42 protein-coding genes and 1 pseudogene (2 of these 43 running past the window's edge) are annotated in these 57,671 nt (G+C 43.4%); 30 read left to right on the top strand and 13 right to left on the bottom strand.

All coding sequences use genetic code 11. The annotated features are described in order from the left end of the window. The 11 genes from L1611_RS20635 to L1611_RS05920 form a co-directional block, all read left to right on the top strand. Positions 1-105, top strand: the 3' portion of a protein-coding gene (locus L1611_RS20635) for a hypothetical protein (protein WP_265738374.1). The gene continues 21 nt to the left of window position 1, outside the view; 105 of the gene's 126 nt are visible here — the last part of the coding sequence; its start codon lies off the left edge, out of view; its stop codon occupies positions 103-105. A gap of 179 nt (positions 106-284) precedes the next feature. Further along, the gene (gene abc-f / locus L1611_RS05965; RefSeq protein ID WP_236312193.1) at positions 285-1,910 is read left to right on the top strand and encodes a ribosomal protection-like ABC-F family protein; all 1,626 of its coding nucleotides are present in this window, start codon (positions 285-287) and stop codon (positions 1,908-1,910) included. A gap of 740 nt (positions 1,911-2,650) precedes the next feature. Beyond that, positions 2,651-2,881 (top strand): hypothetical protein, encoded by a 231-nt coding sequence (locus L1611_RS05960; RefSeq protein WP_236312192.1) that lies wholly within the window; start codon positions 2,651-2,653, stop codon positions 2,879-2,881. Positions 2,882-2,898: 17 nt separating this feature from the next. Next, entirely contained in the window at positions 2,899-3,276 is a 378-nt protein-coding gene (locus tag L1611_RS05955) for a YhjD family protein (RefSeq protein WP_236312191.1), read from the top strand. 98 nt (positions 3,277-3,374) lie between these two features. After that, positions 3,375-6,872 carry a helicase-exonuclease AddAB subunit AddB gene (addB, locus tag L1611_RS05950; protein ID WP_236312190.1) on the top strand — a complete coding sequence of 1,166 codons (3,498 nt, stop codon included), beginning with the start codon at positions 3,375-3,377 and terminating at the stop codon, positions 6,870-6,872. Further along, positions 6,865-10,608: a helicase-exonuclease AddAB subunit AddA gene (gene addA / locus L1611_RS05945; protein WP_236312189.1), complete on the top strand. Its 3,744-nt coding sequence runs from the start codon at positions 6,865-6,867 to the stop codon at positions 10,606-10,608. The genes addB and addA overlap by 8 nt, the downstream gene beginning before the upstream one ends. 9 nt (positions 10,609-10,617) lie before the next feature. Continuing rightward, complete coding sequence (locus L1611_RS05940) at positions 10,618-11,787, top strand: exonuclease SbcCD subunit D (RefSeq protein WP_236312188.1); 1,170 nt, start codon at positions 10,618-10,620, stop codon at positions 11,785-11,787. A 2-nt stretch (positions 11,788-11,789) separates the two neighbouring features. Further along, positions 11,790-15,200: an AAA family ATPase gene (locus tag L1611_RS05935; protein WP_236312187.1), complete on the top strand. Its 3,411-nt coding sequence runs from the start codon at positions 11,790-11,792 to the stop codon at positions 15,198-15,200. A gap of 239 nt (positions 15,201-15,439) precedes the next feature. Next, entirely contained in the window at positions 15,440-16,162 is a 723-nt protein-coding gene (locus L1611_RS05930) for a DUF421 domain-containing protein (RefSeq protein WP_236312186.1), read from the top strand. A gap of 308 nt (positions 16,163-16,470) precedes the next feature. Beyond that, a complete protein-coding gene (locus tag L1611_RS05925; protein ID WP_236312185.1) occupies positions 16,471-17,145 on the top strand; it encodes a hypothetical protein in 675 nt (224 codons plus the stop codon). 17 nt (positions 17,146-17,162) lie between these two features. Further along, positions 17,163-18,437, top strand: a complete 1,275-nt coding sequence (locus L1611_RS05920; RefSeq protein ID WP_236312184.1) for an efflux RND transporter periplasmic adaptor subunit — start codon at positions 17,163-17,165, stop codon at positions 18,435-18,437. Between the two features lie 158 nt (positions 18,438-18,595). Here L1611_RS05920 and trhA read toward each other — a convergent pair whose 3' ends face one another. Next, on the bottom strand, positions 18,596-19,249 hold the full coding sequence (trhA, locus tag L1611_RS05915) for a PAQR family membrane homeostasis protein TrhA (RefSeq protein WP_236312183.1): 654 nt from the start codon (positions 19,247-19,249) through the stop codon (positions 18,596-18,598). A gap of 17 nt (positions 19,250-19,266) precedes the next feature. Then, positions 19,267-21,036 carry a B12-binding domain-containing radical SAM protein gene (locus L1611_RS05910; protein ID WP_236312182.1) on the bottom strand — a complete coding sequence of 590 codons (1,770 nt, stop codon included), beginning with the start codon at positions 21,034-21,036 and terminating at the stop codon, positions 19,267-19,269. A gap of 347 nt (positions 21,037-21,383) precedes the next feature. Between L1611_RS05910 and L1611_RS05905 the strand changes: the two genes are divergently transcribed. The 3 genes from L1611_RS05905 (at position 21,384) to L1611_RS05895 (ending at position 24,087) form a co-directional block, all read left to right on the top strand. Next, positions 21,384-21,671: a 4a-hydroxytetrahydrobiopterin dehydratase gene (locus L1611_RS05905; protein ID WP_236312181.1), complete on the top strand. Its 288-nt coding sequence runs from the start codon at positions 21,384-21,386 to the stop codon at positions 21,669-21,671. A gap of 9 nt (positions 21,672-21,680) precedes the next feature. After that, a complete protein-coding gene (locus L1611_RS05900; protein WP_236312180.1) occupies positions 21,681-22,592 on the top strand; it encodes a fumarylacetoacetate hydrolase family protein in 912 nt (303 codons plus the stop codon). A gap of 61 nt (positions 22,593-22,653) precedes the next feature. Further along, positions 22,654-24,087 carry an NAD-dependent succinate-semialdehyde dehydrogenase gene (locus L1611_RS05895; RefSeq protein WP_236312179.1) on the top strand — a complete coding sequence of 478 codons (1,434 nt, stop codon included), beginning with the start codon at positions 22,654-22,656 and terminating at the stop codon, positions 24,085-24,087. Between the two features lie 154 nt (positions 24,088-24,241). Here L1611_RS05895 and L1611_RS05890 read toward each other — a convergent pair whose 3' ends face one another. Next, the gene (locus tag L1611_RS05890; RefSeq protein ID WP_236312178.1) at positions 24,242-24,697 is read right to left on the bottom strand and encodes a hypothetical protein; all 456 of its coding nucleotides are present in this window, start codon (positions 24,695-24,697) and stop codon (positions 24,242-24,244) included. Positions 24,698-24,832: 135 nt separating this feature from the next. Then, positions 24,833-26,044 (bottom strand): ornithine--oxo-acid transaminase, encoded by a 1,212-nt coding sequence (locus L1611_RS05885; RefSeq protein ID WP_236312177.1) that lies wholly within the window; start codon positions 26,042-26,044, stop codon positions 24,833-24,835. 146 nt (positions 26,045-26,190) lie between these two features. Between L1611_RS05885 and L1611_RS05880 the strand changes: the two genes are divergently transcribed. Further along, positions 26,191-26,538 (top strand): YisL family protein, encoded by a 348-nt coding sequence (locus L1611_RS05880; RefSeq protein ID WP_236312176.1) that lies wholly within the window; start codon positions 26,191-26,193, stop codon positions 26,536-26,538. A 96-nt stretch (positions 26,539-26,634) separates the two neighbouring features. Here the strand turns inward: L1611_RS05880 and L1611_RS05875 are convergent, their stop codons facing one another. Continuing rightward, on the bottom strand, positions 26,635-27,033 hold the full coding sequence (locus L1611_RS05875; protein WP_236312175.1) for a hypothetical protein: 399 nt from the start codon (positions 27,031-27,033) through the stop codon (positions 26,635-26,637). Positions 27,034-27,541: 508 nt separating this feature from the next. On the opposite strand from L1611_RS05875, the gene L1611_RS05870 reads away from it, so the two are divergent. Further along, positions 27,542-30,091: a bifunctional diguanylate cyclase/phosphodiesterase gene (locus L1611_RS05870; RefSeq protein ID WP_236312174.1), complete on the top strand. Its 2,550-nt coding sequence runs from the start codon at positions 27,542-27,544 to the stop codon at positions 30,089-30,091. A gap of 198 nt (positions 30,092-30,289) precedes the next feature. Here the strand turns inward: L1611_RS05870 and L1611_RS05865 are convergent. Then, positions 30,290-31,066, bottom strand: a pseudogene (locus L1611_RS05865) (carbon-nitrogen family hydrolase). 130 nt (positions 31,067-31,196) lie between these two features. On the opposite strand from L1611_RS05865, the gene L1611_RS05860 reads away from it, so the two are divergent. From L1611_RS05860 to L1611_RS05850, 3 genes are all read left to right on the top strand, one after another. Then, on the top strand, positions 31,197-32,375 hold the full coding sequence (locus L1611_RS05860; protein ID WP_236312173.1) for a pyridoxal phosphate-dependent aminotransferase: 1,179 nt from the start codon (positions 31,197-31,199) through the stop codon (positions 32,373-32,375). Positions 32,376-32,483: 108 nt separating this feature from the next. Continuing rightward, positions 32,484-34,331: an asparagine synthase (glutamine-hydrolyzing) gene (gene asnB / locus L1611_RS05855; protein WP_236312172.1), complete on the top strand. Its 1,848-nt coding sequence runs from the start codon at positions 32,484-32,486 to the stop codon at positions 34,329-34,331. A gap of 536 nt (positions 34,332-34,867) precedes the next feature. After that, a complete protein-coding gene (locus L1611_RS05850; RefSeq protein WP_236312171.1) occupies positions 34,868-39,235 on the top strand; it encodes a S8 family serine peptidase in 4,368 nt (1,455 codons plus the stop codon). Between the two features lie 516 nt (positions 39,236-39,751). On the opposite strand, the gene L1611_RS05845 is transcribed toward L1611_RS05850, so the two are convergent. Beyond that, entirely contained in the window at positions 39,752-41,488 is a 1,737-nt protein-coding gene (locus tag L1611_RS05845; RefSeq protein WP_236312170.1) for an alpha-glycosidase, read from the bottom strand. A gap of 172 nt (positions 41,489-41,660) precedes the next feature. Here L1611_RS05845 and L1611_RS05840 point away from each other — a divergent pair, with 172 nt between their 5' ends. The 7 genes from L1611_RS05840 to L1611_RS05810 all read left to right on the top strand — a co-directional run bounded on the left by L1611_RS05840 (position 41,661) and on the right by L1611_RS05810 (position 48,731). Then, positions 41,661-42,929 carry an extracellular solute-binding protein gene (locus tag L1611_RS05840; protein WP_236312169.1) on the top strand — a complete coding sequence of 423 codons (1,269 nt, stop codon included), beginning with the start codon at positions 41,661-41,663 and terminating at the stop codon, positions 42,927-42,929. A gap of 88 nt (positions 42,930-43,017) precedes the next feature. Then, positions 43,018-44,304 carry a carbohydrate ABC transporter permease gene (locus L1611_RS05835; protein ID WP_236312168.1) on the top strand — a complete coding sequence of 429 codons (1,287 nt, stop codon included), beginning with the start codon at positions 43,018-43,020 and terminating at the stop codon, positions 44,302-44,304. Between the two features lies 1 nt (position 44,305). Next, a complete protein-coding gene (locus L1611_RS05830; protein WP_236312167.1) occupies positions 44,306-45,148 on the top strand; it encodes a sugar ABC transporter permease in 843 nt (280 codons plus the stop codon). A gap of 96 nt (positions 45,149-45,244) precedes the next feature. After that, positions 45,245-46,267 (top strand): LacI family DNA-binding transcriptional regulator, encoded by a 1,023-nt coding sequence (locus L1611_RS05825; protein WP_236312166.1) that lies wholly within the window; start codon positions 45,245-45,247, stop codon positions 46,265-46,267. Positions 46,268-46,394: 127 nt separating this feature from the next. Beyond that, complete coding sequence (locus L1611_RS05820) at positions 46,395-47,345, top strand: heme-dependent oxidative N-demethylase family protein (RefSeq protein WP_236312165.1); 951 nt, start codon at positions 46,395-46,397, stop codon at positions 47,343-47,345. Further along, the gene (locus L1611_RS05815) at positions 47,342-47,767 is read left to right on the top strand and encodes a hypothetical protein (RefSeq protein ID WP_236312164.1); all 426 of its coding nucleotides are present in this window, start codon (positions 47,342-47,344) and stop codon (positions 47,765-47,767) included. Before L1611_RS05820 ends, L1611_RS05815 begins: the two co-directional genes overlap by 4 nt. Before the next feature lie 22 nt (positions 47,768-47,789). Continuing rightward, positions 47,790-48,731 (top strand): PDR/VanB family oxidoreductase, encoded by a 942-nt coding sequence (locus tag L1611_RS05810; RefSeq protein ID WP_236312163.1) that lies wholly within the window; start codon positions 47,790-47,792, stop codon positions 48,729-48,731. Positions 48,732-48,737: 6 nt separating this feature from the next. Here L1611_RS05810 and ligD (L1611_RS05805) read toward each other — a convergent pair whose 3' ends face one another. From ligD (L1611_RS05805) to L1611_RS05790, 4 genes are all read right to left on the bottom strand, one after another. Continuing rightward, positions 48,738-49,658, bottom strand: a complete 921-nt coding sequence (ligD, locus tag L1611_RS05805) for a non-homologous end-joining DNA ligase (RefSeq protein ID WP_236312162.1) — start codon at positions 49,656-49,658, stop codon at positions 48,738-48,740. Then, on the bottom strand, positions 49,625-50,584 hold the full coding sequence (gene ligD / locus L1611_RS05800) for a non-homologous end-joining DNA ligase (RefSeq protein WP_236312161.1): 960 nt from the start codon (positions 50,582-50,584) through the stop codon (positions 49,625-49,627). The genes ligD (L1611_RS05805) and ligD (L1611_RS05800) overlap by 34 nt, the downstream gene beginning before the upstream one ends. Continuing rightward, positions 50,584-51,399: a non-homologous end joining protein Ku gene (ku, locus tag L1611_RS05795; protein WP_236312160.1), complete on the bottom strand. Its 816-nt coding sequence runs from the start codon at positions 51,397-51,399 to the stop codon at positions 50,584-50,586. The genes ligD (L1611_RS05800) and ku overlap by 1 nt, the downstream gene beginning before the upstream one ends. A gap of 207 nt (positions 51,400-51,606) precedes the next feature. Further along, complete coding sequence (locus L1611_RS05790) at positions 51,607-52,494, bottom strand: SDR family oxidoreductase (RefSeq protein ID WP_236312159.1); 888 nt, start codon at positions 52,492-52,494, stop codon at positions 51,607-51,609. 204 nt (positions 52,495-52,698) lie between these two features. Here L1611_RS05790 and L1611_RS05785 point away from each other — a divergent pair, with 204 nt between their 5' ends. The 3 genes from L1611_RS05785 to L1611_RS05775 all read left to right on the top strand — a co-directional run bounded on the left by L1611_RS05785 (position 52,699) and on the right by L1611_RS05775 (position 55,874). Next, complete coding sequence (locus L1611_RS05785; protein WP_236312158.1) at positions 52,699-53,832, top strand: histidine kinase N-terminal domain-containing protein; 1,134 nt, start codon at positions 52,699-52,701, stop codon at positions 53,830-53,832. A 14-nt stretch (positions 53,833-53,846) separates the two neighbouring features. Then, positions 53,847-55,115 carry a carboxylate--amine ligase gene (locus L1611_RS05780; protein WP_236312157.1) on the top strand — a complete coding sequence of 423 codons (1,269 nt, stop codon included), beginning with the start codon at positions 53,847-53,849 and terminating at the stop codon, positions 55,113-55,115. 282 nt (positions 55,116-55,397) lie between these two features. Then, the gene (locus tag L1611_RS05775; RefSeq protein ID WP_236312156.1) at positions 55,398-55,874 is read left to right on the top strand and encodes a sigma-70 family RNA polymerase sigma factor; all 477 of its coding nucleotides are present in this window, start codon (positions 55,398-55,400) and stop codon (positions 55,872-55,874) included. Between the two features lie 44 nt (positions 55,875-55,918). On the opposite strand, the gene L1611_RS05770 is transcribed toward L1611_RS05775, so the two are convergent. Then, a complete protein-coding gene (locus L1611_RS05770; protein ID WP_225067179.1) occupies positions 55,919-56,050 on the bottom strand; it encodes a DUF3941 domain-containing protein in 132 nt (43 codons plus the stop codon). A 56-nt stretch (positions 56,051-56,106) separates the two neighbouring features. Continuing rightward, entirely contained in the window at positions 56,107-56,976 is an 870-nt protein-coding gene (locus L1611_RS05765) for a DegV family protein (protein ID WP_236312155.1), read from the bottom strand. A 163-nt stretch (positions 56,977-57,139) separates the two neighbouring features. Between L1611_RS05765 and L1611_RS05760 the strand changes: the two genes are divergently transcribed. Next, positions 57,140-57,671, top strand: the 5' portion of a protein-coding gene (locus tag L1611_RS05760) for a YitT family protein (RefSeq protein WP_407681707.1). The gene runs 317 nt beyond the window's last position; the window shows 532 of its 849 coding nt (coding positions 1-532); the start codon lies at positions 57,140-57,142; its stop codon lies off the right edge, out of view.

Genomic DNA, 57,671 nt, shown 5'->3' with positions numbered 1-57,671 from the left:
ATTTTGGATTGGTTGACAGTCGAAGTCCGTTCTATTACGCATAAATTTGCGTTTGACGGGAGAAGTATGTCCATTTTTCCAGATGCGGAATCGATCAAAACGTAAGCAAAACCTTACCCCTTTCATCCTTATAATGAACGGATACCATGGGCAGGTCAGCTTGCTCATGGTTTTTTGTTGTCTAAAAATCTTGAAAATGAATCGTAAGGTCATATCAGGCTAATGAAATATAAAGTTGAGTATTAGATGATAATTTGACTTTCATCGTAAAGGAGACTAATTTCATGATCGTAACATCAGTAAATCATATAGCTAAAATGTATGCAGGTACTTGGATTTTTGAAAATATATCTTTACAAATTCATGAGAATGAACGTATTGCACTGATTGGTCCTAATGGTGCAGGAAAATCAACATTGATGAAATGCATAGCTGGAATAGAGCATGTAGATAAAGGCAATATTTCGTACAAGAAAGAACTCACGACCGGTATGCTTGACCAAATACCAGATATTGCGGGGAACTTGATGGTGGCAGAGGTATTGAAGCAATCCTTCCACGAGGTTTATGAAATCGAACAACAATTGAAACAGGTCACTGAAAAAATGGCAGATCCTGAAGAGCAAGCTGACCTTGACAAGCATTTCAAGAAATTCAGTAAGCTTCAGGATCGCTTGGAAGAAGTGAATGGTTATGCCGTTGAATCGAAAATCAAAGGGGTATTGCATGGCCTCGGACTCGAACATCTAAGTGATCATCCGTTCCAATCTTTGAGTGGAGGTGAACAAACGAAAGTCGGACTAGCTGCAATCCTGCTTGAAGAACCAAATTTGCTATTACTTGATGAACCGACGAACCATCTCGATATGGAGGCACTCGACTGGTTGGAGGAGTATATCAAGAACTATGATGGTGCGGTTGTCATCATCTCGCATGACCGTTATTTCCTTGATGCAGTCGTGACAAAGACGATGGAAATCGATTCAGGAGGCATTGAAGAATACAAAGGGAATTATTCGACCTTCATAAAAGAAAAAGAAAAACGCCTGTTGCTTGAATTCCAGACTTATCAGGATCAACAGAAGAAAATCCAAAAGATGAAGGAAGCGATCAAACGGATGCGGGATTGGGCGATCCGTGCTGATAATCCGAATATGCATAAACGCGCCCGCAACATGGAACGGGCATTGGAACGCATGAACAAGATCGAACGTCCGAAGCTCAAACGGAAGACAGCATCCCTGGAATTCACCACTGCTAAACGCAGCGGCAAGGATGTAATCATATTCGAAAAGGTAACGAAAAAGATGGAAGACCGAATTTTGTTTACCAATTTGAATATGCTGGTACAGTATCAGGAAAGAGCCGCTATCATTGGTAAGAATGGGGTCGGCAAATCGACCCTTCTCCGTTTGATATTAGGTGAAGTTCCTGCTGATGGAGGTGATGTCCGGATCGGTGCATCGGTGAAGGTCGGTTATCTTTCTCAAAAAGGACTGACAGGCTACGAAAACTGGACTGTGCTGGATGCATATCGGGATATCGCTAAGGTCGAGGAAGGAGAGGCCCGATATCGCCTGAGCCGGTTTTTGTTCTTCGGAAAAGACGTATTTCAAAAGGTGGATAATTTAAGTGGTGGTGAACGGACACGGTTACGATTGGCACAAATGATGTCTGAGAACTATAACCTGTTATTGCTGGATGAGCCGACAAACCATCTTGATATAGAATCACGGGAAGCCCTGGAAGAGGCACTGGAAGGTTTCAAAGGGACGATCCTTGTCGTATCGCATGACAGGTACTTTTTGAATAAACTGATGGATCGGACGTACTGGCTGGAAGATCAGCAGTTGAAAAGCTATATCGGCAATTATGAAGCTGCAAAAGAAAAAAGAACACAGTTGGGTTGAATAGGCGAGGACTGGCATGGTGCCAGTCCTTTCGTTATTCCGGCTTTCGAGTCCGGGTTTCATGAAGCCGTTTAGTAGAGAAACCCAAAGACATTTCAAGAATCACCCAATAAGATGAAAACTGATTTTGAGGTACTCAGCGAGGGTTTTTGAGTACCTATGAAGCGGAAAACAGGGTGTAAGGTACTCAGCGAGAGTTTCTGAGTACCTTATGAAGCGAAAAACAGGGTGTAAGGTACTCAGCGAAGGTTTTTGAGTACCTTACGAAGTGAAAAACAGGGTGTAAGGTACTCAGCAAGTGTTTCTGAGTACCTTACGAAGCCAAAAACAGGGTGTAAGGTACTCAGCGAAGGTTTTTGAGTACCTTACGAAGCGAAAAACAGGGTGTAAGGTACTCAGCGAAGGTTTTGAGTACCTTATGAAGCGAAAAACAGGGTGTAAGGTACTCAGCGAGGGTTTTTGAGTACCTTACGAAGCGAAAAACAGGGTGTAAGGTACTCAACGAGGATTTCTGAGTACCTTATGAAGCAAAAAACAGGGTGTAAGGTACTCGGCAAGGGTTTTTGAGTACCTTACGAAGCGAAAAACAGGGTGTAAGGTACTCAGCGAGAGTTTTTTGGTCCTTAGTTTTACGAGAACCGCTGTCCAACACCATCAGTTTCTGGAAAACTTTCTCATTCAGAAACAGTTGCATATAGAACTTATGTTCGCATATAATGATATAAAATGGAGGGTTGAGTATGAGAAGGATGTTAGATAGATCTTTTGAACAGAATAAGCCGATTGAAATCGTTTATCTGTCTAACGATGGTTATATTACACAACGTGTGGTCTGGATCACGTCGCTTACAGAAACGACGATGACTGGATATTGCTCCTTAAGAAGGGAGACACGGACCTTCAGTATCGGTCAGGTCCTATCTGCTCGGATGCTCCCATTACGTAATAACAGAAATGACAACGCAGGATAAGGAGGGGCATAGGCTCGATGTATGCGACAAAAGAAGAAAGCCTGCTTATCGATCGTTTCATCCTGTACCCGATGTTATTGACGATCCTTAATCGGGACATGCAAATCTTCCAACGTGCGCCATTGAAATTCACCCAGCCATATATCCTCTGGATTGAAAACAGAATGAAGGAAATTTCTCTTGAACTGCATCAAATCCGTAAAGAGATGAAAGCGAAAAACGTCAAAGTCTCTTTCCACCGCCGTTACGAGGATACGTCAGAGTATAACATCATCGTCCGCGGCTACCATGAGGTCATCAAATATTCCAATTTTCATCTCCGTAACCAGGCAGAGCTCACACTCCAGAGATTATTCCTGGATCACGAATGGAAAGAGCATAAAACCGACATTTAGATAGCCGTGTTCCAGGTAAACGTTAAAACCTACAAAAGCGATTGAAAACGTGAGATAATAGGAAGTACGATTTTAGGATTCGGAAAGGAGAAATATACATGTCTGTCCGATTTTTGATCGGAAGGTCTGGTAGTGGTAAGACGACAGTCTGTTTAGATGAAATCAGAAAACATTTACATAACAATCCGAGAGGGAAACCACTCGTCATGCTTGTACCTGATCAAATGACCTTCCAAATGGAATATGAGCTGGTTAAAACACCTGGACTAGGCGGAATGATTCGTGCACAGGTGTTTAGTTTTTCCCGCCTAGCATTGAAAGTCCTCCAGGAAGTCGGAGGGCTGACCCGATATCACCTGAATTCGACAGGGATGAACATGCTTTTGCGGAAAGTCGTTGAAAAGCAGAAAGATCAATTGATTCTTTTTCATAAATCATCTGAACAAAGCGGTTTCTATGAGCTATTAGAAGAAATGATAACAGAGTTCAAACGTTATTGTTTTGGGGCGGGAGACCTTGAAGATCTTGAACGGAAGCTCTTGAGCGAAAATGACGATCGTACTTTATTGAAGGATAAACTCCATGACTTACATATCATATACAATCAATTGGATGAGTTGCTAGCCGATAAATATGTGGATTCAGAGGATTATTTGCGTTTGTTTGAAGAGCGGATACCGGAGTCGTCGTTCTTCGATGGCTGCGATGTTTGGGTTGATGGTTTTCATAGTTATACACCGCAAGAACTCGGTGCGCTCCGTGCTTTGTTGAAAAAAGCGGACCGTATGATGATCACATTGACATTGGATGAATCAAGGGATTATCCTCCGTCAGACCTGGACTTGTTCAGGATGACGACCTTAACCTACCAAAAGCTGAAAAGCATAGCTGAGGAAGAGGGAGTCGAAATCGAAAAGGTACACCGTCTCGGGCAGAAACCGCGATTTGAGGGATCTCCGTCTATCAGGCACCTGGAAAACTACTTCCACGAACGGCCTGTTGTCCCTTTTAACGGAGAAGAACATAATGTCCGGATCAGTGGTGCAGTGAACAGACGGGCAGAAATCGAAGGAATGGCTAGGGATATTCAGGAGCTTGTCCAGAAAAAGGGTTATCGGTACCGGGATATTGCGGTATTGGTCCGTGATGCTTCCTCCTATTCCGATTTATTGGATACGTTATTTGAAGATTACGAGATTCCTTATTTCCTGGATCAGAAGCGTTCAATGCTTCATCATCCATTAATCGAATGTATCCGTTCAAGTCTCGATATCATCCTTCAAAATTGGCGGTATGACGCTGTTTTCCGTTGTGTGAAAACGGATCTGCTGATGGATCAGGATAGCTCGACCCAGCAATTCCGTGAACAGGTCGACCTGTTGGAAAACTACGTTCTGGCTCACGGAATCCACGGGAAAAAGAAATGGACGAGCAATGAAGATTGGATCTACCGTAAGTTCCGGTCACTGGATTTCAGTTTTGGAAGCCAGACAGATGAAGAACTGACCAAGCAGCGTCTGATCAATGATGCTAGACAGAAGGTGGCTGATCCGCTATCACGATTGGAGCGTGATCTGAAAGAAGCTAAGGATGGAAAAGGGTTATGTGAGGCATTGTTCCTTTATCTCGAGTATCTGCAGGTGCCGGCAAAGCTGGAGGAATGGCGACATCAAGCTGAAGAAGATGGCGATTTGGCCCATGCGAGAGAGCATGATCAAGTTTGGAATGCGGTCATCGATTTACTGGAACAAATGGTTGAAATTGTCGGAAATGAAAAATTGAGTTTGGATCTGTTCAGCAAGATGCTGGATACAGGTCTTGAATCGATGCGGTTTGCCCTCGTGCCACCGGCGATGGACCAAGTATTGATCGGAAGCCTAGACAGGTCGAGGTTTTACCAGGTAAAATGCACCTTCATCATCGGGGTGAACGATGGTGTTTTGCCAGCTAAACCTTCTGAGGATGGAATCCTTTCAGAGGATGACCGTGAGACTTTGGCTGCAATAGGAGCAGAGATGGCTCCGACAGCAAGGGAAAATCTACTCGATGAAAACTTTCTTATCTACATGGCTTTATCGAGTGCATCGGATTGGTTATATGTATCCTACCCGTTAGCGGATGAAGAAGGGAAATCACTAGTTCCGTCGATTCTCATCAATCAACTGAGGGAATTGCTGCCCGAGCAATCTGAACGGCTATTGATGCAAGAGCCGGGCGAAAGCGAAGAATCGGATTCCCGGTTCATTGTTCGTCCTGGCAGGACCCTGTCATTCCTGACTGTACAATTGCGGCAGTGGCAGAAGGGATACCCGATTGGGGAGGATTGGTGGCATGTCTACAATTGGTTTGTCCAGAGCAACGAGTGGAGCAGCAAGGCGAAACGGACGATTCACAGTCTCTTTTACCAAAATAAAACGGACAAGCTTAAACGAGAAACCAGTAAAGAATTATACGGCGACCAATTGAAAGCAAGTGTTTCAAGAATGGAGAAACATCAATCCTGTCCGTTCTCCCATTTTGCGAGTTATGGGCTGAAACTTGAAGAAAGGCAGATGTTCAGACTTGAGGCGCCGGATATTGGCCAGCTGTTCCATGCAGCATTGAAAGAAGTTGCAGATTTCCTCCAACAGCACGGGATTGATTGGCGAGAACTCTCTGCTGCAGACTGTTATCGGATCGCAGGAGAAATGGTCGAAAAACTTGCTCCCCGTTTGCAGAGCCAGATCCTGTTAAGCTCGAACCGCTATCAATATATCAAACGGAAACTGAAAAACGTCGTCGGACGAGCCTCCTATGTGCTCAGCCAGCAAGCAAAGGCAAGTGGATTTTCGCCTGTCGGACTTGAACTTGGATTTGGGAAATCAGATGCAATTCCACCGCTTAAATATACGTTGGCGAACGGTACGACGATGGAAGTCATCGGTCGGATCGATCGCGTCGATGCAGCCACAAATAATGATGGCTTGTTCCTTCGGGTCATTGATTATAAATCAAGCCAAAGAGGGTTGAATTTATCGGAAGTATACTACGGTATAGCATTACAGATGCTCACCTATCTGGATGTTGTGATCACCCATTCTGACCGATGGCTAGGAAAGTCCGCTGATCCAGCAGGTGTGCTGTATTTCCATGTGCACGACCCTGTCCACTCATCGAAAAAGCTATTGACCCTTGATGAGATTGAAAAAGAACTGTTCAAGAAGTTCAAGATGAAAGGCTATGTGCTTGAAGATGAAGAGGTTGTCCAGCTGATGGATGAAGGCATTGACGGGCATTCGGAGATTATCCCCGTCGCTACGAAAAAAGATGGCAGTTTCCGAAAAGGCTCCTCACTTATGAATAGAGATCAATTCAATGAAGTGCGGTCCTATGTCCGTTCGATGATCGGTTCGATCGGTACGGATATCACGAACGGAAACATTGATATAGCGCCTTATGAAATGCAAAAACGCACACCATGTACGTTTTGCTCGTTCCGTTCTGTCTGTCAGTTCGATCACTCTTTAGAAGAGAACAATTATCGATTCTTGAAAAATATGAAAGACGATGAATTATTTGATCAAATACGTAGGAAAGGGGGAAGTCAGGATGCGTGAAGTGATTCCAAAGCCTGAGGGGGCACAGTGGACGGATGAACAGTGGCAGGCCATTACGGCAAGGGGAGAAGACATCCTTGTTGCTGCAGCTGCAGGTTCTGGAAAAACAGCAGTACTCGTGGAACGGATCATCCGCAGGCTGACGGATCAGGAGGGTGTGGACGTCGATCGATTATTGATCGTGACATTCACGAATGCTGCCGCAGCTGAAATGAGGAAACGGATCGGACTTGCACTTGAAAAGGCATTAAAGGAAAGACCCGGATCCCTTCATTTACGACGGCAGCTGACCCTGTTGAACAGAGCATCGATTTCTACACTCCATTCATTTTGTATCGAAGTTTTACGAAAGTATTATTACCAGCTGGATTTGGATCCGAATTTCAGGGTCGCGGATGAAACGGAGGCAGAATTGATCCGTCAGGAAGTTCTTGAAGAGCTTTTGGAAGAGGAGTATGGCTTGGAAGATAACGAGCCGTTTTTCGATCTGGTTGACTGTTTCAGTAACGACCGTGCTGATGATGAAATTCAGAACATGATCATCCGTCTCTATAACTTTTCCCGTAGTTATCCCTGGCCGGATCAATGGTTGGATCAAATGGTGGAAAAGTATTCGATGAGTGAAAATATTGAGACAATTGAAGAACTTTCCTGGACAAATGAATTGATCCAGGACGTCCAATTACAGCTTAGGGGCATGATCGAATTAATCGGGCAGGCAAAACAATGGGCTCTCCTTCCTGCAGGACCTGCTCCTTATTACGATACTTTAGTGAATGATGAGCAGATGATCATGGACCTTATCAAGGCAGGTACTGAATCCTGGGAAAAGGTATATGAAACATTCCAGGCCACCTCTTCTTTTTCACGCTTAAAACCATGTAAAGGTGATGAATATGACGAAGCTTTGATAGAACGAGTCAAAGCGATTCGGAATCGTGTCAAAAAACAGGTGGAAAGCCTTCAAGAGGAACTGTTTGGCCGGGCTCCGGAATCGTTTATCAACCATATCAGGGAACTTTCCCCGGTGATGCATACGTTGATCAAGCTTGTAAAAAGCTTTTCATATCGTTTTCAATCTGCAAAGAAAGAAAAAGGTCTTGTCGATTTTTCGGATCTGGAGCATTTTTGCCTTGAGGTCCTGTCAAGTGAAGAATCTTCAGGAGAACGGTTAATTCCTTCTCAAGCTGCACAGGAATACCGGCAAAAGTTCATCGAGGTTCTCGTCGATGAATATCAAGATACCAATCTTGTGCAAGAGTCGATCGTCCAGCTGGTCACGAAGGAACAAAAAGAGGGATCGAATCTATTCATGGTCGGAGACGTGAAGCAAAGCATTTATCGATTCCGTCTGGCTGAACCGACTTTGTTTCTAAATAAGTATAAGCGCTATTATGAATCAGAACCTGGAGAAGGTATACGGATCGACTTATCGCGTAATTTCCGGAGCCGCAGAAATGTTATCGACAGTACCAATTTCCTCTTCAAACAGATCATGAATGAAACAGTCGGGGAAATCGAGTATGATGAGGCGGCGAAATTACGGTTAGGTGCTGATTATCCTGAAAATGAGCAGGCTGCGACAGAATTGGTACTGATCGACAGGAGTGAAGAGGACGGTGAGGACGAAGATATTGAGAGCCTCGAATCAATCCAATTGGAAGCACGCTGGATGGCGGGTAGGATCAAACGGTTGATCGGGCATAATGAGGACCGAGAGCCTTACCAGGTATACGATGGGAAATTGAAGCAATTTCGACCGATTGAATACAGGGATATCGTGATCTTGTTACGGTCGACTTCGACGACTGCCCCTGTCCTTCAAGAGGAATTCAAAAAGCAAGGGATCCCTGCATATGCAGACCTGTCGACAGGATATTTTGAAGCAGTTGAAGTTTCGGTCATGCTTGCACTTCTTCAAGTCATCGATAATCCATACCAGGATATTCCGTTAGCATCAGTACTCCGTTCTCCGATCATCGCATTAAGCGGGGAGGAACTAGCGAAAGTACGGATTGCTGATAAGAAAGGATCCTATTATGAAGCGGTCCTTGCCTTTTTAAAACATGCAGAGTCCTCTGATACTTACCAGAAGGTCAACCTATTCTATAAAAAACTGCAGAATTGGCGTACGAAAGCCCGCCAAGGTGATTTGTCCGATCTAATCTGGCAGGTTTACCGGGAAACAGGATATTACGATTACGTCGGTGGAATGCCAGGTGGACAGCAGCGCCAGGCGAACTTGAGAGCTTTATATGATCGTGCAAGACAGTATGAAAACACGTCCTTCCGTGGTCTATTCCGTTTCCTTAGATTCATAGAACGGATGCGGGATCAAGGGAAGGATCTAGGTACAGCTAGAGCACTCGGGGAGCAGGAAGATGTCGTCCGGATCATGACGATACACAAAAGTAAAGGATTGGAATTCCCGGTCGTATTCCTCTCGAATTTGAACAAGCGTTTTAATGAGATGGATTTGAGAGGCGGTTTCCTCCTACATAAGGAGATCGGCTTTGGTGCGAAATTCATGAACCCGAAGTATCGGATCAGTTACCCGACTCTGCCTCAGCTTGCTATCCAGAAACGCCTCCGGATGGAGATGGTGGCTGAAGAGATGCGGATCCTCTATGTGGCCCTGACCCGTGCCCAGGAAAAACTGATCCTTGTCGGATCAGTCCGGGAGCTCGATAAACAAGTGAAACAATGGGAACACATGGTATCGCGGAAAGGCTGGTTATTACCTGACTTCGAGAGGGCATCGGCTAAATCTTATTTGGATTGGATCGGTCCTGCCGTCATCCGCCATCCGAGCATGGAATTGTTACGAAACAGGGTGGGAAGTGGAAATGTGATTGATGAGAGTGTCAGCCAGACCCAACATAAATGGGAGCTGGCAATCTTCCAATCACGTGATATTGCCGTAATAGATGATGAAAGAGAAGCCGATAAGAGTGATCAGTTGGAAAAGATCAAGGCATGGGTCCCGGTAAGCACGGATGAAGAAAGTGAAGTGGCGGGATCTCTCTCCTGGTGTTACCCATACCGATTATCCAGGAGACACATGTCGAAACAATCGGTTACAGAATTGAAAAGGGGCATGGAAACAAGGGATGAATATGGAGACACATCGTTCGTCAGAGAATACCGTAACCTGATTGGTGAACGCCCGAACTTCATGCAGGAAAAATCATTGAATGCTGCTGAACGTGGGACAGCGATGCATCTCGTGATGCAGCATGTGATGAAACCTTCCGAGACCATATCGGAGGAAACCATTGTAGAGACAGTAGCAAAGCTTGTCAACAGTGAACTGATGACACAGGAACAAGCAGAGGTTATCGATATCAAGTCGATTGAACAGTTTTTCAAAACAGAACTGGGGGCACGGATCCAACACTGTTCAACGATCCATCGCGAGGTTCCGTTCAGTCTTGCATTGCCGGCACGGGACGTCTATTCGGATTGGGACGGTTCCCTTGATGAACATGTTCTGGTCCAAGGTGTGATCGACTGTGTAATTGAAGAAGAGGATGGATTCGTTTTGCTGGATTATAAAACGGATGCCATCAGAAATCGTTTCGAGGACTTTGAACATGCACGTCCAGTGCTCGAAAGGCGTTACACCGTACAGCTTGATCTTTATTCGAAAGCGTTAGAACAAATTTGGAAAAAACCTTGTAAAGAGAAATTTTTATACTTTTTTGATGGTGGACATCTATTGAGTCTGCCATGTTAGGGGGAATCTATGAGACTACTTCATACTGCTGACTGGCATCTTGGAAGGACACTTGAGGGAAGGGACCGTCTTTCTGAGCAGGAACAATTTCTTGAAGAATTATGTGGTATTGTTGAAGACCAGAAGGTGGATGTCGTCTTGATGGCTGGTGATGTGTTTGACACGGTCAATCCCCCGGCGGCGGCAGAACAATTATTTTATGAATCTATGGCAAAATTGACGAAAAATCAAAAGTGTAAAGTCATCATCATTGCAGGGAACCATGATAATCCGGATCGGTTGAGTGCATCTGGACCACTTGCGGCCCTCCATGGAATCAGTATTTTAGGATACCCGACCATTCAACCGATTAGCTTTGGGATCGAATCGACTGGCGAACGATTGAAGCTTGCTGGTCTCCCATATCCATCAGAATCCAGGTTGAAAGAGATTTTGACGGAATCCTTTGATGAAGAGGCATTACGGAATGCCTATGATATCCGTATCGAAAAATTGTTTGAGGAACTTTGCTGTAATTTTGATGCATCCAGTGTAAATATTGCAATGAGCCATATTTATGTGGCTGGTGGTCGTGAGAGCGAATCGGAAAGGCCGATCCAGGTCGGTGGGGCCTACACGGTATCGGCCAATGCTCTCCCCTCCAAAGCCCAGTATATCGCCCTAGGGCATTTGCATCGTCCACAATCGATCCATCGTACAAGCAGTCTGGCCAGGTATTCTGGTTCACCGCTATGTTACAGCTTTTCTGAAGCTGGGCAATCGAAATCGGTCACGATTCTTGATATTGCACCAGGCTCAGAACCAAACATGGAGGAACTCCATTTATCGTGCGGGAAGCCCCTGGTTCGTTGGAAAGCAGAAGATGGGCTTGCACAGGTCCATCGTTGGCTCGATGAAAAAAAGGACACCAATGCTTGGATTGATTTAGAAGTCCATTTGAAAGATACATTAAGTATGGAACAAATCCACCATCTCAGGAACGCACATAAAGGCTTCATCCACATCAGACCGGTATTCGAAGAGATGAATGGGATGGATAGGGATAAACGGACCTCCGACCTTCCGATTGATGAGCTGTTCAAACGCTTTTATGAAAGACAGACAAATGGTGGAACTCCAGATGAAGCGACAGTTACGCTGTTCATGGAGCTCATCCACGAAAATGAAGGAGGCGTATAACCATGAGACCTATTCACCTCTCTGTTTCAGGTTTACATAGCTTTCGGGAAAGGCAGGATATCGATTTCCAATCCCTTTGTGAAGGAGGTGTGTTCGGAATCTTCGGTCCAACCGGGAGTGGAAAGTCCTCCTTGTTGGATGCGCTCACACTTGCTCTTTACGGGAAGATAGAACGTGCAGCGAACACGATACAAGGAATTATGAACCATGCGGAGGATCAGCTTCATGTCAGCTTCACCTTCGAATTGGGAACACAACAAACAGGAAAACGGTATAAGGTTGAGCGGACCTATAAAAAAGGGAAGAATGACTCAATCCGTACAAGCACTTGCCGTCTGATCGAAATCATACACGATGAAACAGCTGTCCTTGCGGATAAAGAACGGGATGTAACTTCACAGGTTGAAAGCATTCTAGGGTTGACGATCACAGACTTCACACGTGCTGTGGTGTTGCCTCAAGGAAAGTTTGCCGAATTCCTTTCATTGAAAGGCACTGAACGAAGACAGATGCTGCAACGTCTCTTTCATTTAGAGAAGTATGGGGATCATCTTAATCATCGCCTGAAATCAAGGGTGGAAGAAACCAGCGTGTATTTAAAAGAGATCTTGGCTGAACAGCAAGGTCTGGGCAATGCTTCAAAGGAAATGGTCGAGGAACTTCAACACCAGCTGGAAGAGTCGATCGATGCTGTGAAACGGAAAAACCTTAATTTGGACAAGAAGGAAGTCCAATTCGAGCATTACAGGCAAATCTGGAGTTGGCAGGAAGAACTGGATGAAGTGAAACGGAAGCTCGCCCAACTGGAGGAAAAAGCACCAGTAATAGCAGGACTTGAGAAGAATTTGAAACTTGCAGAAGAAGCGGATTCTTTGTTCCCTTTTGTTGAAGAACTGGAATCGATCCTTACAGAGCAACAGACATGGAAGGGAAAGAAGGAAGAACTGTCCCGTTCAAGTGAACAATCGAAGCATCTAGTTGAAGAAACACAAAATCTGGTTCATGAAATCCAAAATGAACGAACAGAAAAAGAACCCGTATTGTATGAGCATCTTCAACAATTGAAACAGGCAAAACAAATGGAAATCGAGTTTGAAAAAGAGAAACGTTCCCTTTCTGACGAGAAATTGAAACTGACGAAAGCGGAAGAAGAACTTGAAGCTGTAGAAACCAAACTCATCAAATTAAAAAGAAAAAAACAGCAAGCAATCGAAAAGCAAGCGGAAATCAAGGCGTCCATTAAAAAGAAGACGATACCAATCGAACATCGAAACCGATTGAGGGATGCACTTGCTCTTAAACAAGAAATCAGCCGGGCCAATGAAACGAAAGACGAATTGATCAGGGAGCAATCCAAAATTGCTTCGACGGAAAAGAAATTGAATGATGAAATCTCTATGCTTAAAAAACAGAAGAAAAATGTAAAACAGAATATCGGTTATCTTCTGCAGCATATAGAGACGTTGTACAATCGTGTTTGTGAGCACGACCGGGTGATTGAACGTGCCGAACTCTCGATCGACCTATACTTGAAAGACACGGTCCAGAAGCTAAAAACTATTGAACTGCATGCGCTTTCAGCACAAATCGCTGAGGAATTGAGAGCCGGAGAAGCCTGTCCTGTTTGTGGTTCAAAGGAACATCCAGCGCCTGTAAGTAAAATTGCAGAGGGCGATGAAGATTATAAAGAAATGGTTGTAGAACTGGAGTTGATTTACAAATCGTTAAAAGAAGAGGAGAAGGCTGTCAATTTCAGTAAGAAAGATTTAGAGCACCTTTTTGAAGCGATTCAGGAGTATGTGAAAAAAGGGGAGTTCAGTGAAGATGAAATTGCCGCCACTACCTTCGACCCGATCGAGAACTCACTCCAATCGATAAAAGACCTGAATGATTACTTGAAGCTACTGAAAACGGAGACGAAAGGCTTCAAGCAAGATGTAATAGAGCTGAAAGAAAAACGCAGCAAATTCATCTCATTATTTGCTGAGTATGACAAAAAACTATTAGAAAAAACGACAAACTTGAACTCATGTAAGCGTGATTCTGCCAAGTTGGAAGAGAAGCTGAAGGAATTTAATCAAATATCAGTTGAGCAGGAAAAGCGTTGGAACGAATCATTCAAATCCTATCAGTTCGATCATCTGGAACGATTACAAAAAGAGATGGATGAGATCGAACGAGAGGTCACAGATTTGAATGAACGCTATGATAGGAGTGTAACCTATCTGGTCGACGTAGATGGTACGATTACAAGCGCAGTTGAAGACTACCAGTCACTTAAGCTTCATGTAGCAGAGCTCTCCTCTAAAGTATCGAATATGGAAAAACGATGTGAGCAACTACATGAAAAGATTGAAGGAATCTGTGGGAATGATAAAGCGGAGAAGCTTTATCAGAACGTCCAACTACAATTGGATGAGTTGAAACAAAAAGAACAGACCGCTCTTCAGCAAGCAGAAATGGAAAGTAAAAAACTACAGAAGATCGAGCAGGAATTTGAAGTAGCAAAATCTACACTGCAAAATATCGAAGTCCGTTTATCGAGGGCACAAGATAAGTGGAATCAACTAGCAGAGGAAACCTCTTTCGACTCTAAGGAACAGGTAAAAGAAGCTCTTGTCCCGACCCAAAAACAAAAAGTCTGGGAAGAGGAAATAAAGCGATACCATAAACAAAAACAGAATCATCAGCATGATCAGAAAAGATTGTTCAACCTTTTGAATAATAAAGAGGTCAGTATAGAGGAATGGGAGCGGGTCCAGGAAGAGTTGAGGCAAGCAAAACAGGAAAAAGAGGAAGCCGTTTCTGAAAAAGCGAAGATTGAAACGGCTCTATCGGATCTGCAAAACAGAGCTGAGAAATTTGCTATGTTAGAGGAGAAACGATTGAGAAATGTGGAGCTATCAGAAAGGCTCGGCAAATTACAGGCAGTTTTCCGTGGGAACAGCTTTGTCGAGTTCATTGCAGAAGAACAGCTGAATCAAGTAGCAGAGGATGCCTCGCAAAGATTGGGAGAACTGACTAGACAACGCTATGCGTTAGAAGTGGATTCATCAGGTGGTTTTGTGATCAGGGATGATGCAAATGGTGGTGTACGGAGACCTGTCACTTCATTATCCGGCGGAGAAACATTCTTGACATCTCTGGCACTGGCACTCTCATTATCTGCCCAAATCCAGTTGCAAGGGGAGTATCCATTAGAGTTCTTCTTCTTGGATGAAGGTTTTGGCACTCTTGATCAGTCCTTGCTTGATACAGTGATCTCAGCGTTGGAGCGATTACAAATGCAGAGGGTTTCAGTTGGAGTGATTTCTCACGTACCTGAACTACGTGCACGATTACCAAGGAAGCTGATCGTCACCCCAGCTGCTCCATCAGGAAAAGGAAGCAGTGTCGCCATCGAAACATTGTGATGGGATGTAATTGGGATTGGCTGTATCTGGTCAGTCCCTTTTCCATTCAGGGTGACTAAAGATCAACCTGGTGAATGCTTGGGACAATACAAGTTTTCTTTGCACTGTAAGAAAGCACAAATGCTTTTTTCAGTATAAGGGCAACTAAAGCTCAACCTTCACTAAAGCTCGGTTTGCCAAGTTTTCTTTACCGTTTTGGAGAGGATGGTTTTATATAGACAAATGAGGTGTATTTTAAGATGGAGATCTTCATGGATTCGGTCAAAGTGATCGGACGTATCATTACAATCCTGCCATTCATGCTGTTCGTCACACTTTATATGGGAAAACGGTCCATTGGTGAACTACCCGTTTTTGATTTTCTTGTCATTTTAGTTCTGGGTGCGGTGGTTGGGGCCGATATTGCCGACCCGAAAATCAACCATTTCCACACGATTGTTGCAATGATTGTAATTGCCCTGCTCCATAAATTGATCATTTATCTAAAAATGAAAAATCGAAACCGCGGAAAATTGATGACCTTCGAACCTGCAGTGGTGATCTATAAAGGACAATTTCTCTGTGAAAAAATGAAAAAGGAAAAATACTCGATCGATAATATCCTGCAGATGCTTCGGGAGAAGAACGTGTATAACGTGGGGGATGTCGAGATAGCCATCATTGAAGCGAATGGGAATTTATCGGTGAAAATGATCCCTTCGAAAGAAGTTGTGATAAGAGAAGATTTGAAGCTCACAGGTGAACCAGTGAAATATGAAATTCCAATCATTTTGGATGGTAAAGTCCAATTTGATCTATTGCGGTGGTTGAAAAAGAGCGAGGTTTGGCTTGAAGAAAAACTGGCAGAACAGAATATTTCAGATATAGGTTCAGTGTTTTATGGTTCATACAATCGAAATGGCGAATTGTTTTTGTCCATGAAGGAAGTTGATGCCAAGGATGTGCCTCCTATTGAACACTAGTTTTCAGCTGATTTATGGAAATTTATGATAGAAAAAACAAGGATATTGTTAAAAAATATCGAAGTGTAGCAGAATAAAATGGTAATTGGATGGGTTGAGAAAACAAGTAAAAACCTTTCGACTGTCCAATGAATGGGCAAGATCTTTGGAGGAATTTATACAAAGCCCGAATAACCCGTTACTTGGTTATGAATCAAGTTTAAGTGAAGCTGGAGGAAAAAATATATCGGAAAAAATAGGATATATTCATTGAAATCTGGTAGGATAGATTATACCATCATGTACGACATAGAAGAGGGGGATACAGGTTGGAACACCAGGTACAGGTTTGGAAAGGGCTGTTCAGGCCTGAGGAAACATTGCATACGTTGAGAGAATCCTCATCCATCCAAGGATATAGATTAAGAGTTTTGATTTTGTTATTATGCAGCTCGCTCGTATTCGGTTTTCTTTTCTATATAAGCGCTGCAGAATGGTTGAAGGTTCCAGAAGCTATGGCGATGGAATTGACAGCAGAACAAAAGCAGGCAGCTTCGATTTACATCGGAATCGGTGGAGCGATCAGTGGGTTCGCATTGCCTTTCATTCTCATTGGGGCATCTGCCTTATCGTTCTGGGGATTCTTCCGGGATATCGGTTTCAGAAAGTTATTCGTTTTACATACGTATTTGTACGTCATCATCTTAATAGGTTTAGCGGCAAACATCCCTTATATGTTGGCTTTCGGTTCCATTGAAATGCTGTCACCCTTTGGTGTAGGGCCATGGGTCAATGCGATTTCCGACCATATATTTCTGACCAGTTTTTTCGGATGGATTACGATCTTTTTCATCTGGCATATCTACGCGTCTATCAAGCTATTGATGGAAGCATCGTTGAAGTCGAAACGATATGTGTGGACAGTATCTATTGGATTACATCTACTATTCATCACGAGCATCGCTATAATTAATACTATGTATCATCTGCCATTGAACGGATAGAATTGGGGGGCATCAGGTTGAACCGGCATATGAAAAGAGCTTTGATAGGGCTACCGATCCTATTATTTATTATTTTGAATACGTATTTGTTCCTTTTGAATCAATCATTGTTTGCTAGTGAAAAGCCTTATGAAGTGGCGAAAATTGAGAATCGGGATCTCCGGGAAACTATGAAAGCATCAGGAACGATCATTCCGCTGGAAACGCAGGAAATTTATAATGAAGCTCATCGGGGTGTGTTAGAAGAAGTCCTTGTCCAAGAAGGGGATGAGGTTTCTGCAGGGTCAGAAATACTGAAGTATCAATCAACTGATATTGAAAACCAGATCACGACGTTGGAAAATGAAATCAAGGAGCTTGAGACGGAACAGGACTTTTTTGAAGAGCGTGAAACAACCTTAGCAGGACAAATCCGCACAGAATCTGATAAGGATGAAGAAGAGAAGAATGAGTCCAGCATCTTTTTGCTTGAACAGCAAAAAGCGGATGCTTCTTATCAAACGAAGCGTATTGGACGGGTAATCTCGAGCAAAGAATCAGAAGTGAAACAATTGGAGTCCAAGCTCGATGAGAAAGTGGTCAAAACCAATGTAGCAGGCACCGTCCAAAAGGTGAATGTGATTGCAGGATCAGGTGAAGAACCGGTCGTCGTCATTTCGAGTGAGGACCAGGTCATGGCCAGAGCTTATCTTTCCGAAGATGATGTTTTGTTTTTAAGAGAGGGAGATGAGGTAGAAATAAGCGCCTCTCGGGGAGGAAAAAGAAAAGGAGTCATAACAGATATCGGACCAGCCGGCGAGTCAAAGGAAGATTTGAAATTTCCCGTGGATATTGAGCTTGACCTAGAAGGTGAGAACCGATTGCCTATCGGAAGTACGCTAGAGGTTACAATGAAACCAGTTGCTGTAGAAAATGCTTTAGCTGTGAAGCATGAATGGGTTCTACATAATGATGGCGAAGCGTATGTCTTGGTTGTGAAGAATGACTATATCGACAAACGGAAGGTTAGCTTCGGTTTTGAAAATGAAGCTTATAAGGAAGTGTCCAAAGGATTGAAGGCAGAGGAAACTATCATGACTGATCCGAATATTTTCCTTGTAGAAGGTATGGAGATCGAATCGAAGAGTACAGGGAAGAAGAAGAGTGGGACCAGCGGGGCATCAGAGGAACAACAAAATCCCGAAGATGAAGAACAAGATAGGAATGAGTCTCCAGAGGAGGAACCAACATCAGATCCGGCAGATAGTGAAGGTACTGTTGATCTTGAATCGGACGATGGCGGAACAGAATAGAAGCATCAGAAAGAGGATGGCTCGTAAATTCAGCCATCCTCTAGTTTTTTTTATGGGTTCCACCGATATATTCCAGGATTGCTCCGATATATTTTCAATTTGCACCGATATATTCCAGAATTGCACCGATATATTTTCAATTTGCACCGATAAAGGGTTCAAACCATCTGGATCGGAAGGATGTACAAAAGAATGGCAAAAAAGTGTGCAGCAGAACCTGCTAAAACGAACAGGTGCCAAACGGCGTGATGATATGGAAATCCACGCCAAACATAAAATACGGTTCCGACCGTGTATAAGACACCACCGATGATGAAAAGCTGCATGCCAGTACTTGGCAAAGTCGTCATCAATGGCTTCCATGCAATCAAAGCCAACCATCCCATTACAATGTAGATGATGGTCGAAATGAATAGGAATCTCTTAACGAAAAACGCTTTGAAGAAAACCCCTAGGATTGCAATCCCCCAAACAACCCCGAACAACGTCCATCCCAATGCACCTTTCACGGCGATGAACAAGAAGGGGGTATACGTTCCTGCAATGAAAATATAGATGGCCGCATGATCAAAAATCTCAAAAAGATCCTTCGCTTTTCCCTCTGGAAAACTATGCACCAATGTTGAAGCTGTATAGAGCAAAAGCATGGATGCTCCGTAAATCGAAAAGCTGACTACATGCCAGACCGATCCATCCACTGCAGACATGACCACGAGGAAGACGAGTCCAACAATACTGAATAATGCCCCTATCCCATGTGTAATCGCATTGGCTATTTCTTCTTTCCGAGTATACGTATGAGTATTTGCCATGATAGACCTCCTAAGGTTTATACGATTTCAGTTATTTTCTTTTGTTCATCGTCAACTGTAAAAGATGTAGCCGATTTTGTTTTCGGATCGAAATAGACAATCAGCAGTGTCCCTTTTTTGACAAGCTCGCCAATATTTAAAAATGCATCCAGGTCAAAGGACAAGCTTTCGATCATGACATGCTTGTGCAATTCCTTTTCACTCAAATCAAGTTTCTTGAAATCGTCGGAAACTTTTTCAGGATGGTCAGATAGGAAACGCAAGTATTCAGTTTGCGTCGCTTTATCCATCGAAAACTCCCACCAGGGCTTCCGAGGTTTATGCTTTTGGCGGATGAAATAATCGTACTTCATCAATCCTTCCACGATTTCCAGCTGCGGGATACCCTGATCCCGTAAAAAGGAATAGAGACGTTTGAACAAGTCTTCAAGCTGATGGCCGATCCGTGACCATCCGCGTGCCTCCCAATAGTCACCGAACTGCTGGAAGAAATCGAATGCCGAAGGGAAGACATGGTCGATCAAATAACTGACAGTCGTGTCCATTCGGTGGTCATTCCAGAATTTCTCCAGGACATCTTCCACCCGTTTGATCTTGATGATTTCATCAAAACTCAATACATTGTTTCCGAGAATCTCATAAGGCGCCTTTTCCATATAGATGTAATCATGGTTTTCAGCGCGTATTCGCATCCCTGTTCCTCTCAGCATTTTCAAAAATCCAAGCTGGACTTCTTCGATTTGGAAAGCAAACACGTCGTTAAACGTTTTTCGAAAAGAATCGTAGTTTTCTTCTGGCAAACCAGCAATTAAATCCAGATGCTGGACGATTTTGCCGCCATCACGTACCGTAGTCACTGTCCTTGTCAGTTTCTCGAAATTCTGGCGTCGTTCAACAAGTTCATTCGTATTGTCATTCGTCGATTGGACACCGATTTCGAAACGGAACAATCCTTCAGGTGCATGCTCATTCAAGAATTCGATGACTTCAGGGCGCATGATATCCGCTGTAATTTCAAATTGGAATACTGTGCCTGGGAGATGCTCCTTTATCAAGAAGTCGAACATTTCCAGCGCATAATCTCTGCGGATGTTAAACGTCCGGTCGACAAACTTGATCGTTCGTGCTCCATTTTTCATCAAGAAACGGATCTCTTCCTTCATCATTTCGATGTCGAAGTATCTTACACCTACTTCAATGGAAGACAAACAAAATGCACAGGAATATGGGCAACCCCTGCTAGTTTCAATGTAGGTCACACGTTTCGATAGCTGAGGCAGATCTTCTTCAACACGGAAAGGAGAAGGGACTTTTTTCAGGTCGAGCTTGGGTCTGGGAGCAGTCCGGTATGGTTTCCCGTCCCTCATGTAGGCTAGACCTGCAACGGATTCGATGTCTTCGTTTTTTTCTAAGGCATGTAATAGGTCCTTGAAGGTTTCTTCACCTTCGCCTACGACGATGTAATCGACATGTTCAAGGCGTTCGAGCCAGTGAGGGACATCATAAGAAACTTCAGGTCCCCCAAGGACGATTTTGATATCAGGGTTGATCTTTTTCAACATTTCGATGATCGGGATCGTTTCTTCAATGTTCCAAATATAACAGCTGAAACCGATGACATCAGGGTTTCGTGAATACAAATCGCTGACGATGTTCATGACAGGATCTTTGATTGTATATTCAGCCATTTCGATATGAAAAGCAGGCTCGCAATAAGTTTTCAAATATCTCAATGCAAGGCATGTATGGATGTATTTAGCGTTTAAGCTGCTTACAACTATGTTCATCTTTTTCACTCCGTGTCGGTTGTCACAGTTCGGAACGTTTTATCCGGTGATATTCCTGATTAACCGAAAAAATAAATTGATTATTTAACTACTCATTTTATCACATTTTGACAGGTAACTTCACGGTTATTGTGAAAAGAGGAATTTTTAAGTTAGAAATGGAAGTATATACGTGAGTCTGAGCGAATGATTTTACAAAAGTGAAGTTGATCTATTCACTTCAGAGGGTTTTTTGTTCACTTCCCAGATTATTATGTTCACTTATATGAATAATCTGTTCATTCTACATCAATTTGTTCACTTCTTGGTTGACACAGGGTTAAACATTCAGTAAAGGAGGCGCTTTGATGGAACAATTTACGGAAGAGCAAATCAATGTACAGCTTCAGGAGCTTGATGGCTGGAAACTGAGCGACGAAAAATGGATCACGAAAAAATACCGATTCAGTTACTATCTGGATGGGATCGATTTTGTCACTCAAATCGCTAAACTTTCCGAAGAGGTCCAACATCATCCGCTCATCTCGATCGACTTTAAACTAGTAACGGTCAAATTAAGCTCATGGCAGGCAAATGGCTTGACAGAAGTGGATTTTAAGCTTGCTTCTGAGTATGACCGCATCCATGATCAATAGGAGGAAGATATGAAATTCATCTATGGAGCCCATCACAAAAAACAGGTTGTTGCTATTATTTTGGAAAACGAACCTGAAAAAGCACTTGATCTGACAAGCGCAGCCTCTGCGTTAAATGTGGATTTTCCGAGTAATCTGCTTGAAGCAATCGGGCTTGGTGATCGATTTGTACAATCTGTCGAGGATATACGAAGGCAATTAAGGGAACAGGACAAAACAGGCAACTACACTGTTGATGTCGAATCTCTCGAGTTGCTGGCTCCGATTCCGCGTCCAGCGAAAAACATATTTTGTGTAGGGAAGAATTACCTCGATCATGCCCTCGAACTTGGCACGGAAGCTGATGTCCCGGAAGTACCGATGATCTTTTCGAAAGCCCCGACAACGGTGATCGGTCCTGAGCAACCGATCATCATCCCGACAAAGGTCTCAACCGATATCGATTATGAGGGAGAGCTTGCTGTCGTCATCGGCAAGAAGGGGAAAGGCATTACGAGGGAAGAAGCATATGATTATGTTTTCGGATACACCCTCATCAATGATATAACCGCGAGAGACCTTCAGAGCAAGCACAAACAATTTTTACTCGGGAAAAGTCTTGATACGAGCTGCCCGATGGGACCAGCTTTGGTCCATAAATCTGCAGTGGCTGATCCCCACGATTTACATATCATCACCTACGTCAATGGGGAAATACGCCAAAGTTCTTCTACAGCAAAAATGATTTTTTCAATACCGGAGTTGATCAAAGTCCTGTCTAAGGGAATGACCCTTGAACCTGGAGACATCATCGCAACTGGAACACCCGCTGGAGTAGGGAAAGGATTCAACCCGCCTAAATACCTGAAAGCAGATGATGTCGTCGTAGTCGAGGTAAAAACCATCGGTGCTCTATCGAATCCAGTCCGCAATGATGTTTAATCGTCCGCACCTGATGGAATTGTTTAGTAGTTACGATCATTTTTAAAATGGAGGCGTTACGATGGAGAAAGGTATTTTTATCAATAATGAATGGTCTGATTATGGTCTCGAAAAAGTCAAAGTAGTGAATCCTGCAACAGGTGATCTCGTCGGTACTGTTCCTAAAGGCGGGAAAAAGGAAGCGAAAATGGCAATAGATGCAGCTTATGAGGCATTTCCATCGTGGTCGAATCTGACTGCTTATGATCGCGCGGCCTACCTGGAAAAATTGCATGATCTGATGCTTGAACATGTGGATGAACTTGGAAAGCTCATGACTGAGGAAATGGGGAAACCATTGAAGGAATCCAAAGGAGAAGTCCAGTATGCAGCATCCTTTCTGAAATGGTTTGCTGAGGAAGGTAAACGAATTTACGGCAGAACAATCCCTTCTTCAAAAGAAAATAAAAGGATGCAAGTCATCAAGCAGCCAGTGGGTGTGGTCGGGGCGATTACACCATGGAACTTCCCTGCTGCAATGATCACCCGGAAGTTGGGTCCTGCGTTAGCGGCTGGGTGTACGTTTGTCGTCAAACCACCGAATGAAACACCTTTGACAGCTGTCCGTCTAGTGGAGCTTTGCCAGGAAGCAGGTATTCCGAAGGGGGTCGTCAACATTGTATCCGGTAAATCCTCTGAAATCGGGGAGGAGCTTTTGTCGAATCCGAAGGTCCGTAAAGTGACGTTCACTGGCTCGACAGAAGTCGGAAAGCTGTTGATGAAACAAGGTGCGGAGCAGGTCAAAAATATGTCTCTCGAGCTTGGCGGACATGCACCGATCATCGTCCTTGATGATGCGGACATCAAATACGCTGCCCAACAGACTGTCGCATCCAAGTTCCGTAATGGGGGACAGACCTGTATTTGCGGCAACCGGATTTATGTCCAGGAAAAGATTTACGATGAATTCATTGAGGAAGTCGTTGCTGTAACGGAAAAACTAAAGGTTGGCAATGGTTTTGACGAGGATACTGACATCGGACCGATGATCAATAAAGACGCATACGAGAAAGTCGAAAAGCATGTACAGAATGCGATCAACCAGGGGGCGAAGTGTGTTGTCGGTGGAAAAGGCCATGAAGCTGAAAACGGAACATATTTCTATGAACCGACTGTACTCATCGACGTAGAACCAAGCATGTTGATCATGAACGAAGAGACCTTTGGCCCTGTGGCACCGATTCAGAAGGTAAAAACGGATGAAGAAGCTGTGAAGTATGCAAACATGACGCCGTATGGTTTAGCCGCATATGTGTTCAGTGAGCATTATAGCCGGGGATTGAAAATCGTAGAGGCCCTTGATTATGGTATTGTTGGATGGAATGATGGCGTCCCTTCAGCAGCACAAGCTCCATTCGGAGGAATGAAACAGAGTGGGCTAGGCCGGGAAGGCGGAACTGAGGGAATTGAAGAATATCTTGAAACCAAGTATATCTCAATCGGTTTGAAAGAATAGAATAAACGGAAAAGGATTGACCCGCAGTTGAACAAATTTCGGGTCAATCTTTTTTAAAGTTGGTTCTACCACAGTACTTTTGATTGTGGTTATTTTTGTTTTTCCCTAAGTACCAAAGAGAACAGAAAAAGGGTTGTAATACTTATCTTAAAGTTCACTTCAACACGGCTTGGTTCTGAACACGGATGCTCTTTTCCTTTTCCCCATGTAACAAAGGTGATGCCACAAGCAGCAGAGAAACAATCAGGGTCACATAGAATCCGAATGTAGCGATATTTCCCGTATTGGTAAGGATGTACAGACAGCACATCACTGAAATCATACCTGCTGCACTATCCAGATAAACGCTTGGTTTCCGTTTTAAAACTATCATAACTAAAACCAATGCAGCAATGACAGGTGCCACCAGCATCACATAAATTGAGGCGATTTGGTCGTAACTGATCGACATGACTCCTAAACTGTTCAGTTGGTTCGCGAGTGAATTTGTTTTGAAAGGAAGCTGGTAACCGACAACAGGAACAACGGTGACAATAAAAGGGATTTTGAGCCAGGGGAGTGCAAAACTTCCGAGCAGAGCGATATGTAACCAGATTCGTACGTTTTTCATAAAGGGACCCTCCAAAGATGAAAAATAAGATAAGCTATCATAGACTATTCATCTTGATCCTTAATAAGAACTGAAGAAAGTCCTAAAATTATAAAAGAACAGACCATGTTAGGCCTGTTCTCCATTCTTAGCTTTTTATGCTTCGAGCACTTCTTTGATTTTTCCGATTGCCCATTCCAAGTCTTTCTTTTCAATGACAAGCGGTGGGGCGAAACGGATAACAGTATCATGCGTTTCTTTACAAAGCAATCCTTTTTCTTTCAATTGTTCGCAATAAGGACGTGCTTCCTCTGTAAGTTCGACACCGATGAATAATCCGCGTCCGCGAACCTCTTTGATCTTTGGATTGTTGATTTTCTTCAATTCCTCTTGGAAGTAGTTCCCTAATTCTAATGAACGTTCTACCAATTTTTCTTCTTCTAAAACTTCAAGTGAAGCGATGGATACTGCACATCCTAACGGGTTCCCTCCAAATGTGGAACCGTGGGAGCCTGGGGTGAAAACACCTAAGATATCTTTGTTTGCCGCAACGCAGGAAATCGGGAATACTCCACCGCCAAGTGCTTTACCTAGAATATACATGTCTGGTTCGACGTTTTCCCAATCACATGCGAATGTTTTCCCAGAGCGTCCTAATCCGGATTGGATTTCGTCAGCAACCATCAATACATTTTGTGAAGTACATAATTCACGTGCTTCTTTCAAGAACCCATCTGCAGGAATGTTGATCCCGGCTTCACCCTGGATCGGTTCGAACAAGAATGCTGCTGTATTTTCAGTGATGGCATTACGCAGAGCTTCAATGTCACCGTATGGGATGACCTTGATGCCTGGAAGCATCGGACCGAAGCCACGTTTATATTCTTCCTCAGAAGAAAGGGAGACTGCTGTCATCGTCCTGCCGTGGAAATTCCCTTCGCATGCAATGATTTCTGCTTGGTTATCGGCTACACCTTTTACATCGTAAGCCCAGCGGCGTGCTGTTTTGATTGCCGTTTCTACCGCCTCTGCTCCTGTGTTCATAGGAAGGACCATATCTTTATTCGTCAATTTTGCTACTTTTTCATAAAATGGAGCTAATTGATCGTTGTGGAATGCGCGTGATGTGAGTGTTACACGATCAGCCTGTTCCTTAAGAGCTTTGATGATCTTCGGGTGACGGTGGCCTTGGTTGACGGCAGAATAAGCACTTAGCATGTCCATATATTCATTGCCTTCAGGGTCCTTAACCCAAACACCTTCAGCTTCAGAGATTACGATAGGGAGTGGGAGATAGTTCTTTGCTCCATATTGTTCTGTTTTAGAAATGATTTCTTCTGTGCCATGTTGATTTCTTACTTTACTCATGTGGCTCACTCCATTCTTTTCATTTTTGACTCTTTTCCCATTATAAATGAAAACGCTATTGCAAAACACCCTCAGCATCAGATTTCCATTTTAAAAAGGGTTCTGATATGATGAAATCGATTGAGTTTTAGGAGGAGGAATGCTGGATGCTTCATGCACATGTCACGTCATGGGCGATTGCGATCATCCTGTTTATTGTATCGTATTTCTTGATGAAAGCAGGTAAAGCAAAGGGCCATAAGATCACAAGCATGATTTTGAGATTGTTTTATGTCTTCATTATTGTTACTGGCGGAATGATGTTTATCCAATACTTATCAGGCGATTATTATGCAATCAGTCTATTTGTCAAAGTGTTGGCTGGTATTTGGGTGATCGGAAGTATGGAAATGGTTTTAGCGAAAGCGAAAAAAGGTGCTTCTGTCACCGGAATGTGGATCATGTTCTTCATATCCCTTATTCTGGTGTTGTATTTAGGCTACAGCGTATTATAATATTTCATCAAGAAAGAGCTTTCCGAGCGGCTGAGTGGGAACTGACATGTGTGAGGTACACATGCCTAAGCCGGACGGACAAGCTCTTTTTTTCATTCAATCGGTAAAGCGGTCTTCAGCAATGAGGACCATGATCGCTTTTTCAATCGTTTCATCTTTCGGATTCGATTCATAGTAATGGTCGATTTTTTCAATGATCTGGTTCGGAGCCTCGATAGGGATGTCTTTTTCTTTCAGTCCTTTTGCCAGGTGGACTGCAAATGTAAGTCGTTCGTGGTCTGAGAAGGATCTCCATTCCCACCCGGTCTGTTTTAGCATATTTTCTGGTGAATTTGAAGGGGAGTTGGATGTGTTCTGTTCTTTTTGTCTCAGTTCTGCCATTTGTTCCATCTGTTGATCATCTACAAAAATGTCCGTCAACTCAGGACTCACGACTAGAGAAGACACGCCAAACAATACTGCGAATGTCAGAATTGCGAATAATAGATTTTTCATATGTATCAAGCCTTTGTTTCTTTTTTGAATGATAAGATAGTTTAAAAATTTTGGTTACGGTGAAGAAATGTCTAGCTCTACCGCCCAACCACTTGGATCACTTCAGTCCTCCTGCGGCGGTCGACACATTGATTTAGGTCGAAGTGTTTACCCACGCAGAACCGAACTTTGTTTGGTTCGAGCCTCCTCGTCGGACTTTCAAGTCCTTCGTGGCTGATAAGGGCGCTTCCGGCTTTTCTTTGAATGTGATTATCAGTATATCATTTAAAGACAAGGTGGTTAATGCTGAATTAACAAAATAGGGGAATTTTATCAATTTTAAAAAGTATTTTTAAAGAATTTGAAATAAACTAGAACAAAAGACCCGTATTCTCGGTGGCGAAGATAGTAAAATAGGAGTTTATACACCCTGTTAAGAATGAAGAGGTAGACAGGAATGGTCGATAAAAGAGGTAGATGTGTCTTTAAAATGAGCAAATCATAAATCGAGCTGGGGAAGGGTGTAAAAATGAAGACTGTCAGCACGAATTATCATAATAAAAAACAATTAGAAACTTTCATCGAATCCAATAATTTGAAATCAGCCCAAAACGTGTTGATCCAGATTTTTACCTCTGAAGGGAAGGTCCGTGTTTCCAGGCTCAGGGAGTTAATTTCCAGATCATTACCTCAAGCCTCAATCATAGGCGCGACAGTGGATGCCTCTTTTTGCAGTGAAATCAAGACAAGCGGTACGGCTGTCTCCTTCACTTGTTTTGACAAAGTGCAGGTTAAAAGTATCGGAGTTTCCTATGAAGAAAGTATGATAGGGCATGAAATCGGAATCGAAATCGGCACCAGGATCATCAAACGGGATACGAAAGCAGTCATTATCTTTGGGAGCAGCCAAACACATGCGAACAAGGGGATGCTCAAGGCGTTGGAGGAACGTTATCCGAATGTGGTTGTGGCAGGTGGGAATTCAGTGCCGATTGGCGAAAAGAACATTGAATTCTTGGTGAGTGATGATCGTTTAATTGATTCAGGCGTTACAGCTGTCAGCCTATCAGGTGATGAGTTGACCGCCTCGGTGCACGCATGTTCGGATTGGAATACGGTAGGGCGATCATTTACAGTCACCAAGGCTGAAAATACTAGAGTGTATTCATTGAATGGTACACCCGTCAAGGATGTGTATGAAAAGTACCTTGGCACGAAAATGATCATGAGCATCGCGGATTCGCGATCTCTTTACCCATTGATGGTGACTCGAGGAGATCATGCAGAACCTGTAATGATGAAGAATTTCAATCAGGACGGCTCAATCGAAGCCCTTCAGCCGATTCCCGAAGGAGCAAAAGTTTCGATCGGTTGTGGGGATGCGGGTAATTACCTGGATTCCCTGAACTTTGTCTATCAGCAGCTGAAAAATCGTCCTGTCGAAGAGCTCTTCCTGTATTCTTGCCTATCCAGACGCCGCTTCTTCAATATCGGGGTAGCTCACGAGATGGAGACGATCAGAAATATCGTTCCGTCGATCGGGGCATTTACCGCTGGTGAATATTATCATGAAGATGGGAGGAATGATGTTTTATCCTATGCTCTTACGTTCCTCACCTTGGCTGAATACGAGAGTTATATCGATGAACAGGAATTTTTACAGGCAAAAAAACCTCCTATTGACTATCAAGAGATGCTGGCAATGTCCCAACTTGTTAAAGCTTCTACAGAGGACCTGGAAGAGTTGAACGACTCGTTGATGATGGCAGAAGAAAAGATATCCCATCTTGCCTATCATGATAGTTTGACAGGTTTGCCGAACCGGGTGTATTTCCACGAAAGGTTAGGTGAAGCGATCGGCACTGCTAAACAGATGAAAGAAAAGCTTGCAGTGATGGTGGTCGATTTAGATGAATTCAAGATGATCAATGATAGTTTGGGCCATCAAGCCGGTGATCGAATCTTGAAGCATGTATCGCGTAACATGAACGGTATGATACAGGAGGGACAGTTTCTCGCACGCTTTGCAGCAGATGAATTTTTAATTTTCATCCCGAAGGCAAACGAGTCGGAAAAGATCTTAAGTTTAGCGAAGAACATTTTGTCTGTGATCAAAAAGCCGATCTTGTTGAATGGTAAAGAATATGTTTTATCCGGAAGCATCGGAATCAGCTTGTACCCTACAGATGCAGCTGATGATGTGATGCTTTTGAAAAATGCGAACTTAGCGATGCATCGGGCAAAATTAGAGGGAAGAAGCAGCGTTCAATTTTTTACGATGGAGATGGATGATTCAATCAATGAACGGCTTGAAATGGAAAATCATCTTCGAAAAGCGATGGTGTTGGGGGAATTTGAGCTCTTTTACCAGCCGCAGATCAATATATCTGACGAAGAAGTATTTGCATGTGAAGCCCTGTTAAGGTGGAATCATACGAAACAGGGGATGATACCGCCGAACGTGTTCATTCCAATCGCTGAGGAAGCAGGATTGATCAATGAAATCGGGAAATGGGTCCTAGATAAGGCGTGTAAGCAGGCAAAGAAATGGCATAATCAAGGGTTGAAGGCATTATCGGTCTGTGTAAATGTTTCCGGAAAACAGTTCCAGCGGGTGGAATTTGTTGATGAAGTGAAAGAAAGCTTGAGGGTTTCGGGGTTGAACGCATCTTCTCTCCATATCGAATTGACAGAAAGCATCATGCTTGAAGATGTAGAGCACAGCTTATGGACCATCAACCAATTGAGGAATCTCGGTGTGAAAATATCAGTGGATGATTTTGGCACAGGTTATTCTTCTTTAAGCTATTTGAGGGATTTTCCAATCGATATTTTAAAAATCGACCAATCATTCATACGGAATCTTGATGAATTTAATTCTGATGCAGCGATTGTGCGTGCTATCATCACAATGTGTGAAGGGCTGAATGTCACGGTCCTTGCCGAAGGGGTCGAAACGAGAAACCAATTGCTCACTTTAAAGAATTTTGGATGTGACCAAGTACAAGGATACTATATCAGCAAGCCGGTTAGACCATCCCAGATCGACTTATTCCTGACAGGCAATAAAATCATCTGAATGAAAAAGAAGTAGGTTGTACCAGGCACCATTTTAAACCCCATATGGCTCAAGGGATTTGAAAGTGTACCAGGCACCGTTTTAAACCCCATATGGCTCAAGGGATATGAAAGTGTACCAGGCCCGATGAATGGTATGGATGTTTATCATCAATGAAGGCACCGAAAATAGCACTAATGAATAGTACGATCATGTTGATCAGTATAAATCGGTGCGACGGTCTTCGTAGATAGGGATACGTGTACGGATTTTATTCAGTTCGTCGATTGAGATGTCCGCGTATAATATGGTTTCGGTTTCTTCGGCTTCTGCAATGATTTCTCCCCATGGGTTGATGATGATGGAGTGGCCGCCGAACTCATTTTCTGGGTCAGCACCGATCCGGTTGCATGCTACGACATGCATTGGTTTTCAATGGCACGTGTCAATAAGAGGTTACGCCAATGCACTGTCCTCGCCTTCGGCCATTCAGCAGTGACAAACAAAACTTCAGCTCCTTCGAGCGCATGCTTTCGCATCCATTCGGGAAAACGGATATCATAACAGATGAATCCTGCCGAAGGCACACCATCTAATTCAAAATGGCCATCCTTATTTCCTGGTGAGAGGTATTTTTCTTCCTTCATAAGGCGGAACAGATGAACTTTGCTGTAATCCTTCACTACATCTCCTTCACGATCAAAAATAAGCATCATGTTATACACGCTGTTACCTGTTTTGACAGGCGACTGACCCTGCTATAATATTCACCCGATACGTTGAAGCGAGAGCGGAGATGAACTCAATGGTTTGTTTACCCTCATCATCACCGAGTTGGTCAAGCTTTTTCAAGTCATAACCAGTCGTCCATAATTCGGGAAGGACGACGACATCTGATGATTCGTTACAAGCCTCACGGATCGATCCGGTCACTCTTTCGAAATTCACTTGTGGTTGACCGAATTCTATATCCATCTGTATAACAGCTACTTTCATTTATACTCCCCCTTAAATCTTATTTTTCAGTATAAATCCCTTTACATTTAGTCGTTTACACTTTAACATAAATGATTAGAATTTTACGACAATTACACTTATAATTTTCATCGTACAGGAGGTTATCAGTTTGGCTCGTTTCCAGCAATCAGATTCTATCAAACGTTTACCTGAACAATTTTTCGCAAAGCTTGTAAATAAAATTGAACCCTACTATCAAGCCGGTTTTGACATGATCAATTTGGGTCAAGGGAACCCAGACCAGCCTACACCAGATCACATAATAAAGACTCTTCAAACGTCTGCAACCAACCCGGTTCATCATAAATACCCACCTTTCCGCGGCCACACCTTTCTCAAAAAGGCAATTGCAGACTACTATAAACGCGAATACGATGTGGAGCTGGATCCGGAAAAAGAAGTCGCTATCCTATTCGGAGCAAAGGCGGGTCTCGTAGAAGTAAGCCAATGCCTTCTGAATCATGGAGATACTGTATTAGTACCAGATCCAGGTTATCCGGACTATGAATCTGGTATTGCCATCGCCGGAGCAAAACAATACAGGATGGCTTTGAAAAGGGAGAATGACTTCTTGCCTGATTACGACTCCATCCCGGAAGAAGTCCTTCAAAAAGCAAAATTGATGTTCCTGAACTATCCGAACAATCCGACAGCAGGGATCGCAACCTCAGAATTCTTCGAAGAAACGGTCAGGCTTGGTGAAAAAACAGGGTGCTGTATTGTGCATGATTTCGCTTATGGATCAATCGGGTTTGACCGTAAAAAACCATTCAGCTTCCTCCAGACAAAAGGAGCAAAAGAAGTCGGGGTCGAGATGTACACGCTCTCCAAGACATACAATATGGCCGGTTGGCGTGTCGGGTTTGCGTTGGGGAATGAGGAAGTCGTGGAAGCGATCAACCTTATCCAAGATCATTATTATTGCGGTATGTTCGGCAGTATACAAGAAGCAGCGGCCAGTGCATTGAATGGACCACAAGACTGTGTGCATGAGCTTACTGCGATATATGAAGACCGTCGTAATGCTTTCATTTCAAAGCTGAAGGACAACGGCTGGGATGTCGATTATCCCAAAGGGTCATTTTTCTCATGGATTCCTGTTCCGGAAGGATATACATCAGAGGATTATGCTGAACTTTTGATTGAAAAAGCACATGTCATCGTTGCACCAGGAAACGGATTCGGAAAGACTGGAGAAGGATTTGTGAGGGTCGGTCTGAATTGTGAAAAGCATCGTTTGCTTGAAGCGGCAGACCGAATGATCAACGTACACTCGAAACACCTCTGATTTCCAAAAATCAATAACCATCTTGGTGGGCACATTTCATTTTTCTGCGCATAAAGTGGTGTAGAGAGATGTAGGATTATCGAATCCCTGGAAGGATGAGGTAACAATATGTGTGGGATCACAGGATGGATCAATTTTAAAGATAATTTGGCAAAAGAAACGGCGACAATACAAACGATGGCATCAACCCTTGGGAAACGTGGGCCGGATGCTACAGCACACTGGAACGAGCCCCAGGTCGTGTTCGGTCATGCCCGTCTGATCGTAGTAGACCCGGTAGGCGGCGGACAACCGATGCAGAAGGTCCAAAAAACGGAACAATATACGATGGTCTATAATGGCGAATTGTACAATACGGAAGACATTCGTAAAGTTTTAGTTTCAAAAGGGCACCGATTCAATTCACATAGTGATACGGAAGTTCTTTTGACCAGTTACATCGAGTGGGGAGAGGGCTGTGTCGATCATCTCAATGGCATTTATGCTTTTGCAATCTGGGATGAAAATAAGGAGCAGGTCTTCATGGCTCGGGATCGGCTCGGGGTGAAGCCATTATTTTACTGTGAAAAAGGTAGTTCTTTGCTCTTCGGCTCAGAGTTGAAGGCGATTCTCGCTCATCCACATGTGAAGGCCGAGGTCGATCGGGAGGGTCTGCAAGAAATCTTTGGGCTAGGACCTTCAAGAACTCCAGGTCACGGTGTATATCGTGGAATCAACGAGTTAAGGGCAGGGCATGCGTTAAGGTTCGACAAGAATGGGCTAAAAATCTGGCGCTACTGGGATGTGAAAAGTGAAGAACATACAGATTCTCTTGAGGAAACTGTTGACAAGGTACGGTGGTTGTTGCAAGACTCCGTTGAACGACAACTGGTGGCCGACGTACCTGTCTGCACTTTCCTTTCAGGCGGTGTAGATTCCAGTGCGATCAGTGCGTTTGCATCCCGTTATTTTCAACAAAAGGGACGTGGAGCGCTTCATACGTACTCGATTGATTATGAAGAAAATGAATTGTATTTCAAGAAAAGCACTTTCCAGCCGAATTCTGACGGACCGTGGATTAAAATCATGCGGGAATATCTGAAAACCGTCCACCACACTTCTGTAATCGATAATGCAAAATTAAGGCACTATCTGACAGCAGCCGTCCATATGCGAGACTTACCAGGTATGGCGGATGTCGATTCTTCCCTGCTCTGGTTCTGTGAGGAAATCAAAAAGCAATTCACCGTAGGTTTGTCAGGGGAATGTGCCGATGAAATATTCGGAGGATACCCGTGGTTTTATCGACCAGAGTTGCTGGAAAGGGCTGCTTTTCCATGGATGCACTCGACTGGTGAGCGTGAGTCGATTTTACAGCCAGACTTGCGGAAAAAGCTTGACCTGAAAAATTACGTCCAGGACCGATACCAACAGACGGTAAACGAAACCCCTAAGCTTGATGGTGAAAAACCTTCTGAAGCGCGAAGAAGAGAGATGTCCTATCTGAATATGCATTGGTTCATGGCCACACTGCTAGATCGAAAGGATCGCATGAGCATGGGGGCAAGCCTTGAAGTTAGGGTTCCATTTGCCGATCATAGGATTGTAGAATATGCATGGAATATTCCTTGGGAGATGAAGATGCTTGGAGGCAGGGAAAAAGGGATTTTGCGGAAAGCACTTGAAGGTATCCTTCCGCATGAAATCTTATATCGGAAAAAGAGTCCATATCCGAAAACACATCATCCGGAATATACCCGCCTCGTGAAAGAGTGGCTCAGTTCTATCATCGAAAAGGATTCTTCACCGATTCTTGAGTTGATTGATCGAAATAAAGTGAAGGAAATCATCGATACAAACGGTGAAGCCTTCAAAACACCTTGGTTCGGCCAGTTGATGACAGGACCTCAATTGATCGCCCATCTTGCCCAGATCAATATATGGCTCGAGGATTATAACGTGAATATTATAGATTGATTTATTTTGTTAGCGGCTCATTCACCGAGTCGCTTTTTTGTTTCCCCTTTCCGATCCTCATCCTTGGTAAAAAACGAAAAACAGGACCAAAAAACGTTAAATCCTCCGAACGTTCCAATTAATAGGTTTGTTCTTGTCCTTTATATAGGACGTCAGTAGAGGATTCTACTTAACTTCCACAATGTTACCCCTTATTCGACATTTACTCCTCCAATTGAATTAGAAAAAAATGTAAGGAAATAACCCGCAATACTATAGACCTACTAGATACTACATAAGAACTACCACCCAGGACCCTTTGGTACTAGTAAGGTTTCTTAACATTAATCCAATTTAGTAGGAGAGTATAGTCCCAAGCGAAATTTATCGACTAACCATTACGAATTCTTCATCTTTAGAAAATTATGTTAATTATATTAATTTCTACAAAAAATTCCTTTATGATGAATTCAACATCAAAGGATACAGTCATATCGTATTCGACATGAAAGGGGGTAAGATTTCGGTCAAGCTATATAACTTTTAGGAGGGGAAAAATGGTACATTATCCGAGGTTTTTGTTGAATCGACGTGCATTTGCATTTGTGACAGCGATCATTCTACTAGTTTCAACGTTTCTTGCCCCCACCGCGAATGCTAGAACGATAGTAAAGCAAGAATCGAATCCTATCTCAACATCCTTTAAAAAGGAAGCCCAGTCCAATAAGGTAAGTAAATCGTTACAAAAACAATTCAAGGATGAAGAACAAGTCACGTTCCTGATCAAATTTCATGAACAGGTCGACACTGCGAAAGTAGCGAAAAATGCTATTGAAAAAGCGGAAAAGCAACAGCTTACACCTTATAAAAAAGAGTTGACACAACGTTCAGAGGTCGTATCATCATTACGTTCGACCGCAATTGAAACGCAAGGGAACGTAAAAAACTTCCTGAAGAAACAGAAAGAAAAAAAGGCAGTGAAAGACTATCAATCTTTCTTCATTGTCAATGCAATGGCTGTAACAGCCAACAAGGAAGTCATGGAGCAATTAGCTGCTTTCCCTGAGGTGGCGAAAGTATTGCCGAATGAAGTGCGACAGCTCCAACCGATGCCTCAAACTACTAAAGCGTCCACACAACCAAAGGGAGATGTGGAAAATGAAACAAGTTCAGTCGAGTGGAACGTTGAACGGGTTGGTGCCCCGGCAGTATGGAACATGGGAATCGATGGATCAGGTACAGTCATAGCGAACATCGATACAGGTGTCCAATGGAACCATCCAGGACTAGTGGAACAATATCGTGGATACGATCCGGCAAATCCAGACTCTCCAAGCCATGAGATGAACTGGTTCGATGCCACGGCCGGACAAGATACACCATATGATGATCAAGGACATGGTACACATACGATGGGGACGATGGTAGGCGCCGAGCCTGATGGGTCCAATCAAGTAGGTGTTGCCCCTGGTGCCAAGTGGATAGCAGTAAAAGCATTCACAGCAGATGGTGGATCAGATGTCGATCTCCTTGAAGCAGGGGAATGGATCATTGCTCCAACTGATGCTGATGGGAACCTGCATCCGGAAATGGCCCCAGATGTCGTCAATAACTCTTGGGGAGGCGGTCCTGGGTTAGATGAATGGTACCGCCCGATGGTTCAAAACTGGCGTGCAGCAGATATTTTCCCAGAATTTTCAGCAGGGAACACGACGATCTTCAACCCTGGTGGACCTGGATCTGTAGCAACCCCGGCGAACTACCCAGAATCTTTTGCGACAGGTGCAACGGATATTAATGACAATTTGGCAAGTTTCTCATTAGAAGGACCATCTCCTTATGATGAAATCAAACCAGATGTCAGTGCACCAGGTGTGAATATCCGTTCAACTGTACCAGGAAGCGCTTATGAGGGCGGATGGAATGGGACATCGATGGCAGGACCGCACGTATCGGCTGTCGTAGCACTCCTGCGTCAAGTCGATTCATCACTGACTGTCGATGAAATCGAGGAAATTCTACTTAGCACGGCTGAGCCGATGACCAATGGAGAATACCCTGATTCTCCGAACAACGGCTTCGGTTATGGGATCGTCAATGCTTATGATGCTGTATCCTCAGTCATCAACGGACTTGGCGTTGTAAAAGGAAGTGTAACGAAGGAAGGGGACGATGCGGAAGCTCCGACTTTCGAACATGAGGCTCCAGCTGAAACCTATGCAGGGTTGAACTTGCCCTTATCGGTTACAGCTTCTGATAACATCAGTGTCACCAACGTACGTGTGGAATATGAAATTTCCCGTAATAATTGGGAAGCTGTTGAAGCAGTCAGAACAGATGGTGATTATCAATCTGGCAGGTATGAAGCGGTCATTCCAGGTGATGCAATCGAGGAACCTGTATTGAAATACCGTTGGGTTATTGGTGACTTCGGTGGTAACAATGTAACTTCAGATGATTATGAAGTTACAGTTTTACCAGGAATATCAACCGGTTACTCAACTGATTTCGAAAGCGAGCCGACAGGGTGGATCACATGGGGGGACAATAACACTTGGGAATGGGGTGCACCAACTTCTGGTCCAGGTGAAGCAGCATCAGGCGAGAAAGTTTATGCAACCAATCTTGATGGTGACTATGATAACAACGCAAACATGACACTCATGATGCCTCCGATCGACCTTGGTGATGGAGAAGCATATTTACAGTTCAACAACTGGTATAATCTTGAAAATAACTACGACTACGGTCATGTTGTCGTTTCGACCGACCAGGAAAATTGGGAACAAGTTGCTCAATTCAATAACGTCAGTGATGGATGGGTTGAAGAAGAAATCGACCTTTCAGAGTATGCAAATCAACGGATCTATATCGGTTTTAACGTTGATACTGACGGAAGTGTATTAAGAGAAGGCTGGTACATTGATGATGTCCGATTAAGTGATGCATCAATCAATCCTTCATCAAAAGCTTCTTTATTCAGCGGAAAAGATAAATCTGTAAAAGGCGACAAACCTGAAAAAGCGGATGACAAAGCAGCTAAGAAGGAAAAAGTGAATCCCGCAGAATTGATGCCGACAAAACGTATCGATCTTGAGAAAAAGAAAGACGAAGGTAAAGATGCAGGGCCTTCTGCACTACCGCTTGAAGCGGAAGTCAGTATCCTTGAATCTGGACGGTCGACTACAACAAACCCGGTAGATGGAAGCTACACGATTACACATGCGGCTGGCGACTTTACGATCGTCGCTGAAGCGTATGGATTCCATCCTCAGGAGCAATCCGTCACCATCCCTGATGATGGGGAAGTGGAAGCCGACTTTACCTTAGAAGAAAAGGCACAAGGTACGGTTTCAGGTACAGTAACGAATAGCCAGACGGGTGAGCCGATTGAAGGCGTCACTGTATTGCTTGAGGAAGATGCTGCTGTCACACCTGTAGAAAGCGATACGGACGGAAATTACTCGTTGACTGGATATGTTGGAGATTATACATTGAAAGTCATGGCATCAGGTTACTATGGAGAAGAATTCAGCATTACAATCGATGATGAAGAAGCGACGATCCAAGATGCCCAATTAAAGCCGTTCATAGGATATCCAGGGGAAATCGGATTCGACGATGGAACTGCTGAGAATGCACGTGCTTTCTATGATGCAGGCAACGGCTGGGGTGTAAGGATGTCCTTGCCGGAAGGGAAAGAACAAGCTTTTGTCACCGGTGGTATGTTCCGTTTCTGGACAAATGATTGGCCTACCCCAGGCGGTACTGACTTCCAGGTTGAAATCTGGGATGCGGATGAAGATGGATCCCCTGGTGAGAAGCTGGCTGGACCGGTCGATGCGACAGCCCTCCGTAATGGGGAATGGACCCATGTCGACCTTTCTGATCAAGGTGTGACGGTAGATGGTGACTTCTTCATGGTGTACATCCAATCGGATCCACACCCAAACGCACCGGGTCTTGGTGCAGATGAAAACGGTCCGGATGCAGAGCGCAGCTGGCAATTCGTCAGTGGGGCATGGTCACAAACGCCAGCGGTTGAAGGGAACTATATGATCCGTGCTACTGTTGATTATGAAGTCACAGCACCAGTCATCACTTCCCCAGCAGACGGAACCCATACGAATGATGAGAAAGTAACGGTTGAAGGGCAGTCCGCACCAGGGGTAGATATCCACTTGGAAAACAACGGCGAAGAAACGGCTGTAGTGGCTACTAATGAAGATGGAACATTCTCGGCAGATATTACACTTGTTGGTGGTGAAAACGTCCTTATAGCGACAGCGGTGAATGAAAGAGGAATGACCGATCCTTCCGAGCCGGTGACGGTTATTTTGGATCAAACAAAACCTGAATTGACAATCGAGAGTCCTGAGGACGGAACGAAGACGAATCGAATGGCTGTCAACGTCACAGGTAACGTAGATGACGAGTATCTCGATTGGGTGAAAGTGAATGGTCAAAGAGCGACAGTCAACGAAGATGGATCATACTCACACCGCATACTCCTTGATGAAGGTGAAAATGTCATCAAAGTTGTAGCGAAAGATCTTGCAGGTAACCGTAAAAACCAAACAGTTACGGTAGATGCGAAGTTTGGTCCGATCGAGGTAACGAACGTGAAACCAGATATGGACAAGAACCTTGAATCTGGTCAATCCGTGATGATCGAGTTTGATAGTGAACAAGGTCTTGAAGCGCGTTTCCGGATTCATATGCCACTTACAAATATGGGCATGGTCCAAAACGCGAATGAACTTCCGATGATGGAGACCACTCCGGGTCACTATGTTGGCTATTATACAGCAACGTCCAACGTAGTAGCTGATGGAGCAGTTGTAGAAGTCGTCGCAAGAGACGATTACGGAAATGAAACAGAGGAAATTGCAGAAGGAAAACTTTATATCAATGCAGAGGAATAAGGGAAAAAAAGGCTGCCAGTTCGTGGCAGCCTTTTGGTTTTGTAGGTAATTTTGTAGTTGTTGGGATAAATTTTAAGTTGTTGAGATAATTTTAAAGTTGTCGGGATAATTTTTAAATTTGTAGCATTTATACCCCGAGTTGTCGAGATAATTAATTTTTGAACTAAACACACTCTCTAAAGAAGGAAAAAATATCCTCTCAAGAGAAAATTCAGGAAAATGAGATAGTTACAGGTGTACATTGTAGTGAATGTTCAAGACTTAAGATGACTAGATTGAGAAATAAGTAGAAGTGTCCTTTTTGTAGATCAGAATCTAAAGATGCGCATTATCGAGCCATTGCCGATTATGTACTTTTATTTGGTGACTTATTTTCAAATAGGCAAATTCGGCCTTTCCTCGATTTATCTTCCAATACGACGAACTACCTTCTCAACAAAATGGGCATAGAAAAAGAGGGGCGTAAATACATCTTATCCCCTCAAGAAATTTATGAGTATGCTGATAAAGGGGACCTTACTTTACCTGGAAAATTTTGAAGCCGTATGGCTCCACCTTGATAGGTCCTCCATTAACAGTACCTTTTCCATTCCATAGATCCACAAATTGACCTTCAAGCACAACTTCGCTTTCTTTCTCTGAAATGTTGATGACCACAACAATTTTCTCATCTTCTATACTTCTTTCATACATCACGACATCCAGATGACTGTCCACCTCGATGAATTTGAAATATGAATCACCTTGCAGTGCATTATACGACCGGCGTAGTTCAACCAAGCGCGAAACGAATGACCGTAAAGTCATATCCTGCTTTTTTTCATCCCATTCCATACATTTGCGGCAGCCAGGGTCCTGTCCGCCAGTAAGCCCGATTTCATCACCGTAATAAATGCATGGCGAGCCTGTAAACGTAAGCTGAAACAAGAAAAGCAGCCTTAAACGTCGATCATCATTATCACAAATGGTCAAAATCCGAGGTGTGTCATGGCTGCCGAGTAGATTAAAGGCAACATCGTTCACGTTTTTCGGATAGGAGACCATCCATTTCGTGATCTGCGCCCTGAATTCCTCAGCACCAATTTCCCTCTTTGCGAAAAAGTTGAGTGCTGCATTCGTGAAGGGATAATTCATCACTGCGTCAAATTGATCGCCTTGAAGCCATGGCATCGCGTCGTGCCAAATCTCACCGAGAATATAGACGTCAGCCTTCACCTTTTTGACTGTCCGGCGGAAATCCCGCCAAAAAGCATGGTCCACTTCATTTGCTACATCCAAACGCCAACCGTCAATATCGAATTCTTCAACCCAATAACGCCCAACATTCAACAAATACTTACGGACTTCTGGATTTTCCGTATTCAACTTCGGCATAGAGGAAACAAAAGCAAAAGCATCATAAGACGGAGTTGGCTCTTCGACAATCGGGAATTCCCGAATCCGGAACCATTCTTTATACCGTGATTCCTCCTGATATTTCAGTACATCTTGAAATGGTTCGAAGAAATAACCACTATGGTTGAACACCGCGTCGAGCATCACCTTGATTCCTCGCTTATGGCATTCTGTTACCAAGTTTCGGAATGTTTCTTTGTCCCCGAACTGAGGATCAATTTCCATATAATCGATTGTGTCGTATTTGTGGTTGGAGTGTGCTTTGAATATAGGGGTGAAGTAGATTCCGCCAATCCCGAGGTCTGTCAGGTAATCAAGATGGTCGATTACACCCTGGAAATCTCCACCGAAAAAGTTATCCTTTTCAGGCGGCTTGGTCCCCCAATCCAATGTCCCTGGTGGGTTAATAGATGGATCGCCATTCGCGAATCGTTCAGGGAAAATTTGATACCATACTGTCCCGTTCACCCATTCCGGCGCTTTGAACACATCGATTTCATTCAAAAAAGGGAAGGCGAAGTAAAAATCAGTGTCCCGGGGATCAGTTTCCGCGAATCCTTTTTCTCCATAGACGAGACTTTCGTCACCGTTCTCCAATTGAAATCCGTATCGTAATCTCTTGAACTCTGGTTCTACTTCTGCAATCCAGTAATCGAAAAGGTCATCTGAGCCTTCTAGTTGCATCGGTGTCTTATCATTTTTCCAGCCATTTTCATCCCATATATAGGGATCGCCATAGATTAAGTGGACTTGTATCAAGTCATTTGTGGCAGAGCGTAAACGTATATGGATTTTTTCAGTGGTACGAGCGTATGCGTAGTTGTTTTTCGGACGATGGTAGATTGCTGTTTTCTCCATGGATAGGCACCTCTTTTTTAGAAGTTTGATTCGATTAATCTTATATATATCATAATTTAATAAAAAAAGTTATGCAAACGGTTGCAGAAAGTTCTATGCATATGTATAATACAAATAAATCAGTGCAAACGTTTTCACAATAATTGATTCATATTTTGGGGGAGGTCATTTAATGTTAGAGAAGTTTTTGAGTGTATCACTGACAGCTGGATTGGCAGTGTCAATGCTTGCAGCTTGTGGTCCGCAAGATTCAGGGGAAGAGACAGGCGGTAAAACGGACAGCAATGAAAAGCCTGAAAAGCTGGTTGTTTGGGAAGATAAAGAGAAAGGGGTAGCACTTGAGCCTGCTATCAAAAGCTTTGAAGAAAAATACGGTATCAAAGTTGAATTCAAAGAGTTAGGGATGGCTGATGAAATCCGTGAGCAGCTTCCATTAGATGCTCCAGCGGGGACAGGTCCTGACGTACTGACTTTGCCTCATGACCAGATCGGTGCATTGGCCACTCAAGGTTTATTGGCGCCAATTGAGGTTGATGAAAAGGTGATTGATACATTTACAGAATCATCCATTCAAGCACAATCCTTCGAAGGCCAGCTTTACGGACTGCCGAAGGCGACAGAAACCCCAGTTTTCATTTATAACAAAGAGCACATGGAGGCGGCACCTGAATCTTTTGATGAACTATATGACTTCTCGAAAGATTTCACTGGAAATGGGAACTATGGATTCCTCGCTCTATGGGACAACTTCTATTTCGCAAATGCTATCATGGCTGCAAATGGGGGTTATGTATTCAAGCAAACGGATGATGGCCTTGATGCAGATGACATCGGGTTGAATAATGAAGGCGCAGTTAAAGGGGCACAATACATCCAAAAATGGTATGAGGAAGGCTTGTTCCCTAAAGGAATCGTAGGTGAAAACGGCGGCTCTGCCATGGACGGATTGTTCAACGAAGGAAAGGTCGCTTCAGTCATGAACGGACCATGGGCATTCCAAGGGATGCAAGATGCCGGTATCGAAATTGGAGTAGCACCACTTCCGAAGCTTCCAAACGGTGAGTATCCACAAACTTTCATCGGGGTGAAGGGATGGCATGTGTCAGCTTATTCTGAGAATAAGGAATGGGCAACAAAACTAGTTGAATGGGTTACGAATGAAGAAAATGCAAAAATCCGTTATGAAAAAACGAAAGAGATTCCTCCAGTCAAATCATTGATTGAAGACCCTGTCATCGCAGACAATGAAGGTGCGGCTGCTGTTGCTGTCCAATCGCAACGCGGTGTACCGATGCCGAACATTCCTGAAATGGGTCAGGTTTGGGAGCCTATGGCTAATGCGCTTCAGTTGATCGTGACTGGAAAACAAAAACCGCAACCGGCACTTGAAGATTCGACCAAAACAATTAAACAACAAATTGAAGCTTCCGGAGCTAAATAAGCGGACAGATAAGCGGTACCTCTAACCGGGGTACTGCTTCTATCTTTCTACCATTTTAAAATATAGAAAGAAAGGATAGGGGGTATCAATGATCGACACGAACGCTACCAAGTCCACTCATCGGAAAAGAGCCTTTTTCTTGTCCTTCATTCCAGGGGTAGGGCAGCTTTACAACCGTCAATACCTTAAAGCTTTTTCATTCATCGTTTTGACATTTTCTTTCATAATCGCATTTAAGGATTTATTGAACATAGGTCTTTGGGGACTGGTGACACTAGGTGAACAGCTTCCCCGTGATCATTCCGTCTTTTTATTGGTCGAAGGGATCATCGCGGTTCTCGTTTTATTACTCGGTCTTTGTGTGTATGCGCTGAATCTATATGATGCGCATTTGAATGGAAAGAGGCGTGACTTGGGGATCCAATTGAATTCCATCCGTGAACAATACCGCAATGTAATCGATACCGGATTCCCGTATCTCATGCTTTCGCCTGGTTTTTTCCTGCTTATTTTCGTGGTGATCTTTCCGATACTATTCGTCATTCTGTTGGCGTTCACCAACTATGACTTATATCATTCACCACCAGCTAGATTAGTAGATTGGGTCGGTTTCCAAAACTTTATTGATATTTTCAAATTGGATATATGGCGCAGAACATTCATCAGTGTCCTATCCTGGACAGTGATCTGGACATTCATTGCCACGACGGTTCAAATTACAATCGGAATCTTCCTGGCTGTCCTATTGAACCAAAAGGACCTGAAGTTCAAAAAACTGTTCAGAACGATTTTGATCCTGCCGTGGGCGATTCCTGCATTCGTTTCGATCCTCGTATTCGCCGGAATGTTCAACGAATCGTTCGGGGCAATCAATAATGATTTACTCGCTTTCTTCGGGATTGACCCGATCCCATGGCTTACAAGCCCCTTCTGGGCGAAATTCGCGTTGATCCTTATTCAGTCGTGGCTCGGGTTCCCGTTCATCTTTGCGATGGTGACCGGTGTCCTTCAATCGATTCCGGAAGAATTGTATGAAGCTGGAACTGTGGATGGTGCAACGATGTTACAGAAATTCCGTTCGATCACATTGCCGCTGATCCTTTATGCGATCGCCCCCATTTTGATTACGCAATATACGTTCAACTTCAATAATTTCAATGTCATCTTCCTATTCAACGGAGGAGGTCCGCCAATGCCGGGACAGACGGCTGGCTCGACAGACATTTTGATATCCTGGATCTACAGCTTGACGCTTGAATCCAAGCAATATGCGAAGGCTGCTGCAGTCACGATGCTTCTATCATTGATTGTCATTTCAGTAGCTCTCTGGCAGTTCAGAAGAACAAAATCGTTTAAAGAGGAGGATATGATGTAACATGAATATGAAAAGACAAAAACTCATCCGCCTCACCTTATCCTATATCGCGATATTGATTGCAGTCACCATTGTCATCTATCCGGTCCTTTGGATTGTCGGTTCTTCTTTCAATCCTGGAAATAGTCTGTCTGGATCGACCATCATTCCAAAAAACGCTACGTTGAAGCATTATCAAGAATTGTTTGACCTCTCGTCAAGCAAATACTTGCTCTGGTATTGGAACACATTGAAAATTTGCATCATTACGATGACCTTCTCTGTAACGATGATCGCTTTGATGGGGTATTCTTTTTCAAGGTATCGTTTCATCGGCCGCAAAAATGGATTGATGACGTTTTTGATTTTGCAAATGATCCCAAACTTCGCTGCCCTTATCGCCATTTATGTACTCGCGGTCCAGACGAAATTGATCGATACCCACTTTGCTCTCATCCTGCTATATACCGGTGGATTGCTGCCGATGAATACATGGCTTGCGAAAGGATATTTTGATACAATTCCAAAGGAGCTTGATGAATCTGCAAGAATTGATGGAGCAGGGCATTTTCGAATCTTCTGGCAGATCATCCTGCCGCTTGCAAAACCGATTCTTGCTGTCATTGCGCTATTTAGCTTCATTACACCATTCGCTGATTTCATTCTTGCAAAAGTAATTTTGAGAAGTGAAGAAAAGTTTACATTGGCAGTGGGATTATACAATCTGGTTGCCAAGCAATTCGGTGGAGAATTTACCAAATTCGCTGCTGGGGCTGTTTTGATTGCGATTCCGATTTCATTGTTATTCCTATCCTTGCAACGTTATCTCATTTCGGGTCTGACTGCGGGCGGTACGAAAGGATAAACGATTACCTAAATGGCAGGATATGTTAACAGATGAGTATATTGGATTATAATGGTAATATAGAATCAGTGAGAAGACGAACAGGGGGAAGCAGACTTGGCCGTAACAATAAAAGATGTAGCAAAACTCGCAAATGTGGCTCCCTCGACTGTATCCCGTGTGGTAGCGAACAACCCGAGGATAAGTGAGGAAACGAAGAGGAAAGTCCGTGAAGCGATGGATTATCTGGGGTACCATCCAAACTTCACTGCCCGGAGCCTGGCAAACCGCAGCTCACGGGCGATCGGGCTTGTGATGCCGAGTTCCGCAGAAAAGGCATTCCAAAATCCTTTCTTTCCTGAGGTATTGCGCGGAATCAGCACAAAGGCACATGAACAGGAATACACCTTGCTCATGTCAACTGGAACGACAGAAGATGAAATATATCGAGCGGTGGTCGGAATGGTCCAGGGAAGAAGAGTGGATGGGATCGTGCTCTTGTACTCAAGGGTAGATGATCGTATCATGAATTATTTATATGAACAGAAGTTCCCGTTCACCGTAATCGGAAAGCCGTATAAGAATGACGGACACATCAACCATGTCGATAATGATAACTATCGCGCAGCGAAAGAGCTGACCGAATATCATATTGACAATGGGCACGAACGGATCGGCTTTGTCGGGGGAAGCCTCAACCTCGTCGTGACGACCGACCGTTTGCTCGGCTATGAAAAAGCATTGCAGAATGCCAAGATTCCATATCGAAAAGACTATGTCATCAACGCCGATTTTGCATTGGAGGATGGACGGAAGGCAGTTTCCGAGTTGATGTCATTAGAAGACCCTCCTAGTGCACTAATCGTCACAGATGACCTTATGGCACTTGGCGTCTTAAGGATGCTTGATGATATGGGGATCACCGTCCCGGATGATGTTGCGGTAGCGAGCTTCAACAATGCGATGATCGCAGAGCTTGCCACACCTGCATTGACATCGGTCGAAATCAATATTTATGAGTTGGGCTATCAGGCAGTTGATAGTTTACTCAAATCTCTTGAAAAACCTGATGCACCAGCAAGTAGAGTAAAAGTCGCCCATCAGATCATTATCCGACAATCAAGCGGAGGTGCAAGGTAATAAGAGAATATGCAAGATTGAAAAGAGTTCACTGAGTGAGCTCTTTTCGTTTTCATGAAGGATTCGTATGGGTTATTATGGAATATTTAAAATAACGGGACGGCTTGATGTACGGGAGGTAATACAAGTGTCACGCTTAAACGGGTTTCCATTTCCATTCACAAAGGATCAATATACCTATTCCAACAATTCCGTACCATTGGATCCAGCGAAAACGATAACGGTTACTGCGGATTATAAAAATGAATTGGAGCTGAAAAGAAAGCTGTTGCAGAAACATCACCACCGATGCTTCCGATCGCTTCCACTGTCGATGGAGTCGCAATGGGAGATAATGCTCCTTCTGTTCAATGAATTAGCTTCTTGCAATCCAGAGTCCTTCACTTTTCAAAAAAAGGGTGATGAATGCTTATTTCAAAATCATCTATTGGAAGAAGAGGAAGCGTTTGTCTTTCGCGACGTCTCAACAATTGCTCTCGAACCGTTGGACTTGGTTGGTCGACATGTACAGGAAGATCTTATCCTCATGGGCGACCGCCATAATGGGCTTTTTCTCGAAGCGGGTCAGTTGTGTTTTCCGTCCAATTGGTCACTGGCTTTTGTTCAAGGAATGGAGTTCAAATCCATCCATAACCCGGTACCAGGCATACAAAATGATGGGTTCATCGATAAGGTGGAACGGTTCATTTCTAAAATCCGGCCTGGGACCGTATGGGAGAGAAAGAACTGGTCGATAACGGTCACCAACATGCTTGATACACCTCTCGAAACTTATTCTGTATGGGGGAAACATCGCCAGGAAGTCACTTGTGAAAATGCAGGTGATCTGATCCACCTACGCGTAGAAGTCCAGAGGCTTTTCAGGCTGCCGATGAATCATGATGTCCTTTTTACCATTCACACTTATTTACTGCAACTGAATGACTTGATTCAACAAGAATCCTGGTTTAAATCTTTCTACCAAAACATCAAGACGCTTCCTGAAGAAATCGCGGAATACAAAGGGATTTCCACGTATAGGACTGAATTAATCCGCTTCCTGGAAAATCATATGGAAAAAGAGCGGAGGGGACAATGAGACCTATTTTGATTTTGAGCGAGGTACGATTCAAAAAAGATGGACTTAAAGAGAAAGAGCTTCAAAAAGAGAACGGCAGCAGCGTTGAATTAAAACTGATTGACTCGCCAGTTGATCGTAAAAAGATCGAACAGATACTCAAGGACAAGCCTCTTGGTACTATGTTGATCCTCTATACCGGTGGTGCAGCCCGTAAACGGATACGACGTGCCGCCAATTCAGCTGGGTTCTCTCATGAGGATGTAAGGATCGGTAAAATGGATACAGGAACCTATTGCATCTTTTGTTCGCAATGTCATCGGATCAATAGAACAGCAAGTCTCGAAAAATCAATCATATGCATAAGCTGTGGTCAGCATCTCGAACCCTCCAACCATTATTCGAGCTTTCAAGACGCTTATCTTGGGTACCCGATTCTGTAATATTGCATGAAGGATGAGCTCAATGGCATATACATTACAATTGACTGTTAAAAAAATTGAACACGAAACCGATACAATTAAAAAATTCACCTTCACATCGGATGAAATCCCCTTACCTCCATTCGGAGCGGGGGCACATGTGACACTTCATCTTCCAATGGGAAAGCGTCAATACTCGTTGGTGAACAATCCCCTCGAAATGAAAAATGAGTACGTAATCGCTGTAAAAAAGATCAGTGATCATAACGGTGGTTCTGGGTATTTGCACGAATGCATCGGCCAAGGGGATAACATCTCCGTTTCACCACCGGATAACTTCTTTCCGTTACGGACAGAAGCGAAACATCATGTTTTTTTTGCAGCTGGAATTGGAATCACACCTTTCGTATCGATGATGGCGTACTTGAAAACGATCGGCCGCAGTTTTGAATTACATTATGCTGCCTCAGGAGAAAGAGAGTGCGCATTTCACCGTCATATCCAGAACCATTTCCGGAGTAAGTCCACTTTTTACTTTATGAAAAGGGAGGAAAAAATCGCAAAGTTAAAAAAAGCGCTTCAAAACAGAACAATGGGGACCCATATCTATTTATGCGGCCCGCCAGCATTCATGGATATTTTGCTTGAGCATTCACACAAACTCCGGTATCCTGAAAAGTTCATCCATGAAGAACAGTTTCAGCCGGCAGTCCTGATTGAAAACCCTCAGCCTTTTTTCGTGAATCTTGTAAAAACAAAAAAAACCTTCATGGTGAGTTCCGGTCAAACCTTACTTGATGCCCTGCACGAAATAGATATCTATGTACCTTATACTTGCAGGATGGGGGTTTGCGGCACTTGTGAAGTTGAGATTGAAGAAGGAGATGTCGTTCATTGCGACTCTTTTCTGACAGAGGAAGAAAAGGTAGGGAACATGCTTACTTGTGTATCCAGAGGTATCGGGCACATCAAGCTTCGCCTCTGACGAGATTCAGTTTTTCTGATTCAATAACCCAGACAGGATCCTTCTGAATGGCTGTTTCTTCCTGACCGAATCCATTCTGGAAAACGGACATTCCTGACTCTTTACACGTTCCAAAACAGATTCCATCGTAAACTTATCAGGTACAAGCTGGTGACCGACTTCCTTCCATTCCAACGGGGTCGCAACCAATGCCTCATCATTTCCTCTTAACGAATAAGGAGCGATGATCGTCTTCCCTTCTGCATGTTGTAAAAAATCGATATAACATTTCGTCCCTCGTTTGTTTTTCATACGTTCGATCGTAAATGAATCAGGTGATTGATCGACGAGGTATTCAGCGATGAATTTGGTGAAGACTCTCGTATCATTGTATGTGAACTGATTTTCCTCCAGTGGAATATAAATTTGCAATCCTTTGTTTCCAGAGGTTTTTACAAATGAATGTACTTCAAGACGATCAAGTATGGTTTTGATTTCCAAGGCAGCTTTAACGGCCAATGGAAAATGTCCCCTTGACGGAGGATCAAGGTCGAATACGATCTCTGTGGGACAAACGGATGTCACTTTATTGAATGGAATATGGAACTCCAATGCCAGTTGGTTTCCCAGCCACACAAGCGTAGATAGATCGTTGCAAATAATATAGCGGATGTCATCATGCTGAATGGTTTCGACAAAAGACGGAGCATAGTCCGGGCAGTTCTTCTGATAAAAAAAGTCATCGAACATACCATGTGGATAACGTTTGACAGTTAGAAAGCGATTCTTCAAAAAAGGGAGCATCAACTTGTTGATTTCGATCAAATACTGGAGGTATGCTTGTTTATTAATGTCCATCTTCGGATAAAGGATCTTATCCAAGCTTGTGATCTGGATCGTGTTGCCTTCGATATTCAGTTGCCCATCTGTTTTTGAAGAGCCCGCCATGTGCAATCCTCCCAATGGATGTCGAGTCTGAATCGTATAAATCTAGGTTGTCTTAATTGATGTTCGTGTATTTCAAGGAAAGCCAGCTCAACACATATCCGTGGAGCTATTTCAATTAGAGAACCGGTTTTTTTGATCTGGTTGTTTTTGACGATTTGAATCAACGCTTCTCTTTCTTTACCTTCCAATCCATGCGAGACAACTCCGGTTGGCAGCAATTCAGTTCCATCTCTTACTGCTACATGGGCATATCCATTTTTCTCATCAAACCCTACAATGATGAAAAAGCCTCTGAATAGACTTTTCACCTTCAACCAATCTTTTGTTCTTTTTCCCTGTAGCCATAGGCTTCTATCCCTTTTTGCCACAACCCCTTCCCCGTGATGGTTTTTGACCTGTTGGAATAAGGAGTGTCCATCAGAGGTGAACGGAATCCATTGGATCCTATTTGCGGACTCCCTACATACTTGAGGAAAGCGGTGCCTATCCATCCATTCCTCAAGTTGCTTTTTTCGCCGTATATAGGGATCATCCACAAGGGACTTCCCGTTGTGAATCACTAGGTCGAAGATCAAAAGGGTAGCTGGGATTTTCGCCTGTTGCTGTAGGATTTTCGCTATGCTCTTCAATCGTCCACGTTGTTGGATGGCAGAGAAACTCGCTTTGTAATCAGATTCCAAAATACATAGTTCTCCATCCAATAATAACGGTAGGCTATCTTTGGCGTTTTCTCGGATCCGTTCAGCTTCGTTAATGATTTCCGGGAAGTTGGCGTCCAGCGATTTTAAATTCCTGCTATAAAAATCGACCCCGGTCTGGTCAATATGAAGGAGACTGCGGAAACCGTCATATTTGATTTCATAATACCAATCCTCTCCTTCAGGAAGGCGGGAGGAGAGGGTTGGCAGCATTGGTTTATAACGCATCATTCACTGCTCGCTTTTTTCTTGCGAGTCGTTTTCTTTTTCTTTTTCGGTTTTGTATCATCGATGCTTGCTTGCAGGGCGTCCATAAGATCAACAACATTCGCTTTCGGTCTTTCTTTAGAAACTTTGATTTGCTCGCCCTTGATCTTGCTCTCAATGGCACCCATCAGCTCTTCACGGTAATCATCATGGTATTTTTCTGGATTGAACTCAGCTGTCAATTGATCGATTAATTGAATCGCCATATCTAATTCTTTTTGGTTCAGATCAACATCCTCTGGTATTTCAGGTACTAAATCGATGCTTCGGACTTCATCTGGATAATAAATCGTTTCAAGGACCAATCCTTTGTCGTAGACCCTTACGACAGCTAAATGTTGTTTGGATCGGATCATCACTTTAGCGATAGCGATCTTCCCAGAGTCTTCCATCGCTTTTTTGAGTAAAGAATAAGGCTTTGATCCATTTTCACCTGGACCGATGAAATAAGATCGGTCGAAATAAATCGGATCCACCTCAGAAAGATGAACGAAGTCAACGATTTCAATAGACTTTGTCTGTTCTTTCATGAGGGCTTCCAATTCCTCTTTTTCAAGCTCGACAAATTTATTCGGTTCATACTCATAAGCTTTGATGATCTCGTTCTGCTCTAGTGATTTTTCGCAAACAGGACATATCTTATCATATTTGATCGGGTTATGGCACTCCTTATGGAGCTGTCTCATCTTGATATCTTTGTTTTCAGTTGCCGCAAAAAGCTTGATTGGTATGGTAACCAGGCCGAAGCTGATGGAACCTTTCCACATTGTGTGCATCGCAAGGCATTCCCTTCATCCTTTTATACATAATGTGGACGAAGAATGCCATAACCATAAATACCACTTTTTGACATATGCTCATTATTACTTCTTACGAGAGCAACTCCCTTTCTGCGGCGATCTGCTGTATTCCTTGCACATCTCCCAATGAGGGAGGCATTGTGGCTTGCTTTTCCTGCTGGTGTCTCCCGATTTCCGTTTCCATCATCCGTTTACAATGACACCTCCATTGACGTGGATCATTTGTCCCGAAATGTATGATGAGTCATCACTCGCAAGAAAGACGTAGCTTGGTGCGACCTCATCCGGTTGTCCGGGTCTCCCCATAGGTGTGTTTTTACCGAATTCACCTACATGTTCTGCATCAAATGTAGAAGGAATCAGTGGCGTCCATATTGGTCCTGGTGCGACTCCGTTTACCCGGATCCCTTTTGGGACAAGTGATTCTGATAAAGAACGTGTGAACGCGACAATTGCCCCCTTGGTAGCAGAGTAATCGATCAAATGATCGTTCCCTTTATAGGCAACGACAGAAGCGGTATTGATGATGGAGCTTCCTTCCTTCAAGTAAGGGAGAGCAGCGTTCACCATATAAAAACATGAGAAGATGTTCGTCCGGAAGGTGCGTTCGATCTGCTCCTGGGAAATTTCCTCAATGCCATTCCTTGGATGTTGTTCTGCCGCATTGTTGATCAATACATCAAGGGATCCAAATTCAGAAATCACTTTCGATACGGCTTCCTCACAAAAGGACTGATTGCCGATGTCCCCTGGAATAAGAAGACATTTTTGGCCTTCTTCCTCAACTTCCTTTTTTGTATCATTCGCATCTTCATGTTCATTTAGGTAAATGATCGCTACATTCGCGCCTTCCTTCGCAAAGAGAATTGCTGTGGATTTTCCAATCCCGCTGTCTCCGCCGGTGATAATGGCTGATTTACCTTTAAGCTTGCCGCTGCCTTTATAATAAAAATCTTCAGTTTGTGGAGTAGGGACCATTTCTTTTTCTGTTCCCGGTTGTTTATTCTGATGCTGAGGTGGTTGTCCTGTCGGTTTTTCCTGATGAGGGGAATGGTATTTAAAGTTATTCATGAATCAAAACTCCCTTCATTAAATGTATTTATGATAGAATCCTTTCTCTACTATTACCTCATCGAATAAAAGTTAATCATCTTTACTATAGGAAAATAACAATAACGATTTTTGGAAGGATATTCTAGTATGTGTTTCGGTTATTGGGCAAGGAAAGTCTGTTATAATGGCAGTAAGAGTGCAATCGAGGGAGATAATGAAAAAATGAAATTAAAGCACGAATTGAATGATGATGAAAGGGAAACGTTGATCGAATTATTCCATTCATACCATGATACGATTCTGTCTGAATGGTTGAAAGTCGCTTGTATTTCTGAGGACGATCCGTTTCGTCATGAAATAATGATCAACGGCGGGCACACAATCCGTCTGATCGTCGCCTATATTGAAGACCCGGAAACCCAGCTCGTGCAGCAATTGACAAAAAAGATTGCACACGAGCGCGTGAAAGCGAAAGTGGGGATCGGTGAATTCATCTCGAATATCAATCTAGGACGCTCTATCATCTATCGTGTACTTGAAATGACTGAAGCCCCTAAAGAAGCCCAATTGAAATACCTGTTAGTTGTGAATGATTTTTTTGATTTATATATGTACCATGCGTTAACAGAATATACGAGGGTCAAAGATTCGATCATCAAGAACAAAAGCAGATTCATCCAGGAAATGCACAGTGACCGTCTATCAATTCTTGGCCAAGTTGCTGCAAGCTTTGCCCATGAATTTCGCAACCCTTTGACTTCGATCAAAGGATTCATCCAGATGATCGAATCACAAACTAAAACGGAAGAAACCTCTGCTTATTTTGATATAATCAATCATGAAATGGAAAGCTTGCAGGAGAAAATAACTCAATTTCTTTATCTTTCTAAAATGAAAGGACTTGACGATCAATCTGAAACCTTTTCATTGGACCGTATTATCAAAGAAATGCTCGATTTCCTTTATCCTCGATTTTTAGACGAAAATATCAATGTCCATCATGATCCTTTTCCGCAAGTAAAGGTTTATGGAGTAGAAGGACAAATTAAACAGGTCCTCCTCAATATTCTTAATAATGCGGTTGAAGAGCTTTCCGAAGTGGAAGGCGATAGAAATGTATATGTCAGCTTAGTTGAAGAAGAGAGCACACAGTTGACCATTTCTAATAACGGCTCCATGATTCCCGAACATCTATTAGAAGATATTTTCGAACCATTTATATCGACAAAACAGCTTGGAACAGGATTAGGATTATCTGTATGTAAGCAAATAGTAGAGAAGCATAAAGGCACCATCAATGTCAGGTCATCAGAAACGGAAACATCCTTTTACCTTACGTTTCCAAAGGGTGATTGAGAAAGGAGAGCGCAATGGAGATCAACAAGACGATATACTACAACGCAATTGAATTGAAGCAAGCGATCGAGAGTAATGGATTGATAAAACAACAACGTCCGGTTTTAATCTGTAATGCCCACATTACTGGATTAGCTGTTGCAAGAGGATTAGGCCGGGAAGGTATCCCTGTCATCGCACTTGACAGGGAGGACCGAGGACTTGGCTTCGCTTCGAAATATGTCACTCTGCGTGGCGTCTGTCCGAATCCAGTGGTTGCCGAGAAAGCCTTTGTACAGTATCTGCTTGATATCGGACCTGCCTTTAAAGAGAAATGCATCCTGATCCCATCAATGGACGAGTGGGTACTCACTCTGGCGAAATATGAAGATGAGTTATCGGAGTTTTACATATGGCCTTTTTCAGACTTTAAAACAATAGAACAGATACTCGATAAATCCCAGTTATACGAACGCGCAGCGGAGTTGAACGTTCCAGTCCCGAAGTACGAGGTCATCAAAGAGTCAAACTGCAAAACGATCATTGAGGAGCTTTCTTTTCCGATGGTACTTAAACCGATCAATAAGCGTGCCTTTTATGATGAATTCCAGGAAGGATTATTTGTTGTAGAAAACCAAAGTGAATTCAATGAAAAGACTGATGCAGCCAAACAAGCGGGACTGGATTTGATTGCTCAGGAATTTGTGAATGTAAGCCGGGAAGGCTATGTGACTGTGGTTGCCTATATGGACGGAGATCAGACAGTCCGAGGAACAATAGCTGGGCAGAGGCTGGAAATCTATCCACCGAAGGCGGGGACTACTTGTCTTGTCGAGTCGATTGAAGCACCTGGATTGACCGAGCGGGCAGTAGCTGTGTTGAAGGCATTTTCGTATGAGGGGATTGCAGAGTGTGAGTTCATTTTTGATGAAGAAGATGGAGAATATAAACTATTAGATATCAATACGAGACCTTGGAAATGGATCGGCTTGCCAATCGCTTGTGGGGTCAATCTGCCTCACCTACTCTATTCTTATAACAATGGTGAACCATTTTCCAACCTTGAACCAGCAATCGGGAGGAAATGGGTCTATCTGAATGACTATCAAAAATTGAAAGCTTCTCATCAAGGGCTTTTTGAAGGGGATGTCCTTACAAAAGAAGAGTGGATGGAAATCATTCTTAAGCGCTATGACGACAGCCAATTGATCACAACAGCGGTAGAATCTCTGGACGATCCCGATCCAGCTTATCAACAAATACAAAATTCTTTTGCTAAACGATCCTATTACTGCCCCTGTTAAGCTGAAAACGAATGAACCTGTTTATAATATGTACAATTAGAGGCCAGTCGTCCCGCTGGTTTCTTTTTTATGGTTTAAAGCAAACAAAAGGCTCAGCAGAATCATGATTACCCACTTTTAAGAGCTTTGAAAAAAGGGATTTGCAAGTTACACTCAATAATACCGGCAGCCTGGCCACTAATGAATCTATATTATGGAGTATGCAGTAGCCCACCTGTTTCCAGTAAGATCGAATTACCGCGGAATTACTCAGGAAGCATGCTTTCAAGATTGGAGTTCATCTTGAAAGAACCGTTTGAAAAAGTACTCAACAATTTCGATCCCCTGATCAAATCCATGATAAGGAGATATTCTAAGCAAAAAGACTTCGATGAAATGTATCAGGTTGGACGGATTGCGCTTTGGGAAGCCTATGAACGATTCGATATTGATAAGGGACATTTTCCGGCATATGCAAGCCGATATATTTCTGGGAGATTCCTGCAAATATTGAACAAGAAGGGATTAGAAGTTGTCGATGTAGAGGACAGCTTCCTGGAAGAGCAGAATTCTTTCATCGTGCCTTTCCTCGACGATCTTATCATTAAAGATTATGTTCAAAATCTTTCTGATCGGGAACGACTATATGTAAATGCAATAATTTTACAGCAGGAAAGTATGAAAAACTTGGCGGAAAGGGAAGGGGTTTCTTATGAGACGGTCCGTTCCTGGAGAAAATGTACGCTAAGCAAATTGAGAACAATTCATAAAGGAAGGTAGCTGGAAAAAGAGGCTGGCCATCACAGGCAGCCTCCTAATAATCCTTATAAATGATCCGTTTTCTTAGAATATTGTCGGGTTCCTTTACTGATATTCGCTTGTTCCATTTTATTCTTCAGCTCTTGATGTGCTTGATTGTCACGCTTTTTCTTATCGTTGTCTTTTGTATTGGACATGGTGATCCCTCCTTGTGGCCATCCTCACACATTAGGCTTGACGTTTACCTGAGGATTTATTCGAGACCAGGGGACCCATTCAAGAAGAAGACAGCCAGCGTACCAGGACCAGCGTGAGCCCCGATGGCGCAACCGATCGTATTGACCATCACGTTTTTAACCTTGAATGTATTTTCAATCATGTCTTTGAGTTCGTTTGCCCGTGTCAGATCATCAGCATGAGAGATGGCGACTGTTTGATTTTCAAGATCATTGCTGTTCTCTTCAATCAACTCGATGAGTCTAGAGAGCACTTTCTTGCTTCCTCTTACTTTTTCAAGAGGGAAAAGCTTCCCATCTTCCATATGAAGGATCGGTTTTATTTTAAGTAAACCACCGACGAATCCAGCTGTTTTCGATACACGGCCACCACGTACCAGATACTCTAGATCATCTACAGTGAAGATGTGTTTAATTTTGTCGATTAGGGTATGTGTGTAAGTAGCGAGAGCATCCATATCATCAGAGCCGTCATTAATCGCCCGTGCTACATAATAAGCAACTAAACCGTAACCGAGCGAAGCACTTTTCGAGTCGATGATTGTCATGTTTGTTTTTACGCCATCATCGTGCAATTGATCCCTGACGAGGCAGGCTGTTTGATATGTACCGGATAATTCAGATGACAATGTAATATAGATTGCTGGTTGTCCGCTTTCAGCAACCTTTTCAAATAGGGCCTTCATACGGTCGGGAGGGACTTGAGAGGTCTTTGGAGCTGCTCCGTCTCTCATCAAAGTGTAAAGCCTCGTTGGTTGAATGGATTCCTTGTCATAATATTCTTCATCATTCACATGGACGACTAAAGGTAGAACCTCGATCCTCTGCTCATCAATCACATGCTGGGGAAGGTCGCAACCAGTATCGACAATCAATTGAATAGCCATTATTACACCTCACATGTTCATTGCATTTACGACTTTTCTCTAAGTGTAGCCTTGGCAAGTGTAAAAAGCAATGATATGTTGATTTTTGTTGGGAAAAATCCATTGACAAATCGAAACAACATCTGTTAAAAATAGTACGTTCTACTAGGAGATGAAAGAAGGGATGCACATGTCGTTCGTTACTGAACTCAAAAAAATCTTATTCATTTTGATAGGTGCCGTACTCGGTGCAATATCACTTAATTACTTCTTGATCCCAGCAAACGTCTATGCCAGCGGATTCACGGGGATTGCCCAATTACTCGCTGGTGTTTTGCGCAATACACCTGTTCCGGCATCAACTGGTATCTTATTATTCATCTTGAATATTCCTGTAGCGATTCTAGGTTGGATGAAGGTTGGTAAATCTTTCACTTTCTACAGTATCGTCAGCGTTGCTGCTACAACTTTCTCCCTTGAAATCATACCTATAAAAGTCATTTCAGAGGACATACTGTTGAACGCTGTTTTTGGCGGTGTTATCGCTGCAGTCGGGATTGGTTTCACCTTAAAATGGGGTGCCTCAACAGGGGGGATGGATATTATAGCGATGGTCCTTTCCCGTATGAAAGACCGGCCAATCGGCAGCTATTTCTTTACTCTAAATGCAGCGATCATCTTAACAGCTGGGTTATTATACGGATGGGAAAAAGCCT

This window comes from Pseudalkalibacillus salsuginis, assembly GCF_021646685.1.
Taxonomy (GTDB): Bacteria; Bacillota; Bacilli; order Bacillales; family Fictibacillaceae; genus Pseudalkalibacillus; species Pseudalkalibacillus salsuginis.
Note: the sequence above shows the minus strand (reverse complement) of the source record. Positions and strands in the feature narration are given on the sequence as shown.

Coding starts and splice junctions, on each gene's coding strand:
- L1611_RS05770 (WP_225067179.1), bottom strand. CDS start 56,050: ATGTCCAATACAAAAGACAACGATAAGAAAAAGCGTGACAATCAAGCA.
- L1611_RS05830 (WP_236312167.1), top strand. CDS start 44,306: ATGAATATGAAAAGACAAAAACTCATCCGCCTCACCTTATCCTATATC.
- L1611_RS05890 (WP_236312178.1), bottom strand. CDS start 24,697: ATGAAAAACGTACGAATCTGGTTACATATCGCTCTGCTCGGAAGTTTT.
- L1611_RS05845 (WP_236312170.1), bottom strand. CDS start 41,488: ATGGAGAAAACAGCAATCTACCATCGTCCGAAAAACAACTACGCATAC.
- L1611_RS05790 (WP_236312159.1), bottom strand. CDS start 52,494: ATGAATAACTTTAAATACCATTCCCCTCATCAGGAAAAACCGACAGGA.
- L1611_RS05870 (WP_236312174.1), top strand. CDS start 27,542: ATGAAGACTGTCAGCACGAATTATCATAATAAAAAACAATTAGAAACT.
- asnB (WP_236312172.1), top strand. CDS start 32,484: ATGTGTGGGATCACAGGATGGATCAATTTTAAAGATAATTTGGCAAAA.
- L1611_RS05815 (WP_236312164.1), top strand. CDS start 47,342: ATGAGACCTATTTTGATTTTGAGCGAGGTACGATTCAAAAAAGATGGA.
- L1611_RS05810 (WP_236312163.1), top strand. CDS start 47,790: ATGGCATATACATTACAATTGACTGTTAAAAAAATTGAACACGAAACC.
- L1611_RS05955 (WP_236312191.1), top strand. CDS start 2,899: ATGTATGCGACAAAAGAAGAAAGCCTGCTTATCGATCGTTTCATCCTG.
- L1611_RS05910 (WP_236312182.1), bottom strand. CDS start 21,036: ATGAACATAGTTGTAAGCAGCTTAAACGCTAAATACATCCATACATGC.
- L1611_RS05885 (WP_236312177.1), bottom strand. CDS start 26,044: ATGAGTAAAGTAAGAAATCAACATGGCACAGAAGAAATCATTTCTAAA.
- L1611_RS05940 (WP_236312188.1), top strand. CDS start 10,618: ATGAGACTACTTCATACTGCTGACTGGCATCTTGGAAGGACACTTGAG.
- addB (WP_236312190.1), top strand. CDS start 3,375: ATGTCTGTCCGATTTTTGATCGGAAGGTCTGGTAGTGGTAAGACGACA.
- L1611_RS05880 (WP_236312176.1), top strand. CDS start 26,191: ATGCTTCATGCACATGTCACGTCATGGGCGATTGCGATCATCCTGTTT.
- L1611_RS05895 (WP_236312179.1), top strand. CDS start 22,654: ATGGAGAAAGGTATTTTTATCAATAATGAATGGTCTGATTATGGTCTC.
- L1611_RS05930 (WP_236312186.1), top strand. CDS start 15,440: ATGGAGATCTTCATGGATTCGGTCAAAGTGATCGGACGTATCATTACA.
- ligD (WP_236312162.1), bottom strand. CDS start 49,658: ATGGCGGGCTCTTCAAAAACAGATGGGCAACTGAATATCGAAGGCAAC.
- L1611_RS05835 (WP_236312168.1), top strand. CDS start 43,018: ATGATCGACACGAACGCTACCAAGTCCACTCATCGGAAAAGAGCCTTT.
- L1611_RS05905 (WP_236312181.1), top strand. CDS start 21,384: ATGGAACAATTTACGGAAGAGCAAATCAATGTACAGCTTCAGGAGCTT.
- L1611_RS05935 (WP_236312187.1), top strand. CDS start 11,790: ATGAGACCTATTCACCTCTCTGTTTCAGGTTTACATAGCTTTCGGGAA.
- L1611_RS05960 (WP_236312192.1), top strand. CDS start 2,651: ATGAGAAGGATGTTAGATAGATCTTTTGAACAGAATAAGCCGATTGAA.
- L1611_RS05900 (WP_236312180.1), top strand. CDS start 21,681: ATGAAATTCATCTATGGAGCCCATCACAAAAAACAGGTTGTTGCTATT.
- ku (WP_236312160.1), bottom strand. CDS start 51,399: ATGCACACAATGTGGAAAGGTTCCATCAGCTTCGGCCTGGTTACCATA.
- addA (WP_236312189.1), top strand. CDS start 6,865: ATGCGTGAAGTGATTCCAAAGCCTGAGGGGGCACAGTGGACGGATGAA.
- trhA (WP_236312183.1), bottom strand. CDS start 19,249: ATGGCAAATACTCATACGTATACTCGGAAAGAAGAAATAGCCAATGCG.
- L1611_RS05850 (WP_236312171.1), top strand. CDS start 34,868: ATGGTACATTATCCGAGGTTTTTGTTGAATCGACGTGCATTTGCATTT.
- L1611_RS05780 (WP_236312157.1), top strand. CDS start 53,847: ATGGAGATCAACAAGACGATATACTACAACGCAATTGAATTGAAGCAA.
- abc-f (WP_236312193.1), top strand. CDS start 285: ATGATCGTAACATCAGTAAATCATATAGCTAAAATGTATGCAGGTACT.
- L1611_RS05765 (WP_236312155.1), bottom strand. CDS start 56,976: ATGGCTATTCAATTGATTGTCGATACTGGTTGCGACCTTCCCCAGCAT.
- L1611_RS05840 (WP_236312169.1), top strand. CDS start 41,661: ATGTTAGAGAAGTTTTTGAGTGTATCACTGACAGCTGGATTGGCAGTG.
- L1611_RS05875 (WP_236312175.1), bottom strand. CDS start 27,033: ATGAAAAATCTATTATTCGCAATTCTGACATTCGCAGTATTGTTTGGC.
- L1611_RS05785 (WP_236312158.1), top strand. CDS start 52,699: ATGAAATTAAAGCACGAATTGAATGATGATGAAAGGGAAACGTTGATC.
- ligD (WP_236312161.1), bottom strand. CDS start 50,584: ATGCGTTATAAACCAATGCTGCCAACCCTCTCCTCCCGCCTTCCTGAA.